A 57671-nucleotide genomic window follows, 5' to 3' on the forward strand; every position below is an offset into this window, starting at 1 on the left:
AAAAGAAAAAGCCCAAAAGGGCTTTGTTATAGTGTGTATATCATATTTGTCAATTATTTGTGATACGGCTCGTCGTTGTTTATGCTAAAGGAACTACTTAATTGTTCTAGTGTGATTTATAGTTCTATATCTATATTAACTAGTACACCGTAGTGATCACTGGGAGTAACCCCATTCTTTTCTTCTGTACCAATTAACTCTGCATTTCTTATCTTATACTCTATATCTGTATTAAGCATAATCCAATCAAATCTAGAAGGTGTTTCATCAGTGTCTAAGTTTCTCCATCTAGGGTTATTGTTTATATCTAGTGTTGGTAATGGAATTTCATTTAATGAATGACAATATGTTTGATGTAGATCAGTAAAATCTGACATTGTTAATTCAAAATGAATTTGTTCTTCAGGGACATCGTTAAAATCACCTAGTACAAATTCATTATCAAGAATATGGTTATCTAACATAGTAAAATACTGGTTCAATCCTTTGTTTCTAGTTTCCTTATTCTTCCAATCAAAATGTACAGTAGTGAATGATGTGTTGTTGTAAGAAACTCTTAGAATATAATTGTTATCTTCACTATGAGTGTTTTCTAGTTTTATATCATATCTACTAAGAAATGCTAACCCATTATAATAGAATCCAAATTGGAATTTGGATTCATTTTTTATATGGTTAAATGTTAACTCATCTTTCACTTCTTGAAGAGCTATAATATCAATCTCATGTTTTTTTAACTCGTATATTAATAATTCTAATCTTGTATTGAAATTAGTATCTGCGCTCCATATATTATACGTACATATTTTCATAATATTCTCCATTTTCTACAACTAGAAATACGTTGATTTATTGATAGTACTTCCTAAATAATATGAGAGAAATAATCCTTTGTAGAATCATGATCCTCATATCTCCAACATTGCTTATCTTTGATCATTTGCTTTATCTCTTCTAAAGAAAAGTAATCACATCTCTTAACTTCTGAGAGTTGAAGAGTTAATGAATCAATATCAACATCTTCCTCTACTAGATATAATGCAGTAATATAGTTACCATCTTCTGTCTCTATGAAGAAGTGCGTCTTAAACTGGAACTTTTCAATTGGGATAAGAATCCCCATTTCTTCTTCGACTTCACGCTGTGCAGTGTGTAAAGAATCTTCTCCTGTAGTAACAGCTCCACCTGTTGCGGCCCATTGAAATGGAATTCTATCAGTTGCTTTATTCCTTTTTTGCATTAAATACTTTCCATCACTGTTTTTAATCCATATATGAACAACTAAATGATATTCTCCATCTTTGGTTTTTGAACTTCTTTCGATTTTATGTGGTAACAGGTTAAACTCTCTGTCATATAAATCAAATATTTCCATTGTTATCAGTCCTGTCTTGTTGTTTTCTTCAATGTTGATTATAACATCTTTAACGCAAAAGAAAAAGCCTACAATGTAGGCTTTTATTTTGCGATATCTTGTGCTCTTGTTTCTCTAATAACAGTAACTTTGATAGTTCCTGGGTAAGATAATTGTTCTTCAATTTGCTCTTTGATGTCACGTGCAATTTTATATGCCATTACATCATCAACTTTTGAAGGTTCAACGATAACTCTTACTTCACGTCCGGCTTGAATAGCATATGCTTGTTCAACACCTTCTATTTTTTTAGAGATACTTTCTAGTTGTTCTAAACGTTTAACATAGTTATCAAGACTTTCAGATCTTGCACCTGGACGTGCTGCGCTTAATGCGTCAGCTGCAGCAACTAATACACCGATAACTGTTTCAGCTTCTACTTCACCATGATGAGAACGAATTCCATCTACTACTGCTAAAGGTTCTTTGTAACGATTTGCTAAGTTTATACCAATTTCAACATGTGATCCTTCTACTTCATGATCAACGGCTTTACCGATATCATGTAGTAATCCAGCACGTTTCGCTAGTACTTCATCTTCACCTATTTCAGCAGCTAATTTACCAGCTAGGAAAGCACACTCAATTGAATGTCTTAAAACGTTTTGACCATATGATGTTCTAAAGTGTAAACGTCCTAGTAATTTAAGCATATCTGGATGAACTCTACCGATTCCAACTTCGAATACAGCTTCTTCACCTTTATCTCGGATAAAGCGATCTACTTCGCTTCTTGTTTTTTCAACTACTTCTTCAATTCTACCTGGATGGATTCTTCCATCACTTACAAGTGATTCAATTGTTCTTTTCGCGATTTCTCTACGAATCGGATCAAACCCACTTAGGACTACTGCTTCTGGTGTATCATCAATAATTAAATCTACTCCAGTTAATGCTTCTATTGTTCTAATGTTTCTTCCTTCACGTCCAATGATTCGACCTTTCATCTCATCATTTGGTAGTGAAACTACTGAAACGGTACGTTCACTTGTAACTTCGTGTGCGTATTTTTGTAATGCGTTAGATAATAAGTATTTTGCGTTCTTATCAACTAGTAATTTTGCTTTTTCTTCTTCATCTTTGATATAAGCAGCTATTTCCTGAGCCATCTCGTCTTCTACTCTTTTGAAAATCAGGACTCTTGCTTGCTCAATTGAATATCTAGATATTTCAATCAATTTGTCATTTTGTTCGTCGATCATCTTGTCTAGTCTGTTATTTTTGTCTTCCAATGATTGTTTTTTACGTTCGATCATAACTTCTTTGTTGTCTAAATTGCTCTCTCTTTTGTCTAAGTTTGAGCTACGGTTATCCAAAGATTGTTCGCGTTGCATTAATTTATTTTCTACAACAGCAACTTCACTTTTTCTTTCCTTAATTTGCTTGTCGACTTCAATTTTTAAGTTATGTATTTCTTTTTTGGTTTCTATTATCGTTTGTTTTTTATTTTTGTCAGCTAATTTCTCAGCGTCTTCAATCAAAAGACTTGCTTTTTCACGTGCTTTGTTAATTCCACGATCTCCAATGAACATTCCCAGGAATATACCTGAAAAGATTCCTAATACCAGACCGACAATGACCAATAGTGTTTCAAACATTATTAATCACTCCGTTCTTTTTTATAAATTCAATTGTTTATTTAAACATAATATTTAACTATGAGTAGAGACTATTTAATTTGGTTTATTTAAACCGTATTCATTATATCAATGATAGCCCAGTAAAGTCAATGAATATATAATTTTATATTCAAAACAAATAAAAAAAAGGTATTTATTAAATACCTAATTTTTCTCTGATTTTCGTTTCGATTTCTTTGTACATTTCTTCGTTATCTTCCATATATTGTTTCGTGTTTTCACGACCTTGACCAATCTTGTCTCCATTGTATGCAAACCATGATCCAGATTTTTGAATAAGCTCTTCTTCTACCGCTAAATCTAATAACTCTCCAACTCTTGAAACACCTTTACCATAAATGATATCTAGCTCTACTGTTTTAAATGGTGGGGCTACTTTATTCTTAACGACTTTAAGTCTTGCTTTATTTCCTATAATGTCAGTACCTATCTTTAATTGTTCACCACGTCTAATTTCTAAACGAACACTTGAATAGAATTTAAGTGCACGTCCACCTGGAGTAATTTCTGGGTTTCCAAACATAACTCCAACTTTTTCACGGATTTGATTGATAAAGATAGTTATTGTTTGTGATTTAGAAATAACACCACTAAGTTTTCTCATTGCTTGAGACATTAGTCTAGCTTGTAATCCTACATGGCTAGCACCCATATCTCCTCTTATTTCAGCTTCTGGTACTAAAGCAGCAACTGAATCAATTACAACCATATCGATTGCTCCTGATCTAATTAATGCTTCTGTGATTTCTAATGCTTGTTCCCCCGTATCTGGTTGAGACAAGATTAAGTTATCTACATCAACACCAAGTGCTTTTGCGTACTGTGGATCTAATGCATGTTCTGCATCGATAAATGCTGCATATCCACCAGCTTTTTGTACTTCAGCTATTGCATGTAATGTAAATGTTGTTTTCCCTGAAGATTCAGGACCGTATACTTCGATGATTCTTCCTTTTGGATAACCACCTATACCGAGTGCTTTATCTAATTTAATACTACCACTTGATATTGCTTCGACATTCCCTATTGAAGATTCATCTCCTAGAATCATTACCGAACCTTTACCATGTTGTTTCTCAATTTCTTTGATTGCACTATCGAGTGCTTTCTTGCGATCTTTAACTGCCATAAACGTTCCTCCTACTCTATATGTATATTACGGATGTTTCTTATTTTTTTCTTTAAATTGATTCTGTTAATATCTTTTTGTTTTTAATGAAATAATCTAAACCACTTACTACTGTTAAGAATGTTCCAATGTATAAAATAATCATACCTGGTAATTCTAGTACTTCTGTGTATGGAATCATTAGTAATAAAACAAGTGCAATCATTGTAGATGCTGTTTTATATTTCCCTAAATTACTTGCTGCAATTACTTTACCTTCACCAACTGCGATTAGTCTAATTCCTGTAACGATAAACTCTCTACTTAAGATAACTACTGTAATCCAAATATCGATGACACCTGAATCATTCAGTACAAGTAATGCTGCCATTACGATTAGCTTATCAGCAAGTGGATCGATAAACTTTCCAAATACTGTTACTAAGTTATATTTACGTGCGATATATCCATCCAAGAAATCTGTAAGTGAAGCAACAATAAAGACTGGTGCTAAGAAATAAGTAATCAATTCTGAAAACTCATATCCACCTTTTCCTAGATAATATAATCCAACTAGTACAGGTACTAATAAGACTCTGAACATGCTTAATTTATTTGGTACATTCATCCAATCACCTCAAGTAAAATTATATCATAAATAGTACGTCTTAACAACGGCTTTGTTCTCTTATTTATTTGTTTTTTGGTCCATCTAGTTTTTTATAGACACTGAGTACTAAAACTGCTGCAATAATGAACATCAAAACACTAAAATAAAATACATAAACATCTTTGATTCCATATATGAATCCACCTAGTAATGGACCAATAACAAACCCAATTGCGAAGAAGAATTGTCTAATACCCATAAGCGTTCCATATTCTCCATCTTTTGCAAAAGATGAAATAAATGCTGTTTCCAGTGGTGCATATACAGCTTTCATAACAACGTATAACATAAATAAACTATATAGAGCTACCATTATATTGCTGAACTGGAAAACTGCAAAAATAACAATCGCACTGATAACGTTTATAAAGATCATCAAATAAACATCTCTATTTAATTTAACCAATTGTTGAACCAATAACACTGTTGCTAATATACTAACGATTCCTGTCACAAAAACAAAATCCCCTATACCTTTACTGCCTTGTCCAATATCTTGAATATATACTTCTAAATACTTACTTATATTTATTGCTCCAATAGAAACAAACGTTAAACTTGTTAGAAACACTAATAAGTTTTTATCTAATTTTCGAATTCCTTTGATACTTTCTATAAACGTTGGCTTTTCAACAGAATTAATGTCTGTATTGCGTTCTAAGACAAATACAATAAGTAATCCAAAGAATATATTAATAACCGCTTGCATCATAAATATAGTCTCTCCAGCTATAATATCATTGGATGTATTAAGGAAACTTGGTAACATTCCACCAATTTTGTATGAGACACTTGCTCCAAGAGCCATCATTGCTAAACCATATGCTACATTTCGTTTTGTATAATCTGGTGCTGATTTTTGAATCAAATAACTCATTAATAAAGTTACAGGTGCACTTACTCCAAACCCACTTACAAAACGTGCAATAGACATCACATAAATATTATGAACATTTCCAAATACATATTGTCCTACTGAATATATCAACAAACCGATAAACATCAGTTTTCTTTTATCTTTTCTATCTCCAAGAGGTCCCCAGAATGGTCCCCCAACAACTAACCCTAAACTCATCAAGGCAAAAAACGTACCAAACAAGAAATCTGGTAATTCTAGTTCTCTTAAAAATCCAGGAGTAACTGGATGTCCAAGGTTGTGTATTAATGCCATTAAGAAGAATAAAGATATTGTTATTATGACTGTTTTTTTCATTATGTAAGCTCCTTTAAAAATCATCAAGTTATTATAACATAACCACAAAATTAAACAATAAAAAAACTCTAGTAAATACTAGAGTTTTTACCATACAAATACATTTGATAGATATTGTTGTAGTTCTTTTGTTTGTGGTTGTTCTAATATTGAAACATCACCCATTTCAACTATTTTACCATCTTCCATAAAGATGATAAAGTCAGCTGCTTTTTTTGCGAATAGTATTTCATGAGTAACAATCACAAAATTCGTTTTATCTTCTCTTAATTGAAGAATTGTCTTTAGTACTTCTTGTGTTAAGACAGGATCAAGAGCTGATGTCGGTTCATCTAGAAACATGATTTCTGGAGATATCGCAAGTGATCTTACAATACTAACTCTTTGGCTTTGTCCTCCACTAAGTTGAGAGGCAAGTTTATCAGTGTGATCTTCTAACTCAAACTTTGTTAGTAAAGTCATCGCTATATCATGGGCTTCTGTTTTTTCAATATTGTGTACCTTTTCTAACACGAGTGTTATGTTTCTAAGAACTGATAAATGTGGAAATAATGTATGTTGTTGAAACACAAATCCAATCTGCTTATAGTACTCTGCAGTATCTGTTGTAGCCAGGTCGTGATTGTTTACACAAATGTCTCCGCTATCTGGTTCTTCAATTTTACTTAGAAGTCTAAGCAACGTTGATTTCCCAGCTCCACTAGGGCCTATAATAGCAATCCCTGTTTTGTCTGTTATGTGAGTGTTTATGTTCTTTAATATTTCAACATCGTCATATGTTTTCATTACATTTTTTAGTATTAATTCCATGATGCCACCTGCTTTTCAAAAAACTTAGTCACTCTAATCAGTGGAATCGTTATCAATAGATACATGATAAACATCAATAAATATCCCTCAACTGCTAAGAAGTTCTCATATTGAATATACGTTATCTGATTATACAGTTCAGGAACTCCTATGAAGTTCAATAAACTGCTTCCTTTTATGATTATCGTTAAATTCCCAATTAGTGGTGGAATAATTACACGTAATAGTTGAGGCAAAATTATATATCTGTATTTTTGAAATGTTGTAAAACCAAATACAGTCATTGCTTGGAATTGTAGATCATCAATTGTCTTTATTGCACCTTCAAAAAGATTTTTCATATAAGGTCCCATGTAAAGAATTAATGCGACAACTCCTCCATATAATCTTGATTCAAATGGTAAGTATTTCCATACCATATAGTAAATAACAACTATGAATACAATCAAAGGAGATCCAAATACTGTTTCGTTGAAAATAATTGCGATATATCTCGCTGTATAGTTTTTACTTTTAGACATAATATATAACAGAAATCCTAAAGTAAGACTACCTATCAATGTTAATATACTAATCCATATTGTTAATAAGAATCCTGAAAAAATAAATTTAGGGAAAGGACCTTTAAACATTGCACCCATGTTGAAATAGCTTCGACCTGGATACATCATGGCAATCGCAAAAATCAACAGCCCATAAAAAGATAGGGCTGCGATTAGTGATAATGTTTTGTATAATGTTCTATTCATCTTCACCTAAGAAGAACTCTAATGTCTGGCCTGGTAGGTCTTCTGCAATCACACTGTCATAAACAGTTCCTAATTGCTCATACACTCCACCTGGTTCATCCATCATAGCAATAAATGTATTTATGCTTTCTAAGAATGATTCTACATCACCTTGTCTTGTTCCCATTCCAATAGGTGAATACGTTATAGCATCCCATAATATTTCTGTTGTATCAGGATTTGCTGCATGATAACCTGCAGCACTTGATGCACTTATGATAAAGGCATCACTGTTACCTGTAACTACTTCTAAAATAGCGGCAGTTGCATCATTCACTTCTAATATTACTGGGTTTAATGCTTCAGCCTCTGGTATAGATAAGCTTACAAAACTTCTTGGTCCAACATATCGAACTCCAGAGATATCAAATAGTTCTTCTTTTGATTGAACATTATTTGCATCTTGAAAGTCTTTGTTTAACACAGTGATTAATGGAAAATAGAAATACGGATCACTGAAATTAATTGATTGTGCTCTTTCTTCAGTAATACTCATACTAGCTATAATAACATCTATTTCCTGTGTGTTTAATGCAGCGATTAAACTACCAAACTCTAAATCTACAATTTCAACTTCAACACCAAGATATTCTCCTAATGCTTCTGCTACTCCGACACTGATTCCTGAAGGATCTCCATTTGAATCTTTTGTTTCAAATGGTGCCCATCTTAAATCCATACCAATTGTTAAAACTCCATCTTCTAATGGATCGAATCCTTCTTCTGTTCCACAAGCACTTAATCCAATTGATAGTATAATAATACTTAATAATAAAAATAGTTTTTTCATTATATCACTCCTTGATATTTATATTATAATTTAGTTTGTAAAAATTCCAAAGTAATAGACTAATTTATATAATTCAATCATTCTTTAAAATTCTTAATGACCTTTGTTAATAATTCTTTTAGCTTCTTTTGTTCTGGTTCTTCAATACCCAGATACTGTTTGGTGTACATGTCTTTTGATATCCGTATCATTTCTATAATAATCGCTTCGCCTTTTGATGTTAGGGATACTAATTTATTCCTTTTATCTGTACTTGATGTATTTATCTCTACTAAATCTTCTTCTACTAGTCTCCGTATCAATGTTGTCATTGTTTGAGGACTCTTTCCTGTTTTTTTACTCAGTTCTCTGTAGTTAAGCGATTTATTGTTATAGAAGTGAATCAATATATTTCCATGTGAAGCTTGTAGGTTATAACCTAAAATCATAAGTTCTGTATGGATGAAATTAGCCATACTTTTATTTGTCTGCGATATCAGTTGCATTAAGTTATCCATAGTCACCTCCTGGTTTGATGCTAATTTAATAATAGTACGATGTCGTACTATTGTCAAGAGAAAAGAAAACCATCTCATTTCAGAGATGGTTGATTGGTTGTATTTATTGCTGTATTGATTTGGTTTTTATATACGAAGTATTTAGTATAAATAAATTCAGAAACCAGATTGGTAATCATTGTTCCAAATAGTACTATGTAACTGTTCCATCCAATCCCTGTTAATCCATCTCCCCACCATGTTGATAAAGGTGTGAAAATCAAATAGAAAATGAATACTTTTGTCATAGCGATTGGTATGTTCGCTGCTGATTTGAATGTGAATTTACGGTTCAAAGTGAAGTTCCATAATACAGAAAGAGTTAAGGCGATTAAATACCCATACTTATACTCTAGTTTAAAGACTTCATTCATAATTGTGAATGATATTGCCTGAATGATTCCTGCGGATATTGAAAAAAGGAAAAACTTTACGGCATGTACTGTATTCTCGTTGTATTTGTCCTTTGTCATATTATATCTCCTTTATGTATGATAAATGTATTATACCATAATACTTTGAAGTACAAAAAAAGAAGACGGTTAGTCTTCTTTTACATTATGAAATACTGTTTGAACATCTTCAACATCATTTACTAAATCCATGAATTTATCAAATGCAGTTTGTTGTTCTTCTGATAATTCGATATAGTCAAGTGGATACCATCCGCTTTCAGCGTCAATTACTTCTACTTGTTCTCCTACATCAGTAAGAGTTTCTTGAATTTTGTTCATGATGTATCCATCTGCTTCGATTTCAACAACACCGTCTTCTTCAGATATATCAGATACATCTAAATCAGCCATTAGTAATGCTTCTAAAACTTCTTCTTCATCAATACCTTTAACTGTAACATATGATAAATGTTTGTAACTGTGTTCTACTGAACCACTTACACCCATTTTACAATCAACTTTTGTGAAGCAATTACGTACTTCAGCAACTGTTCTGTTTACGTTATCTGTTAATGTATCGATAATAACTCCTATTCCACCAGGACCAAACCCTTCATAACGGATAGGTTTGAAATCTTCACCGTTACCTTGTTCAGCCTTTTGGATATTTCGTTTTACGATATCTCCAGGAACTTGTTGTTTTTTAGCTTTTTCGATTAAGTGTTTTAATGATAAGTTGCTGTCAGGATTAGATCCACCTGTTTTGGCAACCATATAAATTTCTTTACCTAGACGACCATACAGTTTAGATTTTGCTAAACCTGTTTTCATCATAGATGCTTTTCTTACTTCGAATTTTCTACCCATAATATCACCATTTCTTAATATTTTTCCTTAATTATTATATATTATTGTGACTTAATTTTCAATTGTAATTTCATTTAATTCAATTGAATCATCATGCATTGTGATTGCTTTTTCTTTATATAGTTTCCCAAGTGCTCTTTTAAATGATTTTTTACTCATTTTGAGTGCTTGTAATATAACATCAGGGCTTGATTTATCGGTGATTTCCATAATCCCTTTATGTAGTTTCAAATAGTTAACGATGATTTCAGCATCTCCATCCATCATTAATTCTTTTTGTTGAATCATTGTTCCATTGTACTGGAAGTCTTGTTTTATGTTGATGATTTTAACTTTTGTTTGTTCACCTAAACGATATTGTTTTCTAATATGTTTATGATACACAAAGATTAAATGACCTTCTTTTGTTGATAAAACGATTCCTTCGTCAGCAAAGAAAAGTACAATTCCATCTACTTCTTGGTTTTCGATTAATTCTACTGTTGGTTTAATGTAACGGTGTAAATCATATCTGTTTATGATTTTAGCTGTTAGTTGGTTTTTTGATGCTTTAACCTTAGCAAAGATTAAATCACCTTCGATTGGCCATTCAGCTTTTTTTACTGGTAGATCATCTCTACTTAGTAATAAATCTTTTTGAATTCCCATATGAAGAAAGACTCCAAGTCTACTGTTTGTATCTATTACTTCACAGAATGCAGGAGTTTCTGAATCTATTAATGGTTTTTTCATTGTCGCAGTAATTCTTCTTTGATTATCATAATATAAAAATACGTCGATTTTATCTTGATCGTTTAATAATCCATTTGCTTGTCTTTTATGTAAGAATACATCTTCAAATCCGTCTGTTAATACATACGCTATATCCGTTTCTCTTACAACTTCAAGTACGTTCATTTGTCCTAGTTTAAGTGCCATAGGTATCACCTCTATCTCATTATAGCAAACTAACCTTAAATATTATAGTAATAAGGGTGTATAAAGTAAACAATTTTAGTATAATAAATTTAAGGAAGTGATCATATGAGAAAATACTTTATATATTTAATGTTTTACTCAGTTGGAGGATTCATCTTAGAACGTTTTATTAATTTGTTTTTTTTAGGTAGTTTTTATGATAATTCTGTGTTAATCGGTCCTTATCAGCCTTTATATGGGGCTGGGATATTGATGGCAATTATTGTCTATGATTTCTTTTTAAAACATATTCCTAATAATATAGTAAAGTATCTTTCATTATTGATTGTGGCGATTATTACAACCGGTATCAGTGAAGCTGTGACTGGATATGGAATGGCTCATTTCTATAATATGCAGTTATGGGACTATAGAGATTATTTTCCGATTAGTTTACAATACGTCGGGATTATTCCAACTTCGTTGTTTGGAGTTCTTAGTTTTTTAGTTATTGTGTTTATCCATCCTTTTGTAAAGAGGTTTTTAAACTTGATGCCAGGTGTTATTAGAAGAAACATGTTTAGGATTTTGCTTTTTGTGTTTATAATAGATATAGTTTATACGATGTTCTTTAGACTAATAAAAATATAGGAGTGGGACGTATGAGAAAAATATTAACTGTTTTACTAATGAGTGTATTTATTATTGGAGTAATCGGCTGTACACCAGAAGATACAGAACCAAAGATTGAATGTGGTGCAAACGAGGAATTAGTAGATGGTGTTTGTGAATATAAAACTGTAAGTTGTGCACCTGGTTGGGTCGCATATCAAGGTACTTGTGTTGAGGAACAATATGTTTACGAAGGAACTTCAGTAGTACTGAACGGAAGTCAGTTAATTGTTGAAGGTGTTCCCTTTTATATGAAGGGTGTTTGTTGGAATCCTGTTGTAAAGGGTGGTACACATCCGACTGGACTTGATTATATAGGTACTGTTGAAGCAGATGCTTTGTTAATGAAAGAGGCAGGAATCAATGTTGTTAGAACCTATGATGCAATTACAGATACTGATGTATTAGATGTATTATACGAAAATGGGATTTATGTTATTAATACCATTTACAACTATGGTGGTTCATCTGCTACTACTGCTGCAGCTAATGTAAATGCTGTAAAAGATCATCCAGCTATATTAATGTGGGCGATAGGTAATGAATGGAATTACAATGGTTTATATTATGATATGACATTTGAAGAAGCAAAAGATAAAATCAATGAGGTTGCTGAATTGATACAGAGTATAGATATTTATCATCCTGTTTCAACAGTATATGGACATATTCCATCTGGTGAAACAATCAATGATATGCCTGATATTGATATTTGGGGATTAAATATGTATAGTGGTTTAACATTTGGAAATGTGTTTGATACATGGAAAGTACGATCATATAAACCAATGTTTATGGCAGAGTATGGTGCGGATGCTTGGAATGCAAATACCGGACGAGTAGATTTAGAAGCACAAGCTGAGGCTACAAGAATTTTAACGGAGTTGATTATGGCAAATAGTTCTGCTGCTGATGCGAACAATGTTAGTATTGGTGGTACTATATTTGAATTTAATGATGAATGGTGGAAAGATGGAAATGGTTCATTAGACACTCATGATTCAGGGGGAAGTGCTCCAGGTTCTGGACCACATCCTGATAATACATTTAATGAAGAGTACTGGGGAATAGTGGATATTGATAGAAATCCAAGACCTGCATATTTTGCTCTTCAGGAATTATTCACAGAAGATGAATAATGTTAAAACAAGTCTTTTTTTCCTTTAAAAAGACAGAATATCAAGTATAAAATTAGTTTAATTGTCAAACTACAAAAGGCCAATCTAGGCCTTTTTTGTTTGATTTGCTCATATTTATTTACTATGAAAGCGTTTTACTGTATAATTATAGAATAATAGAGTAGGAGGAATTTTATGGATTACATTTTGTACATCGCATTAGGACTTAGTTTAACAGCTATTCTGTATGCATTTTATTTATACCGTCAGGTTTTGAAAGCACCTGTTGGTAGTGAGAAGGTTGCTGAAATAAGTGGCTATATTAAAGAAGGTGCTTCAGCATTTTTAAAACAAGAATATAAAGTAATTGTTATATTTGCTGTTGTTGCTTTTCCATTAATCTGGTGGAGTTTAGGATTATGGACTGCATTAGCGTTCTTATTAGGAGCTACATTTAGTGCAACTGCAGGACTTATTGGAATGAAGAGTGCTACAGATTCAAACTCAAGAACAGCTACTGCTGCTGAAGAACATGGTATGCAGAAAGCTTTAACTATTGCTTTTAAAGGTGGTAGTGTAATGGGAATGAGTGTTGTTGGTTTTGGATTACTTGGGCTAATCCTTGTCTTCTTAGTTACAACTGGATTACTTGATATTGAAGCTTATGAAGCTGTTGAAATAGCAGCTGGATATAGTTTAGGTGCTTCAAGTATTGCATTGTTTGGTCGTGTTGGTGGAGGTATTTTCACTAAAGCAGCTGATGTTGGTGCTGATTTGGTTGGTAAAGTTGAAGCGGGAATTCCTGAAGATGACCCTAGAAACCCTGCTGTAATCGCAGATAATGTTGGAGACAATGTTGGTGATGTAGCTGGTATGGGTAGTGACTTATTGGAAAGTTATGTTAGTAGTATCATTGGTGCTGCTGCAATTGGTGCATTATGGTACGGATTTGAAGGTGCTGTTTATGTAATTATTGTTGCTGCTTCTGGTATATTGGCTAGTATAATCGGAACATTTTTCGTTCGTGGGAAAGAAGGATCAAACCCTCATACAGCATTAAAACTTGGAACTTATATTAGTGGTATTATATTTATTACTATTGCATTAGCTTTAACATTTTATTTTAAAGATCAAGGGATCTTTGTTGTAGCTGATGATAAACTACCATTTGCGTTTGGACCATTCTATAGTATTATTATTGGACTTGGTGTTGGGCTATTAATTGCATTCATTAGTGAGTATTATACTTCTGCTGAATACAAATATGTAAAAGAAATTGCAAAGCAATCAGAAACAGGACATGCAACTAATATTATTAGTGGGATTGCAACAGGAATGCAAAGTACTGCGTTCCCAGTTATTTTAATCGCAATTGGTACAGTGTTGGCATTTAACTTTGGTGGATTATTCGGTATCGGATTAGCTGCTGTTGGAATGTTAGGTACTGCTGGTATGACTGTTGGTGTTGATGCTTATGGACCTATCGCAGATAATGCTGGTGGGATTGCACAAATGGCTGAGATGGATCCTAAAGTAAGAAAAATTACTGATGAGTTAGACAGTGTTGGAAATACAACTGCTGCTATCGCAAAAGGATTCGCTATTGGTAGTGCTGCTTTAACAGCACTTGCATTATTTAGTGCATTTATAATAGCGTTTAACAATTCAGCTGCCGAACGTGGTCTTGATGAGTTAAACGGAATTGATATTACAAAAGCTCCAGTTATTGCTGGATTAATGATCGGTGGAATGCTTGCATTCTTATTCAGTTCATTAACAATCAAAGCCGTTGGACGTGCTGCTAATAAGATGATTGAAGAAGTTCGTAGACAATTTAGAGAAATGCCTGGTATATTAGAGGGAACACAAATTCCTGAATATGCTAAATGTGTTAGTATCTCTACTACTGCTGCTTTAAAAGAAATGATTCTACCTGCTGCACTAGCTATTGCTTCACCATTAGTAATCGGATTTGTATTCGGTGCTGAAGCTTTAGGTGGAATGCTTGCTGGAACATTAATCACAGGTCTTATGTTGGCAATCTTCATGGCTAACTCAGGTGGAGCTTGGGATAATGCTAAGAAACATATTGAGTTAGGTAATCATGGTGGTAAAGGTAGCGAAGCACATAAAGCTTCTGTTACTGGAGATACTGTTGGAGATCCATTTAAGGATACAGCAGGACCAGCTATTGATATCTTAATCAAACTTATGACAACAATGAGTTTAGTATTTGCCTCATTATTTGGAATAGGAATATTATAGCAAATTAAAAGCATCCAATTGGATGCTTTTTTTATAACAAATAATTCATTGTCAACATTGAAATATATGATATAATTTAATTTGAAAAGGAAGTGTGATTATGAAGTTAATAAAAATATTTTTACTTACAGTATTAATAGTATCGTTGTCTGGATGTACTTCTAATAAAGGGATTGAAGTTCTAGACAAAATGGGAGATTTATCAATCGATTATAAGATGGATTTATCATTTCCAAATTATCCAGATGAAACAATCAATTGTGAGTTCGAGGAGGACTACTATGAATGCAGTGTTGGTGGAGAGCATTCAATTGATAGTAATTCTGAGAATAAAGATGATTTAAGGAATTCAATGATTCATTTGTTTCTATCATCAAGTGACTTCGAAGAGGTTGATGGAATTTATATCATAACAGAACAGGGAAAAACTGATTTTGTGCAGAGATTACCATATTTCGAATCTTTAATGGACACTGGTGTATATACAACTGAAGAGGCTATTACAGAAGCATTGGATGGACTTGGGGCTGTGAAAATCACAATGAGTAAGGACGTTATTGATACAATTGAGATTTTTGACCTAGACGGTAATACTTTGATGATATTTACTTTCGATCTATCATAAATAAATTTATCTATAAAAGAGGCAAATCGTCTCTTTTTTTGTTATAATGAATTTGGTGATTATATGAGAATAATGGTTGATGCAGATGCATGTCCTGTAAAAAACGAAATACTTGAAGTGGCAAAACAAAATAATATGGAAGTTCATATGTTTTTTGATAATGCACATGTGTACGAAGACGGCTATAGTACTGTCTATATTTTAGACAAAGGTGCAGACTCTGTGGACTATGCATTAATCAATAAATCAATCGCAGGAGATATTGTTGTCTCTCAAGATTATGGTGTTGCAACAATGGCACTTAGTAAAAAAGCATACCCTATTAATCAAAACGGGATGATTTATGATGATGATAATATTATGTCATTACTGACGAACAGAGCAATGAATCAAAAGATTAGAAGGCATAAAAATATGAAAGGTCCAAAAAAAAGGACTAAACAAAACAACATTGATTTCAAGAATAGTTTAATAAAACTAATTAATAGTAATAAATAGTTGCATTTTCCAATTCTTTTTGATAAAATTATAACGCTTGTAAAACGGAGGTGAAGCACATGGCAAACATTAAAGGTCAAATGAAACGTAATATTACAAATGAAAAAAGAAGAATAGCTAACGCTGCATTCAAATCAGGATTAAAAACTGCATTAAAAAATGTTGAAGTAGCTGTTGAAGAAAACAATAAAGAAGAAGCTGCAAAACAATTAACTGTTGCATTCAAAAAATTAGACAAGGGATTATCAAAAGGATTACACCACAAAAACTTTGTTGCTAGAAACAAATCTAGATTAACTAAATTAGTAAACAGTTTATAAGAGAAGACGACTACAAATGTAGTCTTTTTTTTATCAAAAATCCATTCATATTATGTTATAATTATATTACTGAAAGGGTTGATTAAGATGATAGGTTTTTCATTTATGTTTACAATAGTCTTTTTACTGGTTATTGGGTTTATATTCTTTGTAATGATAAAGACAGTAAAATCAAGTAACGCTCACAAATCTCAACCAAAAATATCGGCACCAGCAAAACTGATAGAGAAAAGAACATATGTTAGTGGTAATTTCACTTATTATTATGGTACATTTGAGTTTAGAACAGGAGACCGATTGGAATTAAAACTCCCTAGAGAAAGAACCGGTCTTATTGTCGAAGGTGATGAAGGTGATTTGACTTTTCAAGGAGATATGTTTATTGATTTCAGTCAGGAAATATACTAAAAAAAAGGATGCATCTGCATCCTTTTTATGTGCTTAAAATAAATAATTCTAAACCAACTCGCTTATCAATTTTTCCTGATTTGATTTGATAATCAATCTCTTCTAGTTTCCTTAGATGTCTCTCTACTGTTGGTAAATTAACACTAGAAGCATTCTTCATCATATAGTACGCTCTACCACTTGATGCGTTATAGTATCTGGCAACATCTGCTTTGTCTTTACCTTGTTTGACTAATAGTTTCACATGAAGTATCTCTCGATACTTATTAACAAGTATCCCTAGTATCCTCAAAGGATCCTCGTTATGCATTACAAGATCATTATAGATTTCTAATGCTTTTTCTTGATTCTTCTCTAATATTTTATTGGTTATTTCGTATACATTATCTTCCACATTTTTTGTGATAACTTTCTCAATAATACTTAGATTGATATTAGTCATCCCTTCACAATAATTTAGAAGTTTTTGTGTTTCATTTACTAGTACTTCAGAGTTGTTTTCTACCCTGTTTAAAAACTCCTTTAACGCATCATTATCTATGTTCAAACTTTGTTTTCCAAGTTGTCTTCTAATCCAGTTTGAAGTGTCTTGTTCCTTTAAAGGGTTACATTGTGATACTTCTGCTTTTTCTTTTAGAAGTTTTGTTATAGCTTTTCTCTCATCAAGTTTGCTATAAGGGGCAGAAATAATCAATATGGTTTCTTCATTTGGAACATCTAAATATCTCTTAAGGGTGTCTACTTTGTGTTTGAGATCTTTTTTTGGTTTTTCCGCAGAAACAAAATAAGCATTTTTGACAATAATAATCTTCATTTCAGACATGAATGGAATTGTTGAAGCATCGTTCATTGCCTCTTCCAAATTTTGCTCTTCCATATCATAATTTGAAACATTGAAGTCATCAACTTCATACTTTTCAATTATTTTGTTGATTTTGCTCTTTATTATAAAAGTATCAGTACCGTAGAATAAATAAACACGTTTTTCCATATCAAACACCTCAAATATATTATAACATACAAATCTTATGGGGGTGTTGTTTTTTTGTCTTTAACCCCAAACAAATAGGAAATGATTATAGTGCCATCCAAGTCAATTCTGGATATAGTAATATTTCTATCTTTGTACCTATTAATCACCTCTACTGATGGATGGTTATGGGTGTTTTTATGAAACGATGTTATGAACACTTCATTAGGGTCTACGGTGTCTATGAATTCAGCGCTACTACTAGTAATACTTCCATGATGTCCAGCTTTCAGATTTGATGAATGTATCCTAAAATTTTCTAGTAATTCCTTTTCTCTTTCTTTTTCAATGTCTCCTGTGAACAGGTATGTATCATCTTCTATGTACAACTTAAAGACAACAGACTTATTGTTTTCCTCAAACGATTCGTTTATTAGTTCATAAAACTCCAAATCCAATGATCCACACTCAATATGATTTGGATGATTATCATAATCAATTATCTGTCCTATATTGAATGATTCAAGAATATCATCTAACTCACCCATATGATCATCATGATAATGTGTAATTATTACGTAGTCTAATCTTCTTATGTTCTTGCTTTTAATGTAATCAATCACAGAATCATATTGATCTGTGACACCCGTATCTATTAGAATATTACAACGATCATGTGAATCTTTTACTAGTATGCTGTCACCATATACGTCAATCACTGAAATCTCCTTGGTAGGCGAAAGAATATTTGAGTAATAGGTAAACAGAATCAAAAGACTCAACATTTGAATGTAATAAGAACACTTTTTTGTCTTTACATTAATTAGAATCAGGAACAGAAAGACGTAATAAAGAATAACATTCAAATTATTTGTAAACGTAAATTTGAATGTCAAAAATTCGAGTTGAGATTGTGTATGTACTATAAACTCAAAAGGTTTAATTATCCTAGCATATATATCATCAAGAAATGGTAAGAAAAATGTTATATATCCAAACGGTAAAATAACGTAACTCATATAAAGTATCATAACAACATTTATAATCAAAGAATATATATTTAATTGGTAGTTTAATGATAAAACGATAGGGATAGTTGTTAGGAAGGCAACTAGTGATACTGTAAATAAAGAGTTTATTACGTTTTTAGATTTAAATAGATACGGTGTTAACAAGATTGAGAAAGTCACAGTAAAAGATAAAACAAACCCCATATTATAGTACATGTATGGTGATATAACGAGATAACCTATGAATATAATAGATAGAACATCTAAGTTGCTTAGTTTAAGTTTATACTTTTTTACTATTTGAATTAGAATGTATAACAAAGATGCTCTAACAACCGAGGGACTAAAGGCAGTTAGGACTATATATATTACAAGAAAAACTGTTATTATAAATCGCCTTTTAGTTTTGATAAACTTTTCTAATGTCAAAACTAGTAACGTAATGTGTAATCCACTTACAGCAAAAAGGTGGCTGATTCCTAAATCGTTTATTGAGTTAATGAAAGATTGATCAAATTCAGATTTGTCAGCCAAAATAAACGTTTTAATGTACGCTTTTGATTTTGGAAAATTACTATCTATATATTTTGAAATAATATGGGGAATCCTCTGAATTGTCAATTTGGAACCTAGTTTTGAATAGTTGTCAACTTGAATTATGTATTTCATATTCTTTGAGTACAAATAGTTCTTATAGTTAAATCCTTTTGGAATTGTATTGCTTCTTGGCAGTGTTAACTCTCCTGTAACAACTAATATATCACCTGGTTTTATTGAGGTAATTTCAGGTAAAGAAACTTTAATGTAAAGTCCGTCAATCTTCCCTCTAAAACTTGTTGTATAGTTATCCTTAATTCCATCAATTACTGTGATCTCGTAATCTTCCTGTATTTCTAAAGATTTGGAATGAAACAATAAGATGCTTGATTGATAAATCCCACAAATAAGTATCACAATCAGTAAAAGTGATTTTCGATACTTATACATGAAAATCAAGAAAAGAATTGAAGGTATGAAGTATAAATAACTATTCGTACTTAGTATGTATAATACTAATCCAAATACTAGGTATATATATTGATATCTAAGTTTTAATAAGATCTTTAATGTTATTAAACGTACTTTCACCAATTCCGGGTACATTTATAATATCCTCGATATCTTCAAAATATCCAACTTCTTTCCTGTAGTCTATTATTTTTTGTGCCGTAGATGGTCCGATTCCGGGTAATTCTTGAAGTTGCTCTAGGTTTGCCTGGTTAATGTCCAATCTAACTTCATTCACTGGTATATCACCAATAACAGAACTAGTTTCATCGTATATAGATGGGATATAGATAACATCCTCATCAAACAATTGTGAACTCAGGTTTACTAAAGTGCCATCCGCCTCATTTGTAAGACCACCTGCTAAATTAACAAGTTGATATAATCTCAAATCTTCATTCACTTTATATACTCCTGGATTATGTACTTCTCCTTTTATATCAACATAAATATATTCAATACCATTATATTCCTGTATTGGTTCATTAATTTCAGCAATTGGTTTTTCTTTTAGTAAGCTTGTAAGTAAACTTACAATGATTACCAAACCGACTATTACAAATCCGCTGTACTTTTTTAATAAATCTTTCATATTATCACCCAATAATATAGTATCGGTAGGTCAATATATTTTCTCAATAAAAAAGGCAGAAAATCTGCCTTTTAATCATATACTTTGCTTTGTGATAGTTTTATGATGTCATCGAAGTGAGTTTCAAATATTTTCACAACATTTGGATCAAACTGAGATCCTGAACATCTCTTTAGTTCTTCTATGGCTTCAGTGTAGCTAATTTCTTTCCTATAAGTTCTTTCAGTTGTCATCGCATCAAATGCGTCAGCAACAGAAATTATTCTAGACAGGATTGGAATTTGCTCTCCGGCTAAGCCACGAGGGTATCCCGAACCATCCCAGTATTCGTGATGACTCAATACTATTTCACTAAGTTGTCTTAGTTCGTTAGATGAGTTTAGGATTCTAAAACCAATTTCTGGATGTTTCTTAACCTCTTCATACTCTTGAGGTGTTAGTTTTCCATTCTTACTAATTATGTCCTTAGTAATAACAATTTTCCCAATATCATGTAGAATACCAGCCATTCTTATTTCATTGATTTGCTGGAATGACAGTTTATACTTTTGTGCGATTACTTCACTAAGCTTTGATACATTTCTTGAGTGTGTCTCTGAATAAACATCTTTCTCATATAAAGTCCTAATGATCGTATCTATAGTATTACTTCTCATTGATGGTACATCTAAGAGTTTCATTCTATACATCTCGTCTTCAGCAGATTTGTATATTTCATTAAAATCTTCGAAGCTCGATATTTTTGCCTTAACACCGTACGATACAGATAGTTGTACTGATTTTACATAATATCTTTTGGCTGATTCTATGAGTGCGAGCACTCTATTTTCAGCTTCCTGTTGATCTGTATTAGGCATTACCATAATAAACTCATCTCCACCAATTCGTGCAATGAAGTCTCTTTTTTTTGCATGATGAATGAATACTTCTGTAGCATGAATCAATAACTGATCCCCACTTAAATGTCCAAAAGCATCATTAACTAGCTTTAATCCATTTATGTCTGCTACTATAATACTCAATGGATAATTCTTTGGTATGTCAATATTCTTGATTTCCTCTTCAAAATATCTTCTATTAAACACACCTGTCAATGTATCGTGATAACTCATATCTACAAGTGATCTTACTATATTGTCACTACTTGTTTTATCTCTAAATGTTACAGTTGCTCCTATAACATCTTCGTCAAAGATTAAGGGATATGTGCTTAGTACCACTTCTATCCATTTTCCATTTTTCTTCCAAAAAATATTCCTAAGATTTGCTGAATCATTACCAGATTCCATTGTAATTCTAGATGGACAATCTTCTTCTTTATATTCTTCTCCATCAATTCTAGAATGATGAATGAGGCTATGCATATTCTTCCCAATAAACTCTGCACGATTACTATACCCAAGTAATTGAATGGCTCTATCATTTATTGAAATGCAAATACCATTTGAATCAATTGTATAAACCCCTTCACCTGTTAAATCAAGTATATTTTCAAGTCTTTCTCTGCTTTCAATAATTCCTTTTTGATATTCTACCTCATTGGAAATATCCATTAAAATACAATGTGTTTGCTTAAAGTTTCCATCACCTTTATAGGCGATTTTTCCTAGAAACCTAACAGGTATTAGATGTCCACTTTTATGAATCATCTCAAAAATAACATCTACACTTCCTCTTTCTTTAAATGCCTTGAAGTTTTCATTTATTTCAGTTTTGCTATTTTCACTCATAAAACTACCAAAAAACTTACCTATCATCTCTTCTTTTTCGTATCCAAGTAATCTTGCATATGTTTCGTTGACAATTAAGAAATGTCCGCTTTCGTCTAGTGATTGATATCCAAGTGGTGCATCATCATATAATGCTCTAAAAATATCCGCATTTTTTTCTGTTTCCTTAAACGCAGCTTTTAATCCATCAATTTCTTTAGAAAAATCAGTTAATGATTTTGATAAAGGATGAACAAAAAACTCCATAATCATTGCAACAAGCAGTAGATATAAACCTGCGACTTTTGTTAAATGTCCAATCACAATTATATTTTCAGTAAGACCAGTGTATAAAGTGAACACTAGTTCTGATGATATTAGCAGGATCAAAATCAGCAAAAAATCGAACTTGAAGTTCCGATGTTCTAGTGGTTTATAAGCAAACATTGTTATTCCGGATGCTATATAGATAAGTATAATTAAATACTCCATTACTATTTTAAATGTTGTTAATCCAGTCCCTACAATATAGCAAGCTGGAAAAATATTGATGAATATGCTTAATACAAGTAAAGTTGAGCCAAATACAACGATAGATATCAGCCACTTCATATTCACTTTAAATTTGTGACTAAGGGTACCGAATAATATTGACGATGCTAGAATTAAATTACCAACAATCCAAAACTGTATAGCCTTATTTCCCGTCGCACCAGAAAAAACATTCATCTCTCCATAATATAAAGTATGAAGAATGAGTACAAGACTACTAAAAAACAAGCCAATTGCAATAATCATTGCAATCCTTGGTAACTCAGTCCTGTGAGATAATCCTATAAATAATAATAATGAAAAACCAATGGCAAGCCCAGTGAATTCAATTATGATATGAAAAACCAAAAAATTATTTTGTGCTAAGAGTATCATCAAAATTGAGTATAACGTCAAACCTGAAATATGAAAAATCTGTGGTTTCATAATCTGTCCCTCCTTATGTAAGATAAATAACCCAAAACAGTTGACCAATCAGTAATTCTAAAAAATAAAAACACTTATACTATCTTAGTTTAACTTTGCTATTTAGAACCTCTTTAATCTTTTCAGTTAAGAAATCATACTCTGGATCATAAATAAATCTAAAGTATAGAGATCTTAATAAACTCTTTATATTTATATTGATATTATATACTTCTGGATATGTTTTAGGACGATTATAATCACTGACAAAATCTATCCAACTCAATAAAAAATCATTATCCAATTTTTTTAATTTTATCATGGATTCTAATACATTTACTGTTCTTTCATCCTCATCATTAGTGTAAACATAGTGATCAACTTCGAATTTCTCATTGATGATATCAAAGATAATTCTAAGTTGATATTCTTCTATTTCCTTAGCTTTAACTATTTGATTAAATGTATCAGCAGCATGAGCAACTGAATGTATAAAACCAACCCTTTTGTCAAAACCTCTTAAGTCAGTTTCCAATTTGTAATACTGAACCAAACCGTCAAACAACTCCTTAAATTCGTGTTTATTATATAGTCCATCTCGGTTGTGTACATAAACAAGAATGGTTAGCTGCAACATCGTAAAAGTGCGTATTAAAGCGCTAAACTCTATGTCGTTGTCTAGATCAAACATCATAAACTCTTGCGATATTAATCTCTTAGATATATCCACAAGCATCTCTTTATCAAAATGAGAATCATGTAGTAAGTGAGCAAGAACAGGATATATTAATTCATCTCGAATATGAGAATCGTGTATTCCGATATCAAGTAATAAATCCTCGAGTAATTGAAGTTTATCTACACCTTCAAATTTGTACTCGGTTTTCTTTTGATTCTTTAATAAATCAACTAAAGCTTCATTCATATCATCACCTCTTACTTAAATTATACTATAAATAAAAAAGAATATTATAGTTCTTTTTTACAAACGTATAATATTCTATCTTCATATTTAATTTTTTTAATCACTTCTATATGATTACTTTTTAGCATTACTGTCATATCTTTAAGAGTGTAAGCCATCTGTAAATGACTTTCAATGTGGTTCCCAATTTGGATGGTATGTTTCATTTGATTATCTATATTTGTTAATACAGCACTCCATCTCATAACATCATCTTTTAATAGCACTTCCTCGGTATGACCAGATAGTTTGTGAATGTACTGAGGTCTTATAGAATCAAATAGAAAAACACTATCTGTATTCATGGCCAAGTAAACATTTTTAAGTGCTTTACTCACTTCTGCTTCATTCTGCAAATAATTTATAACATCACTACTCATACAAATGATGTCATAATCTCTGTTCACAGTATCAAGTATGTCATGTATAAAGAAATTTATCTTAACATCATCAATTGTTGCGTTATTATATGCGACTTCCAACATTTCAGTAGATATGTCTGTTGCGGTAACATGATATCCTTTTTTACTTAATTCGATAGCTAGAGGTCCAGTTCCAGTCCCTAAATCTAAAACACTACCTGATTTGTGATGAACTTGAATTATCTTCACATATTCTTCAACAAGTTTATCATCTACAAACATATCATAATAGGTAGCTAGTTTCTCGTAAATCATTTTAGTCTATCTAGATTTAAAGTTTCAATTTCAGCTAACATTTTTTCTAAGTCGTAATGTTCTCTTTCTTCTTTAGTGAACACGTTCACAATTACATCATTACAATCAATTAGTATCCATGAGTTTGAATTTTTACCTTCAACTCTAGGTGCTTCAAAACCACCTTTTACTAGGTCTCCTGTAATGTGAGTCGCAGTTGCTTTTAACTGTCTCTCACTTGTCGAACTACTTATAACTAAGTACTCGAAGAATGGTGACTTATCTTTCATATCGTATACTACGATATCAAATAAATTTACTGATTCTAACGCATCAATAATAATCTTAATTTTTTCCATGATTTTCCTCCAATAGTTGTTCATAAAACTCCCTTGCATCATATGCTTGTTTGGGAATCTTTGAATGTTCTTTCTCATAATATTTAATAGAATCATCAATCGCTGTATATACAGCTAATTGAAGATTTTGATTAGCAATTTTTCTTACTTTAATACAAGAATCATATGTTCTATTTGGTTCAATGTAGTCACTTATAAATACTATTTCTTCATATCTACTCATATTGGGTCTTCCTACAGTGTGTGAAGATATACTGTTTAGTATTTCGTCATCGACAATATTATACACTTCTTTTGCGTAAATTACTGCGGTGAAGCTATGAAGAATTTGACTATTGAATTCTTCTAATATTCGTTGATAGTTTTTATAGTTGTTTCTTATAATCTCTTCTTGTTTTTTATTATCATAATATTTGGTAATATCATGTAGAAGAGCTGCGTAAGTAAGTTTATCAAGGTCTAGATCAAATCTCTTACCAAGAGACAATGCAGTATCTAGAACTCCGTAAACATGTTTTAATCTGTTTGGTTTGTTTTTATATATCTTTTCTAAGTCTTTTTTGATTACATCAATCATTAAATCAATGCTTCTCTCACATATGGCATTGAATGAATCAATGTGTGAACACTTATTTTAACATTCCCTTTTACCGTGATGAATCCAAGACCAGGTAATACAATATCATACTTTTGATCATTCTTGATGAAAAAGTTGTGTTTTTTAAGTGGGTACTCTTCTCCTTCATACGGTGGAGATAAAACTTTGTGAAGATTTGTCTCATATAAGTTATCTGCATTTTCCAGTTTTGTGCGGTGAATATTTAAGAACTCACTTACATAAACTATCATAGAAGACTTGCTTCCACTTATAATATCTATTCTAGCTAGTCCACCAATAAATAAAGTTTGCCCAGGATCTAATTGATACCCTTTTGGTTTGATTTCTTTTTTTGGTGTAACAGCTTTTAAAGTCTTAGCTGATATATAATGAGTTATTTGCTCATCGTTGATTAGTCCAGGTGTATCTATAACATCAAAATCACCAAACGGTATTTTGATGAAGTCTAAAGTTGTTCCCGCTGTACTTGAAACGGTAATAACTTCTTCTTTTACATCTGTATAATTCTTAAGTAATTGGTTGATGAATGTTGATTTTCCAACATTAGTAGCACCAACTACATAAATGTCTCTTTTTTGTGATTGTTTTAGGATATCTTGAATAATAACATCTAAGTTCTTATTCTTCTTAGCTGACATTAGTTTAATATCTATTGGCTTTAAATTGTTATCTGCGACAATCTTTGTTAAGTGATGCTTCAGTTTGTTTTCTTTAACACTTTTAGGCAATAAATCTACTTTATTTGCGATAATGATTAAATCATTATGGTTTGTTAGTTTTTGAATTTGAGGAATCATTGATCCTTCAATATCAAATATATCAATTATCTTAACAATCAGTGCATTGCTGTTTCCAATTTTACCGATAATCTTAAAGTAATCATCTTTTGTGATTGATAACGGTGTAACCTCATTGTAGTTTTTCAGTCTAAAACAGCGACGACACACTATGTCTTCGCTTGATTCTAATTTACTACTTGGTACAAATCCTGGTTGTTTCTGATCTGTGGATTGAATGATACTTCCACATCCTATACAGCGAAGTTCTTCCATATTACACTCTTTCTTGAAGCTTCAGTTTTTCGTATGTTTCAGGGAATTTTTTTCCAATTTGATTTAGTTTTGTTTCTTCCATTTTTCTGTTTAATCTTGTATACCATTTTTCAGTTTTCTTTTTGATTGGGTTTACCAAGATACTATAAGTTTGTAGTCTATTGGCTCCATAGATATCTGTCATCAATTGATCACCAATTATTACAATCTCATCTTTTTTGTAATCTCTAAGTGTGTTCTTGATAATGCGTTTGAATTTGAAGATAAATGGTTTCCTCATATTGGCATGACCTTCTATGTTTAACCCTTCACAAAAAACATCGACTCTAGGTTGGATGTTGTTTGAAACGATAATGATTTCAAACCCTTTTTTTTGTAAAGACTCAAATAAGTCATCGATTTCTTTATTTGGCACTGTTTCTTGATATGAGATTAATGTATTATCTAAATCTGTTAAGATTAATCGTTTCCCTTGCTCATAAAGAGCATCGAAATCAATATCAAAGAATGTGTTATGAAATTCATTTGGAATGAATTTTTTTGTTTTTAATAAGTATTGAATCATAGTATTACCCTCTGTTCATATTTGATTGGATTGTTTCATAGATTTCTTTTGGTGTTACATTGTATGAATTGTTGATTACGTGTGTAGCTTGAGTTGGTTTATACTTTATTGATAATTCTTTTCGTTCTTCATCATAGGAGATATCTTCTATTTTATCAAAGTCATACTGAACATTTTTACCATATATACCTTGGAAATGAAATGATTTTCTTTCAAATACTATGGCTGGTTTGAATAAATACGTTTTCAGTATTAAAATTGAGACCAAACTTAGGAAGATTCCAACAATAATTAACGTTACTGTTTCTAAAAATATTCCAGTTAACAACATTGAAACAGCTATGATTGGAATAATGAATACTATCTTCTTCTTTAAATATACTTCAAGTCTCATAGAATCACCCTTCTTTATTATATCTTATTTTATCTTGTTTTTCAGTTTCTTTAAAATGACTTCTAATGAGACGTCATATAAATCACTTAGATATAGATTTCTTTTTATGTCTTTTTTTACGTAATCGATATATAAAACTTGTTTGTTCGATTTCCCATTATTTCTTAAATATACATTTGTGATACTTTTCAATGGTATTTTGTACGAACCGTTAGAGTTTATATTAAGTTCCTTATTCTTAATTGATATTACGATTGTTTTCCTATAGTACTTAACAATGTAAGGTATGATAACACTTGATATAGCGAGTGTTATCGTTGTTGCGAGTATTATAAGCAGGAAGTTCCCTGTGATTGATCCTAATATAAAGAATACGATTGGGATTCCTAAGTACACTAATTTGTCTGTATTGTTTCTATATCTTACTTCCATATTATCACCTTCATAATAAGTTTTCTTTTAGTTGTTTGAATAGTACATCAAAGTTTATATCTAGTACGTCTCTTATTGTTATAAACTTTGGTACAACGGTCGGATAGTATTTTATTTTAATGCATTGAATTACACTTTTTCTCCCGTTGTTTACTTGAGTGAAATGTTCCATAGTTACCTCTTTTATTTGAAATACAGGAACTTTATTTTTTTTTAATCGATATGATTGATCAATACATAGAATATCGTTTTCAATTTTTATAGCGGGAATTTCTTTTCTAAAATGAATATAGTCTTTTATGAAGTAGTGAAGTCCAAAGATAGCTCCTATGCTTATAGGAACTATAATAATGAATACTTCAATATTTTCCTGTGATTGATTCATACCATAATTAATAAATAATGAAAGAATTCCTAACCATAAAACAAGAATGTACACAATAAAGATTAATCTACTTTTTCTATAAACAGACATTATCTTTTTGGTCTGATTAGGCAATCTTTTGTGTACCCTATTAGATCTTCTCTATCTGCTAGTTTTAGAGCTTTTCTTACTAAGTTATAGTTCTTTGGATTGCGATATTGGATTAAAGCTCTTTGCATTGCTTTTTCTTCTTTTGTTCTTGGTACATATACTTCTTCCATCGTTCTTGGATCAAGTCCTGTGTAGTACATACATGTACTTAGTGTTCCTGGAGTTGGATAGAAATCTTGTACTTGTTCAGGATAATACTTTAAATCTCTAATATATAGCGCAAGTTCTATAGCGTCTGTCAATGTTGAACCTGGATGGCTACTCATTAAGTACGGCACTAAGAATTGATTTTTGTCATATTTTTCGTTTAACGCATAATACTTTTTAACGAATTTGTCGTATAGACTTCTTTTTGGTTTGTTCATTTTCTCAAGTACAGTATCACTTACATGTTCTGGGGCAACTTTTAGTTGTCCAGATACATGATGTTCAACAAGTTCTTTAAAGAATTGATCGTTTTGATCGTACATTACGTAGTCGTAACGAATACCCGAACGAACAAAAACTTTTTTGATTTTGTCTAGTTCTCTTACTTCTCTTAAGATATCTAGATAGTTATTGTGTTGTACTTTTAATAGTGGACAAGGTTTATCTTCTAAACACTGTTTGTTTAAACATACACCTTTTGTGACTTGTTTTTCACAAGCGGTGTCGTAGAAGTTAGCTGTTGGTCCACCGATATCATGGATATATCCTTTGAAATCATCGTATTTTGTTATTTGTTTTGCCTCTTCAACGATTGATTCTTTTGAACGTGATTGGATAATTCTACCTTGGTGGTATGTTAAAGCGCAGAAACTACATCCTCCATAACAACCACGATTACTAATAATACTGAATTTAACTTCGTTGATCGCAGGGATGTGTCCTAGTTTCTTATATATAGGATGATAGTTTCTCATATACGGTAAACTGTATATTGAATCCATCTCTTCTTTTGTCAGTGGACGTGATGGAGTGTTTTGTACTACGGTGTGATTTCTATATGTTTCTATAAGTGGTTTAGCACTTATATGATCTATATTATTGTATTTAATATTAAAGCTTTCAGCGTACTTCTCTTTGTTTTCTAGTATTTCATCATAACTAGGTAAGTAGATTCCATCAGCTGGAATATAACTCTCGTTTTTTGTTTTGAATACTGTCCCTGTGATAAACACGATATCTTTTATATCTAAACCACTTCTTAAGTATTCAGCAACTTCTATGATACTTAACTCAGACATTCCATATACTAGTAAATCTGCCTTAGAATCAATCAGGATACTTTTTCTTACTGTATTCCCCCAGTAATCGTAATGAGCCATTCTACGTAAAGATGCTTCGATACCACCTATAATGATATTGGCATTTGAGAATAGTTGTCTTACTTTTTGAGAATATTTTATGGTTGCGTAGTCTGGACGAAGATCCATTTGTCCATCTGGACTGTATAAATCTTTTTGTCTTCTTCTTTTTGAGACAGAATAGTGATTTACCATGCTATCGATATTTCCACTACTTATTAGGAATCCTAGCTTTGGAGTACCAAGTCGTTTGAAATCATCATTGTTCTTCATATCAGGTTGTGCGATAATCCCTACAGTAAAACCGTAGCGTTCTAGTAATCGTGATATAATCGCAATACCAAAAGATGGATGATCTACATAAGCATCACCACTAATTAATATAAAATCTAATTGATCGATATTTCGTTCTAATAAGTCTTCTTTTGAAATTGGTAAAAACATAGTATCACCTATCTATATATAGTTTTAAGTTCTTTTCGTAATTGTTTGTAGTTTGGACATAGCTTTTTTAATACATTGTAGAAGTTTACACTATGATCCTGAAATTTCAAATGACAAATTTCATGTAGAAAAACGTACTCAATATATTTAATGTCATAATGAATCAAATGAGTAGACATGTTTATGTTTCTTAGTCTTGCATTACAACTACCAAATCTTGTTGTTGTATACCTTGTTTTTATATGTATATCTGAAATGTTAACAACACCATTGTCAATGTACTTTAGACGTAAGTTGTTTAGTATATCTAGTAGTTGTTTCTTTTCAAATCGTTTCATCATACTTTTTAATTGGTCAGTAGAAATAGCAGGTTGAATGCACTCTGTTTCTGTGATTATTATTTTATCAACGTTGTCAGATGATTTAATATTTAATTCCTGACCAAGGAAATAGTATTTCGATTTATCTGGAATCCTTGTAATTGTTGCTTTGTCGTACTTCTTTAAGAACGCAGTTGCATTTTGTTTAATGAAGTTAACAGCATACTTTTCAGTTTGATATTTTGACAAATTTATTTGAATATAGCCTTCTTTTTTAAAATAGAAGTATGTATTCTTATTTGGCTTTTTGGTTATGTTTAATTTGATTTCACGACTGTTAATCGTAATCACTTTCATTTAAATGACACCGATTAACTTTTCGAGTACTTTTGATGCATTTAAGCTTGCAGCTTCAACGAATTTATCAAAGTCTTCTGCCTGATTTTCGTCGTCTAGTATATCGCTAATTGATCGATATATAATGAATGGAACGTTATACATTGTAGCAACATGTGCTATAGCAGCAGACTCCATTTCTATAGCGTAAATATCGCTATATTCTGAATTTACTTCTTTGATTGTTTCTTTTGAGTAAACAAACTGGTCACCTGATGCGATACGTCCAACTTTATAGTTATACTGTAGAAAATCAAGTATTGATTTCGTTTTATTTAATAGTGTTTTATCTGCAATGTATGTTGGTTCTGAACCTGGTAACTGTCCATGTTTATACTCACTAAACTTTGTGACATCTACATCATGATAAAGTACTTCAGATGATATTACTACATCTTTATGTTTTACGCCATTTTGTCCACCCGCAACACCTATATTGATTACTGATGTTACATCGAAGTGTTCTAATAGTAGAGTAGTTGTTACTGCTGCATTTACTTTTCCTATTCCAGCCAGAACTAAAACTACTTCTTTTCCTGAAATTGATCCAGTATAGAATGTCCTAATCCCTTTTTTTACTTTATCTAAATCATCAATTTGACTTTTAATTGTATTGATTTCTACTTCCATTGCTCCAATAATACCTATCATATATTTTCCTCCTAAGAACAAAAAAAGAATGTACAAGACATTCTTATTTTACTTCAACAACTTTAACTTTAACTTCTTTTCCAGTTTCAGTCTTAACAGTTATTTGTGCACCTTTTTGTAATCCGATAACACCTTTACCAATTGGAGAGTCATTTGAAATTTTACCTCTTAATGGGTTTGCCTCAATAGAACCAACAATGCTGTATTCTTTTTCAGGCATTGATCCAACTTTAAGTACAACTGTTTTTCCGATGTTTACTTTATTTGAATGATCTTCTTTAATAATCTCGTAATTTTTTAAGATTCCTTCGATTTCTTTGATACGACCTTCGATTTCAGCTTGTTTATCACGAGCTGCATCATAGTCTGCGTTTTCTGATAAATCCCCTTGTGCACGAGCATCTTTTAATGCTTCTAAGTTCTCAAGACGATCAACATCTTTTAATTTATTTATTTCTTCTTGTAGGTTTAGAAGACCTTCCTGTGTTAATTTATACGATTTATCCATGCTAATACCTCCATATCATATGTTATTATACTACATCTCTATTTGAAATGATAGAATTTATTTTTGTGATGATTAAGTCTACTGCAACGTCATGATCTTTATCATTTGGAATGATAATATCGGCATAACGTTTTGTTGGTTTAACAAATGCATAATGCATTGGTTTAACTGTATTTAAGTACTGATTTACTACACTATCTAGTGATCTTCCGCGTTCAGCCATATCTCTTGACAAACGTCTAATGAAGCGTAAATCATCATCTGCTTCAACGAATAATTTGATATCACATAACTCTCTGATGCGATCATCTTCCATTATTAAAATACCTTCTAGAATAATGATGTCTCTTGGTTTGATATCTTCGTAATCTTTTGCTCTGTTATGATTTTCAAAATCATAGGTTGGTTTTGTAATGGTTTCACCTTTGATTAGTTTTAAGATTTGCTTATACATTAAGTCGTTGTCTAAACTAAATGGATGATCATAATTCACTTTGTAACGTTCTTCCATTGTCATTTCAGTTTGATCTTTGTAATAGTCATCATGTTTGATTACAATAACTCTGCTTGAATCAAATCCTCTTACAATCTTATCAACTACTGTTGTTTTACCACTGGCACTTCCTCCAGCTACTGCGATAATGACAGGTGTATTCATAGTATCAACCTTTCCACTACAAAAGGAGTTAAAAACTCCTCGTGTATATCATATTCGTATTTTCATATATATTATATTATATAAACTGTATATTTCAATATTTATTTCACTTTTCTCAGCATATCGTATTTAGATACCTTGAATGGAATGTAAATTTGAAGCATTTGTTTTGGATGACGAGCTGCATCAAGTGATTTGCCGTCTGTATCCATTATGTCTTCTACTTTAAAATGTATTGGTCTAAAGTTTGGACTAAAAACTTCAATTTCATCTCCAGGAATGAAGTGATTTCTTTGTTCGATGATTGCGATGTTTGAATGTTCATCATAATCATGAACTAAACCAATGAACTCCTGAGTAGGATTTTCATTTCTCATATTATATAGCTGTTCATCGATTGTTGTCATACCTTCCATAAATCCATGACTTGTTAATCTATTTTCAGCTTTTTTGATTTCAAGTAAGTATTTTGGTAGATCTACTTCATAATCATCACAGATGTTGTCTATTAATCTTCTATATGTGCTAACAACAGTTGCTATGTAATGAATCGATTTCATTCTACCCTCAATTTTTAATGAGTCTACACCAATATCAATAAGATCACTGATGTGTTTAACAGTTTGTAGATCTTTACTACTCATTGCAAAATGTAGTTCTTCATCATTCAATTTGCTTTCGCCATCAAACAAGTCATAATTCCATCTGCAACTATGGGCACATCCTCCACGATTAGCGTCTCTATCTGTCATTGTATTTGATAGTGTACATCTTCCACTATAAGACACGCACATACCACCGTGAATGAATACTTCCATATGGCACTCTGTATTATTTCTTAGCTCTAACAACTCATGTTTGTTCAGTTCTCTTGCAAGAACCACTCTAGTAACACCTTCTTCATGCCAAAAGTTTACAGATTCATGGTTTGTGTTAGACATTTGTGTTGAAATATGTATTTCTAAATTGGTATGTTCTTTTGCAGTATCGATGATTACAGGGCTTGCGCAAATGATAGCGTCGACTCCAACTGCTTCCAACTCTTGTAAATAATCAACAAGTCCTTCTACATTGTCGTTATGAGGAATAATATTTGTTGTTACGTACACTTTTTTATTTAAGTTATGTGCGAAGTCACATGCTTCTTTAATTTGAGGTATATCAAAGTTTGAAGCTCGTGCTCTTAAACTAAATTTTCTACCACCAATGAATACAGCGTCGGCACCGTACATAAAGGCAATTTTTAGTTTTTCTAGACTTCCCGCGGGAGCTAATAATTCAGGTTTCTTCATTAGAATTTATCATAAACAGTTTTCTTATATAAGAATCCTGAATCATGATCTCTTTCGTATAATTTTGAGAATATTTTTGCTTTTGAAATAGATTCTTCCATTTGCAATAGTGCACGATAATTCCCGACAGTTTCTATTAAATAGTTGGTGTCTTTAAATATTCCATCGATGATAAATACATCAACACAATCTTTAAGGATTCCAATTTCTTGATAGCTTTCAAGTGCTTTCTCTCTAAATATATGTGTACCATGAACATCTTGGAAAATAGGGTATGCTTCATTTCTAATTTCTTCAACAATTCTTAGGTTTCTATTATTTATGAACTTGTTATATTCTTCTTTTGTATATTTAAAGAAGTTTTCGATTAATGGTCGACGACTATGAAACATATTTAAATGACCGTGACCCACAATTGAGATCTCAGTCTGTTTCTTATCACATATTTCGTTAATATCATCTAGAGTTATCTCTTTTGATATTGTAAGTCCTTTGATTCCTTTTTTATTCCAAAAATGTGTATCGTAGTAATTTGTGTTTAATGTTTCTGGATTATAGATTAATTTAGTTTCTATTTCTAATCTTTTAGCAATCATATAGACTCCTAAATCACCAAAAATAATTCCATCAACACCAATCTCCTTAACAAAATTCAGGAATGTTTCCATTTCTTCTAGATCATTGTTGTGAACTATTATATTTACGTTGATATAAAGTTCTTTACCTAGAAGTGTGGTTACATTTTTTGCTTCAGTTATTTCCATTGTAGAGAATGAATATACTAGCCTATTGGCATATTTTTCATTACCTAAAATAAAGATATCTGCTCCAGCTTTTGAAAGGTTTTTAATACTAGATACACTAAAAGGCGTTACTGCAATCTTCATCTAATCACTCCTCTTAATGCTTACACTCATTCCGTCACCTATTTCGTATATATAGGTATCGTATCCTTGTTTCTCAACAACCCATTTATTGAATCGATCAATTTTTGTTAGAAGCTGACGTAAATTCCTGTCTTTCACTTCTTGATCTACTAGGTTGTGAAATAGTAAATTATCTGTGACGATTATTCCTTTCGAAGTAAGTAGTTTTTCATACTTTTCAAAGAATTTAATACTTTGTGCTTTGGCTGCATCTATGAAAATCAAATCAACACTGTTTAATACAGTTTCATCAACTTCAAGAGCATCCTTATATATTATATCAATTCTGTCTTCCAAATTGGAGTTAAGTACATTTTTTTTTGCAATATCGTACATTTTTATATCACGTTCGATGGTTGTAATGGTGACATCTGTTTTTAATGCCATGGCGATACTACTATATCCAATCGCTGTCCCAATTTCTAAAATGGTAGACACATTTCTAAGTTTAATTAATTGAATTAAGAAGTTTAATCCAACTTCAGTAATGATTGGAACTTTGTTATCTTCAGCAAACATACGTAAAGAAACTAACGTTTGGTTAGTTTCTTTATTGTTTATTTGCTTTAAATAAGGATGGCTCAAATTTAAGCTTCCTCTTCATCTAAGAAAGTATTTAATACTTCTTCGATCATATCCCATTCAGTATCTGATTCGATTGGTGATAATTCTCCACCTTCAGTGTTTTCTTCGTTGAAACTTGATGCAAACACTTCGTCGTTTTCATCACCTGGTAATTTGTAAACTACATAAGATTTGTTTGTTTCATCTGATTTGAATGTAAGAACTATTTCGTATAATACTTCGCTCCCAGATTCATCGATAATTGTCATTGTTTCAGTATCCATAATATCCTCCTATAGACTGTCAAGATATCCTTGTAAGATGATTGTAGCTGCCATCTTATCAATATCTTTTTTTCTGTTTTTCTTTTTTAGATTTTGGGCAACCATCATGCTTGTTGCCATTTTACTTGTTAATCTTTCATCCCATAATACTACTTTTACGTCTGATTGTGCTTCGAGGTTTTGTTTGAATTCTTCGCTTATTTTTGCTTGCCCACCAGCAGAACCATCCATGTTTTTGGGATGTCCTAATACTACTACATCTATATTATACTTCTTTATTAGGTCTTTTGTATAGTTTAATGGTATATCAAATTCTGAATCTTCAAAACGGAATGTTTCTAGTCCTCTTGCCAAAAACATAAGTTCATCTGACACAGCGATCCCAAGTGTTCTATTTCCTAAGTCTAAACCAAGTTTTTTCATGATAATAATTCTCGAACTTTCTCTAATGCTTCTTCAACTTTGGAAACATCTTTACCTCCAGCTTGAGCCATATCAGGACGACCTCCACCATTACCACCAGCAATGATTGCGGCTGCTTTTGCTATATTACCTGCGTGGTATTCTTTGTTGTTTGATTTACAGATAAATGTAACTTTATCTCCATTAACATTTGCGACAAATACTATACCACCAGGTAGATGATCACTTAATCTATCTACAAGAGGTCTTAAACTATTTTTATCAATGTCTTCTAAACGTATTACTAATTTGTTATCAACTGCCTTTTCAATTAACGAATCTACATTTTTGAACACTTGTTCTTTTAAAAGTTCTTTATATTTTTTGTCAAGGTCTCTTGCTAAGTCTCCAAGTTTGTTAAACTCAATTCTTTTATTGATTACATCTTGGTAACTCCCTATGATTTCTTCGTTTCTTTCAAAATTAAATTCTAGGTTTATATCATTTTGTGAAGCATCTTCTAATAAGTTACTTACTTTAAGATCAAGCTTATCCATTTCTTTGTTTAATCCAATGAACTGGTTTCTTATGTTTGATACAGATTCATTTGCATGTCCAACAAGTCTGTAGATTCCTGAACCTTTGTTTTCTATTGATGCAATGCAAAACTGTTTGATTACACCAGTATTTGGTACATGTGTTCCACCGCATAAATCAACAGTGTAATCCATATTTACAACACGAACTTTGTCACCGTATTTCTCACCGAATTCTGCGATAGCACCCATTTCTTTTGCTTCATCAATTGTTCTTTCTTTTACATCAACTATGATGTTTTCTTGGATTTTCTTATTAACAAGATCTTCTATCTTCAATAATGTATTGTCATTTAAACTATCAAAATTATTGAAGTCAAAACGTAGTGCTTCGCTTGATACATTACTACCTTGCTGTGATACATGACTTCCTACAACTTCACGTAATGCTGCAAACAGTAAATGAGTTGCACTATGATTATACATTGTTGCTTCTCTGTTAATTTTATCTACTTTGGCAGTAACTAGATCACCATCTATTAAATCATGAGATGTAAGTTGATGTAAGAATTGCCCGTTTGGTAGTTTTTGCACATCTTCTACAGTATATTCCTTATTACCGGTGGTGATAACACCTTTATCGGCAACTTGTCCTCCGCTTTCAGCGTAGAATGGTGTTTGTTTTAAAACTACACCTTCTGGGAATGATTTAAGTACTTTTGTTTCTATAGTAAGTGTGTCGTATCCAACGAACTCATCTTCCCCTTTAAAGTTAATGAATGCTTCGTTTTGTGTTTTCATTGAGGCAAACCCTTTACGAGCTCCTCTTGCACGTTCTTTTTGCTTGTTCATTTCTGATTTGAATCCTTCTTGATCGACAGTTACATTATATCCTTCACAGATTTCTACTGTTAATTCAAGAGGGAATCCATATGTATCATATAGAGTAAATGCTTGTTCTCCATTTAACTTCTTATTGTTGTTATCTTTGATCATCTCTTCTAAGATTTTTTCACCTTTGTCTAATGTCTCGAAGAATTTTTCTTCTTCTAGTTTGATGACTTTTTGAACCAGTTCTTTATGTTCTTTTAGATATGTATAATGATCTCCCATTGCTTCAATCACACTATCTACTAATTTGTACAGAAATGGTTTTTCTAGTCCCAAAGATTTACCATGTTTAATCGCTCTTCTTAGTAGACGTCTTAATACATATCCACGTCCTTCATTACTTAATACAGCACCATCACTAACACTGAATACAACTGTACGAACATGATCACTTATGACTTTATATGACATTTGACCTTCATATGGGATATTTGTCATCGATACAATTTGATTTATTATTGTTTCAAATGTATCAGTTTCATAATTTGTTTCTACTCCTTGTAGAACACAAGCTACGCGTTCTAATCCCATCCCGGTATCGATGTTTTTGTTTGGTAACTCTGGATATTCTAATCTATCTAGACCTGGTTTACTGTTGAACTGACTAAATACAATATTCCATATTTCTATATATCGTTCATTCTCAATGTCATTTTTGATTACTTCTAATCCCAAATCACCATATTGTTCTCCTCTGTCATAGAAGATTTCTGTACAAGGTCCACATGGACCTTCCCCTATTTCCCAGAAGTTATAGTTTGTTCTGATTATATGTTTAGGATTTACACCTACTTTTACCCATGCATTTAAGGTTTCCTCATCAGTTGGATAAATTGTGAAGTATAAAATATCCTTGTCAATTCCAAAATATTTTGGGCTTGTTAGTAACTCAAATGCCCAAGGAATTACTTCGTCTCTGAAATAATCTCCAATACTGAAGTTCCCTAACATCTCGAAAAACGTTTGATGTCTAGCTGTTTTCCCTACGTTGTCGATATCGTTAGTACGTAAACATTTTTGTGTGTTAACTATTCTTGGATTTTTAGGAATTACTGAACCATCAAAATATTTTTTTAATGGAGCAACTCCAGCGTTGATCCATAATAAAGTTGGATCATTGTTTGGAATTAGGCTTGCACTTTCTTCAACGTTATGTCCTTTGTCTTCAAAGAAATCTAACCACATTTTTCTTATATCGTTTGTACTTAGTTTTTTCATATTTACTCACTCCTCTTAAGTGCTTTGTTTAATGTATGGCATTCATATCCTTTTGGAAAATCTTGTCTTGTGAATTCTACTTTATATCCGAGTTTCTCGTAAAACTCTCTTGCTTGAAATTCAGTTGTACCTAAATCAATTGATTTCAGATTATGGTTCTTTGCATCATTCTCAGCAAGCCTCATTAATTCTGAACCAATTCTTTGTCCTCTATAGTCTTTACTAACAACTAATAAATCCACATACATCGTGTCTTTATATAGTTCCAAAGTTACTCCACCTGCGAATACATCATTATCAAGTGCTACGATTGAGTACTCTTCGATAACACTAGGTACATCATTTTCTTTTTTGAATGCTTCGATAAATTGCTTATATCTTGGATGAAATGTTTCATTCTCTTCATTTGACTCTATTACCGTATATTCTTGTTCACTAATGATACTGTAATCTACCAAATCTAAATAAACTGCATCATATAATGACCCTACTCGTTTGAATCCAACGTTACACAAATCATTAATTATTGAATCATCTCGAGTGTATGTTTTGATTCCTACAGATACTTTTTCAAATGATTTGATGGCTCGAGAAACCAATTCTTTTAATATATCTATATCCTTATAGTATATATAGGCAAATCCTGCCCAGTCCCAGCTAAGGTTTATTGTTACTGCGCCGATTAACTCGTCTTTTTGATGAATATAAATATGTTTAGTTTCTGTTGCTTTTTCACCTGTATGAGATTTGTTATGAGCTCGTAAATGAAATAGGATATCATCTTTATATTTTTTATCTGTGTCAACTATGTATTTGATCATACTAAACCTCCTCTATAAATAAAAATCGCCCTTATCAAAAGATAAGGACGAAATAATTTCCGTGGTACCACCTTAGTTCCTAGAAATCTAGGCACTCGAATCTATAACGCTGATAAGCGGATGGTTTTACATCTCTCCAAAGTAGCTTCTGTATGCTTTAATATTCGTTTACACCACCACGAACTCTCTTGAAATAAAGTGAATACATACTAATCTTTTTCATTGATTTACTCGTATTATAACATACTAGAAATAGAAATCAATATCTTACCTTTGATTTCACGATTTAATTGTTTGAAATCATTCTCTCTATTTATTTTACACTGTATTTATGTTACAATATAAAAAGGAAGACGGGTAGTAACTTACTATTGAAAGAAGGCATACTATGATTATTACTATTCAAAATTCATTACTAATTGGAAGTATACTATATCTATACTCATTTGTTATAACAATGTATTTATTGAGAAAATATTCTGAAATTAAAGGTCCTTTATTATTCTTTGGTTTCTTCTTCCTTTTCAATGCATTGGGGCAAATGGGTATTTTCTTTAGAGCAGATATACCACAATTCGTTAGTGTAATTATCGCGAATACATTACTTGTTCTTGCACCACTAATGCTTCTACAATCAATAACATTGCTTTCAAGAATAGACTCCAAGAAAGTATTTTCTGTACTAATATTATCATTTTTTGTAGCTTCGTTTATTGTGTTCACATATATTTCTCCTAATGTTCAAGTAAGAGTTATTATATATGGATTAACAATATCGGTTGTGTTCATAAATATTATTGTTACAGGAATCAAAAATAGTATCGAGAATAAAGTCACTGATAGCTTGTTTTTCTTGATTTTGATAAGTTATCTAGGAATTCATATTTACCGTTCAATATTTGCTGCATTGAGTTTTGTTCCTTCAAACTTTCTGGAGTACAAACAAGATGCATTCAATATACTTTTAATGGCAATTGTTGGAAATAGTCTTCTATTTGGAATTCTAGTATTCTATAATTCTTTATATAAGAAGCAATTATCAACTAGAGAAGATTTCATGAGGTTGATTGTTAAAAACATCCCAACACCTGCATTCCTTCATAAAAACAACAAAGAAATAATCAGCGTAAGTCAAACTTTATTAGACGTTACTGGGTATAAACGAGAACAACTTACTACTATAGATGAGTGGGTTGAATTGGCATACGGTGACAGAAAAGCAGCTGTAATTGAAGTCATTGAACGTCTTTATCTTAATAAAGATGAAACTGTACATAACTTAGTAAATGTTCGAAAAAGTGATTTAACCGAGCGAGCATGGTCTTTCCATTCCAGATATATTGGTGATTTAGAAAATGGTGAGGAAATGGCACTGAGTGTCGCTTTAGACATTACTGACTTATTAGACAAAGAGCGAAAGCTACAAGAAATCGTAATTACAGATTATTTAACTAAGCTATATAACAGAAGGCATTTTGAAGATTGCATTCTTGACAGCAATGAAGAATTAAATCTTCCATACGGTGTTGTTATGGCAGATATAAATGGTTTAAAACTAATCAATGATGCGTTCGGACATGAGAAAGGCGATTTACTTTTAGAAGAAGCAACCAATGTGTTTAAAAAAGTATTGAAAGGCAAAGGTGATATCTTCAGAATCGGTGGAGATGAATTCGCATTTACGATCAAGAATACTTCCGCAGAGGAAATCGAAAAGCTATTAAATGAAGTTGTTGAAGAAGCATCTAAAATATACATAAATAGTATTCAATTGTCTATCGCATTTGGATATACAATTAAAGAAAAAGTAACTGAGGATATCTATACTGTTATCAATGATGCAGAAGATAAAATGTACCGAGAAAAAATCATGAATATACCTTCAATGAGAAGTTCTGCACTTGATGGTATTATGAATACTTTATATGAAAAAGATATTTACTCTTCAAATCATTCAAAAAATGTTTCTGAATATGCTGAAAGATTTGCACAAGTGTTGAAATTGAACCGTGCTCAAATCACAGAAATAAAAACAGCAGGAATATTACATGATATCGGTAAGATAATTATCCCAACAGATATCATTCAAAAAGAAGGAAAATTGACGGAAGCGGAAATGGATATTATACGTTCACATCCAGAAATCGGATATCGAATACTTTATAGCACATCTGAAATGAGAAGTGTTTCAAATATTGTTCTCCATCACCATGAAAAATGGGATGGGACTGGGTATCCTTTAAATATACAAGGTGATAATATACCTCTATCATCTAGAATAATTTGTATTGCTGATGCGTTTGATGCTATGACGTCTGATAGATTATATAGGGATAAATTTAGTATTCCTGATGCAATCGAGGAATTAAAACGCTGTGCTGGAACACAGTTTGATAAGAAATTAGTTAACTCGTTCATAAAACATATTGATAAGATTGTGCTTAGTGAAAAACTTGAATAGTTCACTATTTAACTTTCGTTCTGTTTTCCTAGGATTCCAGCACATTGTCGCAATGCTTTTCAGTAATATCGCAATCATATTGATCATTGGTGATTTAATACCACTAAGTTCAGACACAATAGTTTTCTTAATTCAAATGTCATTATTAACCGCTGGATTGGCAAGTTTACTTCAAGTTTACCCAGTATGGAAAATTGGTTCAAGATTACCTTTAATGATGGGAACAAGCGTTATTTTCATATCTGCCATTGTGATTATTGGACAGAAGTATGGTTTGAGTGGTGTGTTTGGTAGTATACTAATTGCATCTTTGATTGAAATCGTTCTTGCGTTCAGTATGAAACATATTAGAAAAATTATCACTCCATTAGTGAATGGTATTGTAATTATGTCGATTGGAGTATCCTTGTTTATGCTTGCACTTCGGTATAATATTGCAACGATTGAACAAACTGATTTCAGTTTATTTAGTGTTTTGATTGTTACTCTTCTTGTAGTAGCGGTTACTTATATTATCCTATTGAAATCAACATCAAAACTAAAAGTGTATGCATTTATAGTTAGTATCCTATTTGGAATTATTATATCAGGATTATTTGGAATGATAGACATTACACAGTATAGTTCTACTTCTGTTCTTATGATCCCATCTCCTTTAAAATATGGATTATCATTTCCAATTGAAGGAATCATCCTGTTCACTATTTTGTTTATTGTATCTGGTTTAGAAACAATAGCAGACACAACAGCTTTGACAACAGGAGTTTATAATAGAGATCCCGAAGATTCTGAGTATCAAGGTGCGTTACTAGCAGATGGTACGAGTAGTTTTCTATCTAGTATTGTATCCGGTTTTCCAAAAACAACTTACACTCAAAATGTAGGAATAATTATATCTACAAAAGAATCTGATAAATGGGGAATTGTTATAGCTTCAGCATTGTTGATTCTATTATCGTTTTTCCCTCCATTTGGTAGTTTGTTTATTATGATTCCTAAGCCTGTTGTTAGTGGATTTTTTCTATCAATTTCATTTATAATAATATCCAATGGTTTCAATTTATTAAAACCCCATTTTAATAGGAAAACATATATCATATTTGGTATAACAATTCTGTTAGCATTGTTCTTATATAATTTAACAGATATTATTGGTACAAAGTATTCTAGTTCTTTGTTTGTTGATTCAATTGAAAAGAACGCTATACTTTTATCTGGTATGTTATCTTTATTACTAGAACAGACTACAATTATATATAGTAAGATTAAAAATAAAATAAAAAGACCTTAAACGGTCTTTTTTTCTATTTTAAACCTTATTGTAGTCTTTAGTTTACTTTCTTCAACTGAACTTGGATTACTTAGATAAATCTCTTTGTGTGTTTTAGAAATCCTTGTATATCCATTTTCGTTGCAGTAGTTCTCCATTAATTTAAAAGACTGTGGTTCATCGTTATAACTCCCTATGTGAATCATCTGACAAACTAATCCTTCAGTAATTTTTTCAAATTGTACATCTTTCACTTTTTCAAGTTTCTTCTTCTTATAGACTGATTCTTGAATTGTTTCAATATACTCTTTTGGAACAAATGATGGTTGTCTAATCATCATAGTGAATACCATATTATCTTTTAACTCTGTAATTGGTTTTCCAGTTTGATATAACGTTCTACCTTCTTCATTCAAATCCCAAATACCTTCAAGAGGAAATACAGTGTAATCTGTGTAATCTTTTAATTCTGTGTTTCCTTTTAATGTCATTTTAACACCATATGAAATCGCATAAAGTGCTTGGACACAATCTTTGAATAAATCAGATCCTGGACTACCTTCACCTTTGATGGTTATGTAGTTCATCTCTGGTACATTTGTGATTATTGGTTTTGTTTTTGGGATATAAATTTCTTTGTCTTTTTTTCTCCATTCATACTTCATAACAACACCTCCTAATTAATTGGTCCAAATTGATCAACCCAGATAAATGCTGGTATTTCTGTCATGTTTTCAAATCCGAGTTTCTTAGCGAGTGCTTTTGACGATTCTTTCTTTTGCCAACAAGTCCAATTTGGTTTTAGTCCTTTGACTATCAATTCTCTTATAAGTTTTATAGAACATTTGTAAGAGTATCCTTTTCTTCTGTGATCTTCCAAAGTTCTAACGTCAATCTCTGCTTCGTTTGCTCCAATCATAAGTGCATTTGCATAAGCGATTCTTTTGCTGTCTTGTTCAATTCTTGCGACGGGGTTTTCTATTCTACCAAATTCAGGAATTCTGTATATTAATCGAATGTCTTTTACATCAACTTCACCTGTTAAACAGTCGAAGTTTTCCTGGTTAAATTCAAAAGAGACACGGTTTCCTTTTACACCCTTAAACTTTGTGAAGATGTTTGCAAGAATAGGATCAAACAGGTCGTTTGGTCTAAAAATCATGCATTCAGGTCTATTGTTGATAACAACATAATCTTTGATTAGATTTTCTAACACTGTTTGATTGACAGATGATGGATCTCCAAACATGTAATGAAAATCAAATGGGGTAAAGATGATTCCCCACTTAGCGTGTTCAATATCATCTACAAATATAGAAGGATTAAACTGCCCTTCTATCATCGAGTAAATGATGGGTATTGAGTGAGTATATTTATCTAAATGTCTTAATATACTTGTATATTGATTTTCGTTTAGTTTTATCATGTAATCACCCTTCGTATGTGCTATTTTTTGTATTTATTATGATACATCAGTAACATGTCTAGTTCTATTTTTTCATCAAATGTAAGATCAAAATCTTTGTTCTCTAAGGTAACAGAGCATGTGTGTGAATTTAGATCAATGTTTCTAAACTCTACATTTGATAGTAATTCGTTTTTATAATCAATGAAGGAACCTACAAAGAATATGTATAGTTTCTTTGTTGAGATTACAACAACTTCATTCTTTGTTATGTAATATGTAACTGGAGACTCTCCTGTGGGATAGTTCTTTCTCAGTTCATATGCAAATTGTGCAGCTCTAGTTTTTAAAAATTCTAAATCCATATTAGTACCTTCTTATAATCTGATTTTCTCTAATATTTTGTGTGCTACTTTTATACCATCAATAGCAGCAGATACAATTCCACCTGCGTATCCAGCACCTTCTCCTGTTGGATACATGTTGTTAAAGTTCAAGCTTTGTAAGGTTTCTTTGTCTCTTGTGATTCTAACAGGACTTGATGATCTTGATTCAACACCTGTTAGTAAAGCATCTTTATTATTGAACCCTTTAAGTTTGTTTCCAAACTTAGAAAATGCTTCGATAAATGCTTCATTTATTTCTTCTGAGAACATTGATCTTAAGTTTGCATAGTTTACACCTATTGTATAACTTGGTAATACCTCACCAAGAGATGTTGTTTCTACGTTGTTTATGAAGTCTTCTAGTTTTTGGATTGGGGCATTGTAATTACTACCACCTAATGAATATGCTTTGCGCTCTAAATCTCTTTGGAATTCTATTCCTGCCAGAGGGTGCTCGCTTTTAAAGTCATCTTTATCTACTGTGATTAGTACTGCACTGTTGGCATTTATTCTATCACGGTTGTATTCGCTCATACCGTTTGTTACAACCATACCTTCTTCTGAAGCAGAAGGGACTACCCAACCACCCGGACACATGCAAAATGTGTAGATACCTTTATTGTTTTCTGTTTGATGAGTCAGTTTATATTCTGCTGCACCTAGTGCTAGATTGTCATGAGATGGACCAAACTGTGCTTTGTTGATCATCGATTGTTTATGTTCTACTCTAAATCCTACTGCGAATGGCTTAGATGTGATTTCACAATCGTTTTTAAATAGCATTTCGATTGTATCTCTTGAACTGTGTCCGATTGCTAGGATCACATGATCAAAATATTTAGTTTCTCCGTTTACATCAAGATGTATTCCATCTTTAAATGGGGTAATATTAGTCACTTTTGAATTAAACAACACTTGAGATCCTAACTCCAGAATCTGATTTCTAATGTTCTTTACAACTGTGATAAGTTTATCTGTACCTATATGGGGGTTGTGAACGTATAGAATCTCTTTTGGTGCTCCAGCATCTACCAGTTCATTGAATAACCATTTACCCATAGGATCTTTTTTTCTATTTGTTAATTTTCCATCAGAAAAAGTACCAGCTCCACCTTCACCAAATTGAATATTTGATTCAGTGTTTAATACTCTGTTTGAGTTGAAACGTTCGATGGTTTGTATTCTTTTATCTACTTCTTCCCCACGTTCAAACACAGTTACATTTACACCAGATTTTGCGAAGGATAACGCACTAAACATTCCAGCAGGACCAAAACCGATAATCGCTATTTTTTTATCTTGATTGTATTTGAATTCGTTTAAATCTAATTTATCGTGTTTGAATATGTGTTTTGCAACATTCGGAATATTTTTAGATAGTATCGTTTTTTCTCCCTTTACTTTAACAAGTAATGAATATACAAACGAAATATCATCTTTTCTTCTTGCATCGATAGAACGTCTTTGAATTGTGTAATCTAGGATTACTTCTTTACTCGCTCTAAGACGTTTTGAAATGATATTTGTAAGATCTGAATTATCATCATTAATACTTACTTTTATTTGACTAACAAGTAACATAAAATCTACTCTTTTCTTTTATCTATTTTTAGAAGTCTAGTTCTTTAATAATTCTTACTTTTCTGTTTTCTCCTACATCATCAATAGAGATATATCCAGATTTCTTTAAATCTTTCATAAATCCTCTGATTTTGTCATCTTCTCTTCTGTTTCCAAATACTGCGTTGCTTATATCAGCGTTTTTAGGATTACAAAATCCTTGCCCTGATTTGGCAATTTTCTTTTCTACAAACGTATATGTCTTTACAACCAAATCTCTGTATCCACCTAGTACGTTTTCGTCTCTTTGTTTTCTTAGTTTCTCTAAGTTTTCTTCAATATATTTTTTACCCATGAGTTCCTCCTTGGATTGTTGTTTTCTTTACATAAAAAGTATAACACAGAATATCAAAAGATGAGTACTTCTTGGTAATCAAATAAAAAAAGTCCTTTTGGACTTTTAATTATTTAGTCTTTCATGATTATGCGAGCTTTTTTTATTTTGTTTTCTTCAATTGAGAGAACCTCAATTACTATGTTTTTGTCTAATAATTCAATCGGTTTTTTTAGTTCTGGAAGTTCGTTACATTCAGTTTGAATGTATTCATTCATTGTTTGTTTTGGGTTTGTGTGAAATACGTTCTTTCCTAAACGTTCGTTGAATTCTTTGATTGTCATATCACCTGTGACGATATAAGTGAACTCAGAACCCATATCTTTTTCAAGTATGTCGTGTTCATCATAAATGGAACCCGTGATTTCTTCGACGATATCTTCTAAGGTAACGATTCCTTCTAATACATCATTCTCGTTTTTAATAAATGCCAAATGATTATTGGAATCTTTCATTGTTTTTAGTAAAGTGTTTAGGTTTTCTTCTCCACTGATAAACATCGGAGTTCTAAGCAATGATCTTAGGTCTACTTGGAACAGTGTCATCGTATCTAGTTGAAGTAATATATCTTTTATATGGATTACTCCAACAATGTTATCTATTTCTGTATCATATATTGGTATTCTTGAATATCTTGAATGAATGATTTGGTGATAACTATCTTCTGTGACTTTTGAGATATCTAGTCCGACGACGTTCTTTTTAGTCGTCATAATCATGGAAGCAGTAATGTCATCTAAAGTAAAGATACGTTCCAACATGTTACGTTCTTCTAGTTGGTACAATCCTTTTACGTGCCCATATACGATTAATTCCTTGATTTCTTGCTCTGTAACAGCGTCATTGTCTTTATTCGACTTAAATCCTAGGAGTCTTACAACACCGTTTGTCGTTTTAGTTAACAGCCAAACAAATGGTCTGAATATATTCATTACAATATTTATAATTGGAGCGGTGAATAAAGCTAGTTTTTTTGTTCTATTCATTGCGATTCTTTTTGGAACCAGTTCCCCAAATACTAATGTAAAGAATGATAAGAGAATTGTAATAATTATAACGATTACATTAAAAGGAATATCAATATTAATATTCAATAAAGATTCTCTTAATGGACCCGCAATTTCTGAACCAGCGAATGCACTTGATAGAAACCCTGAAAATGTAATAGCTACTTGTATTGTAGATAGATACTTCGTTGAATCTTTGGTTACTTTCCTTAAAACTTTACTATTTTTATGACCTTCTGTCTCAATTTTATGTAGATCACTAGATGTTAATGAAACAAGTGCCATTTCAGATGCAGCAAAAAATCCATTGATTAATACTAATATTGCGATTACTAATAATATTACTCCCATAGTCTCACTCCTTAGGTTCATATACATTATACAATAAAAAAAACACCAATTGGTGTTTTATTTATTTAAACTTACAAGTTATAGTGTCATCTGCATCTTCTAATTCTTGAGCAAACTCTTCTAACATTTCTTCTGGAGTGTCTCCATCATACAATATAGCTAATCCCATACCGAATAATGTAACGTCTTCGTCGTTATAATCTCCCTCTTCACTATCGTATACTCCTGTGATTTCTTCATCATCAAATTCGATACGAATAGTGTCAATACCATCTGTACATTCTAGCTTAGTGTTTGTACATGCTGACAGTGTAAAAACAAATAATAATGAAGCAACTAATAACATAAATCTTTTCATCTTTATTCCCCCTATTTTTTTCACTATATGTATTATAGCATTAACTAAAGCGTTTTTGTAGGTTATTTATAAAAACAGATGAATTGTATCCTTATTTAAAATCACTTATTGATCCAAGTTTCGTCACTTGGATCGGATTTCCATTGCTTTAATTTGGCTAAATCAGATTCTTCTATATAGTTCTCTTCCATTGCAGCTTCTAGAAGTTCGTCATAATTACTTAAAGAATAATGTTCAACATTGTGATTGTTGAATACTTCAAATCCTTTTTTTAGGTTATAGGTGAATATTGCAACAATACCAAGCACATTAAATCCAGCTTCTCTTAATGTTTCTACTACTCTAACTGAACTTCCACCAGTACTAATTAAGTCTTCGATTACAACGACATTTTTCCCTTTTTGGATTAGTCCTTCTATTTGATTGGTTCTTCCATGAGATTTGGTTGAGCTTCTTACATACCCCATTGGTAGATTTAGAATATCTGATACATACGCTGCGTGAGCAATTCCTGCTGTCGCAGTTCCCATGATGTATTCACACGTTGGGAATTTGTTTCTAATTATGTTTGATAATCCCAATTCGATTATTTTTCTTACTTTTGGATATGATAACGTTAGTCTGTTATCGCAATATATTGGTGATTTGATTCCTGATGCCCATGTAAATGGATCGTTTGGTTTTAAGAATACTGCGTTGATTCTTAGTAATTCTTTTGCGATGATTCTTTCCATTTTATACAAACTCCTTTATGCATTGTTCATATGCTTCTAGTACGTTTGGAGCTTTTGTTATTGAACGTCCAACAACAATGAAAGTCGATCCTAATTCTTTGGCAAGTAAAGGTGTTGTCACTCTTACTTGGTCATCTGTGGAATTAGATTTAAATCTTATTCCTGGAGTCACACTAATCAACCCTAATTGATTCATGATAGGGGCTTCTAAGGGACTACAAACTACTCCGTCTAATCCTGCACTTCTTGTGTTTATTGCATAATGCTTAATTGTTTCTTCCATTGACTGGTCAATCAACAATTCCGTTTTGAGTGCATCATCAGTAGTTGATGTTAGTTGTGTTACAGCAATGAGTAAAGTATCTGTATTTGTTTTTCTCAAACCACGTAGTGCTGCCTTCATCATTTTGATTCCACCTGCAGCATGTAGATTAACGATATCAACATTTAATTTCCCAATAACTGACATAGCTTTTTCAACTGTTGTTGGTATATCGTGAAGTTTTAAATCTAAGAACAATTTGAACCCTTTTTGCTTTAATTCTTTTATCAAACTTGGTCCTTCTGAATAGAATAATTCCATCCCGATTTTTAAGTATGGTCTATGGTTTTCTAGTTGTTCTAGAAAAGAATAAAGTTCTTCTCTGTCTTTAAAATCGCATGCGATTATTACATCTCTCATTTATGTGATCTCCCTATTATATTATTTAAATCTTTTATTCCTAATTCCTTCATTACTTTTGGTAAATCCTCAATGATTTTTTTTGAAGCGTAAGGATCTATTAGGTTCGCTGTCCCAATTTGCACAGCTGTTGCTCCTGCATACATCATTTCAATGACATCGTAGGCATTTGTTACTCCACCTATTCCAATAATTGGAATTGATACATTTTTATATACTTCGTGAACCATTTTTAACGCTACTGGTTTTATGGCTGGACCACTAAATCCTCCGTATGTATTTGCTAGGATTGGTTTACCTGTTTTTAGATTGATCCTCATTCCTACTAACGTGTTGATCATACTAATAGCATCTGCTCCTGCTTTTTCAACTGCCTGTGCAATCTCTACAATGTTTGTTACGTTTGGTGATAGTTTCACATAGACCGGTAGATGCGTTGCCTGTTTGACATCCTTTGTCAATCTAGCAGCTGTATCTTTGTTTGTGCCAAATCCAATTCCACCTTCTTTGACATTTGGGCAACTTATGTTTAGTTCAATTGCTCCAACTATGTCAGATTTTGAGATTCGTTTTACGGCTTCGATATAATCTTCTTCCGTGGATCCTCCAATGTTTGCTATCACTAATTTGTTGTAAACTTTCTTGAGTTTTTCTAATTCGATTTTTAGTACATTATCTACTCCTGGATTTTGTAAACCAATTGCGTTTAACATTCCACTTGTGCTTTCTGCGATTCGAGGAGTTTTATTACCAAATCGTTCTTCTAATGTGGTTCCTTTAAATGAGAAACTACCAAGTATATTAATATCATAGTAATCTGCAAACTCATATCCAAATCCAAAGCAGCCAGATGCTGGAATGATTGGATTATCTAGTTTCATACCTGGAAGTGTAATACTTATATTCATAATAGAACTTCACTGCTTTCTAGGACAGGTCCTTCCTTGCATATTCTTTTATACGATGTGATTGTTTTATGAGAGCAACCCATGCATGCTCCAAATCCACATCCCATTCTTTCTTCAAAACTAAGTTGTCCAACGTAGTCTTCTTTGACGATTGCATGGAGCATTTTTTCAGGTCCACATGCATAATAGTAATCAAAGTATAGATTCTTTGATTTTATGATATCTAGAACATTTCCTTTATACCCATATGTACCATCCATCGTTGCTACATATACGTTTGCACCAAGAGCGCGAAACATTCCTTCAAGAAACACATCGTATTTGTTGTTGAATCCTAGTACTACATCGAATTCAATGTTTTTTTGTTCTAGTTCTTTTGCAACTCTATATAGAGGTGGAACACCAACTCCACCACCGATCAATAGTGCTTTTTTTGATTCTTTTATTGTAAAACCGTTTCCTAATGGTGATAGGATATCTAATGTTGTAAATCTTTTAGTTTTTGATAGGATTTCTGTTCCTTCACCAAATACTTTGTATATGATAGAAATTGTGGTTTCATCGTAATCTGTAATGCTGATTGGTCTTCTTAAAAATGTGTTTGGATGATCTATTTTAATGTTAATGAACTGCCCTGGAGCTTTTATAGATGACGTATCTCCATGTAAGACCATTTTATATGTTTTGTAAGCGATAAGTTCATTTGATAATACGACGTACATGTTATTCATATTGTTCACCATCCTTATACACTATTTTTCCATTGCAAATGGTAAGAACTGGCCAACCGTATGCTTCCATACCGTTAAACGGTGTGTTTTTACCTTTTGAATAGAAATCGTTTTTATCTATTGTTTTCTTCTTGTTTAAGTCTATTACTGTTATATCTGCAACACGACCTTCTACCAATTTTGAGTATCCTAGATTAAGTCTTCTTGCTGGATTTAAACTGAACCACTTAACAATATCACTAAGTCTTGCCATGTTTGTTTTTACAAAGTGTGTGTAAATTAGTGGAAAAGCAGTTTCTAGTCCAACTACTCCAAAGGGAGCTTCTGTGAAGTCTTTATCTTTCTCTTGTTTTGTATGTGGTGCATGATCTGTGGCTATGCAATCAATTGTTCCATCTAAAAGGCCACTGATTAGAGCATATTTATCATCCAATCCTCTGACTGGAGGATTCATTTTATAGTTTGTGTTTGTAACATCTGATTCTGTTAGAAGTAAATGATGAGGTGTGACTTCGCAAGAGATGTTAACTCCTCTTTTTTTTGCATCTCTTACTATTCTTACGCCTTCTTTTGTCGATATATGGCATACATGATATCTACTGTTTGTTTCTTCTGCGATTAGACTGTCTCTAGCTATTTGGATGGATTCAGTTAAGCTTGTCATTCCTATCCATCCTTTTTCTTGAGCTGTTTTTCCTTTGTGAACGTACCCACCGTTTAGAAGTTCTTCGTCTTCACAATGGGCAGCGATTAATGTTTCATATTTATATGCGTTATTCATTGTGTTATACATTTGTTTTGTGGATTGAATTCCAAAGCCATCATTTGTAAAACCACACACCTTATCCTTTAGCAATTCCATATCTACTAGTTCACTACCATGTTTGATACCTCGAGATATTGCTGCATAAGGTAAGACTTTGATAACTGAATTCTTTTCTATTAATGATAGTATTTTATTTACATTGTCTATACTGTCTGGGACTGGATTAGTATTGGGCATTGCACATACTAATGTGTATCCCCCTTTAGCTGCCGCTTTTGTTCCTGTGTATATTGTTTCTTTGTTTTCATATCCTGGTTCTCTTAGGTGTACATGCATATCAATAAAACCAGGAGATACAAATTTGCGTTCTAAGTCAATCACTTCTTGATTTTTTGAAGATATATTGGAATCTATTCTTGTTATAATTCCATCGGTTATTTCAATGTCTTTTTGTATTAATTCTTCTCCTTGGAGGAGTAATCCGTTTTTTAATATCATTATTTTATGATTACTACTTTATCTTCTTCTGAAAGATCAGTGAGTTGTACTTTTATTGATTCCTCAATTGATGTTGGTATATTTTTACCGATATAGTTTGCACGAATTGGTAATTCACGGTGTCCTCTGTCTACAAGAACAAGTAATTCGATTCGTTTTGGTCTTCCAAGGTCTATCATTGCATCCATAGCGGCTCTTACTGTTCGTCCTGTGAAGAAGACATCATCAATTAGAATTACAACTTTGTCCTTTACTTTGAAAGGAACTGTTTCTTTATTGATTTCTTTAGAAACGTTTGATACAACATCATCTCTATAGGGTGTTATATCTATTGATCCTGTTTGAAGATGAATACCTTCTATGTTTTTTATGTTTTCCTGAATCAATTTTGAAAGGATTACTCCTTTATTCTTGATTCCTATTAGGCAAACATCTTCTATATCTTTATTTTTTTCAATGATTTCATAGCTTAGTCTTCTAATTGTTCTAACGAGTGTTTTATTGTCAATAATTAATTTTTCCATATTTTATACCTCAAATGCTCTTTTAAGAACTGCCATTCTTACATAAACACCGTTTGTCATTTGTGGGAATATTCTTGATTTTTCGCATTCAACTACATCATCATCTATTTCTGTTTTTCTATTGAATGGAGCAGGGTGCATAATAATTGATGATTGTTTCATTTGTTTCACACGGTTCATTGTCATTCCGTAGTTTTCTAAGTATTGATCTTTTGTTAATGTCATTTGATAACCATGTCGTTCGTATTGAACACGTAATAACATGATAACGTCCATTTCTTTTACGGCTTGATCAAATGGGATGTACTGACTTGATCCATCATCAAATTCCTCTGGACCACTTATGTATACTTTCATTCCAAGTCTTTTCATCACTTCTATATTTGTATGTGCTACTCTACTGTGTCTAATATCTCCAACGATAGTAACTTTTAAATCTTTGAATGTTTTAAATTCCTCTTTAATTGTCATTAAATCTAATAACGATTGAGTTGGATGATTACCAGTTCCGTCTCCACCGTTTAGCATTGGTACTTTGATTGATTCTAATTGCTCAAAATACCTGTTTTGAGGATGACGAATTACAAATGCATCAAATTCAAGAGCTTCAAATGTTTTAATTGTGTCGTGCAGACTTTCTCCTTTTTTTACTGAAGATGCCTCTGCGTTGAAGTTTGTTTCTATCATTCCTAGGTTCTGTTCTGCTTTAATAAAGCTGTAATGTGTTCTAGTTGAATTCTCAAAGAATAGGTTCACGACTTTTTTTCCTTTAAGTTCTGTGAATTCCTTTCCTTGTTTGAATTCGATTGCTTCATCGATAATGTTGTTGATTTCTTGAGTCTCAAGATCAGAAAGTGTAAATAAATTTTTCATAGTTCCTCCTATTATATACAAAAAATTCTTCTTGATCTTAGACCAAAAAGAATTTATAAGTTCGTAAAAATATGAGCTTTCCTCGGAAAACACTATGAACTCTTATAAGTCTCTCTGGACTAATTTAAAAAGCTACTTTAATACTACTAGATAAAATAATGATTTGCAATAGTTTTATTATTCTTTATCCAAAAAATCATATGGTGAGATTTCTTCACCGAATGTTTCACCTAAAAACTCGAATGGAACTGATTTATCATAGATAACTTTTGCGTTGTTTTGTTTTGGTTCTTCTTTTACAAGTATCGCATTTTGAATTTGTTCTTTTAACGTAGATTGTCTTAACCCTTCTACACTTTCAACTCCATAGCGTAATGCGTTAATATCACCAATGATGACTAGTTTTTCTTTTGCTCTTGTTATGGCTGTATAGATAAGTTTTCTTTTAAGCATTATATGATAGTTCTTAAATATTGGTAATATAACTACTTTGTATTCACTACCTTGAGATTTATGGATACTCATAGCGTAAGCATGTTTTATGTTTATTAAGTCTCCTGTTTTATAGTTTACTTGATTGTCTCCAAATGAAACTACCAAGCCACCATCAACAATTGCTTCAACACTACCCTGATCACCATTCATTATATTGTCTTCAATTTGATTCATTAGTTGAATAACTTTGTCGCCAACTCTAAATTCACGATCTCCATGCTTTAGAACTTTCTCAGTGTTTTTATTGTATGCATTTTGGATTACTCTATTCATGTTGTCAATTCCGGTAGTCCCTTTATACATTGGAATTAGAACTTGAACATCTTCATAGACATTGTACCCTTGATTGTGCATGTAATCTATTACGTTTATGATTCTAGATTGAAGATTAGAGGCACTTTCAGGAACGAAGTATCTATCTTCGTAACTTGTTCCGATATCTTCGGGAATTGATGCTTGATTTATGCTATGTGCAAGTGAAATTATATGACTATCTTGTGCTTGTCTATGGATTGTGTTTAAACGTACAAAATCAATCATTTCACTTTCTATTAAATCTTTAAGAACTTGTCCTGGTCCAACACTTGGTAATTGATCTTCATCTCCAACGATTATAACCTTGGTCCCTTTGGGAATGGATTGTAATAGTTGTGAAGCAAGAAACACATCAATCATACTCGCTTCATCGATAACGACTACTTTTCCTTCTACAGGATTATCTTTATTATGCTCAAATTTACCATCATAACTGTATTTAAGGAATCTGTGAATTGTTTCAGCGTGTAGATTTGTAGATTCATTCATTCTTTTTGCTGCTCGTCCTGTTGGAGCAACTAGTTTTACATCAAACAGAGTATTGTCATGTAATACTGGGATTTGATGATATTTACAATACACGAAAACAATACCATTAATTACAGTAGTTTTCCCTGTCCCTGGACCTCCAGTTAATATAAACATATCACTTTGAAGCGCACTGTGGATTGCTTTTTTCTGTAGTTTTGTATACGTAATATCATTCACTTGTTCAAACAAATCGATATATTGATTTACCTTTTTTGAATCAATATCAATTATATTGTCTGATAACTCTTTTACTTTTGATACAATTTGGTTTTCAGCATAATGAATGCTACCTAATGTAATTATCTCATCTTCTTTATAGAATACTTTGTCCTGAACCAATTCAGCTAGATATTTAAGAACAGCATCTTCTGTTACCAGCTCTTTTGATTTGTTTAATCCTTTTAATAGAAAATCTATAAGTTGTTCTACATATAGGAATGTATGTCCGTAATTAATACCCATATAGTTATATAGATATATAATCATTGCTTTCACACGTAAAGGATCATCTTCTGGTATTCCAAGTTTTTTAGCAATATCATCTGCGCGTTCAAAACCGATTCCATCAATGTCGTAGATTAATTGATATGGATTTCTTTCCACTACTGCGACTGTTTCATTTTGATAAAACTTATATATTTTCATTGCGATTTTTGGAGTGATTCCATAACCGTATAATTTTATTAATGTATTTTCTGCTGCTTTGTTCTCGATAATACCTTCATAAATAACTTCTTGTAGTTTTTCATTTAATTTGGGAATCGTTTTTAGTATGTCTTTATTTTCGATTACCTTTTTAATTGTGTCTTTTCCAAGTACTTGTACTATATTAATAGCCGTTTTAATTCCAACGCCTTTAAAAAGGTCACTTGATAGGTATTCTACAAGACCTGCGATTGATGTCTCACTAACCTTTTCATAGTTCTTAACGACGTATTGTTTTCCAAATTTAGGGTGTTCTTTGAATGTTCCAAAGAATTTAATTTCTTCCCCTCTCATTGGTGCTGGGAAGTATCCTGTAATGGTTAGGTAATCTGTATCATCGTACATAAAAATATCCAGATTCTCTGTAGATTCTGTTATTTTAACTTTTAAAATAGTGAATGCATTGTCTTCGCTATGAAAGACAATTACTTTTACGATACCTTGTATATAATTCATGATAATCACCTATTTGAATTATACCATAGAATGAGGGTGAATATGTTGATAAATAAACAAAAAAAGAGTACATGATTAGCTCATGTACTCTTCAATATCTTTAATCTCTTTGATTATGTTTTTACTAAGGTTTTCGTACCCATCTTTGGTAACCAATATATCATCTTCA

63 protein-coding genes and 1 other annotated feature (1 of these 64 running past the window's edge) are annotated in these 57671 nt (G+C 31.9%); of the genes, 9 read left to right on the top strand and 54 right to left on the bottom strand.

Annotated features, from left to right (window positions below):
* Window positions 1-116 precede the first annotated feature (116 nt).
* From AC2LE6_RS00005 to AC2LE6_RS00065, 13 genes are all read right to left on the bottom strand, one after another.
* Window positions 117-812, bottom strand: coding sequence for an endonuclease/exonuclease/phosphatase family protein (locus tag AC2LE6_RS00005; protein ID WP_484477171.1), 696 nt, complete (start codon window positions 810-812; stop codon window positions 117-119).
* Between the two features lie 53 nt (window positions 813-865).
* The gene (locus AC2LE6_RS00010) at window positions 866-1375 is read right to left on the bottom strand and encodes an NUDIX hydrolase (RefSeq protein WP_484477172.1); all 510 of its coding nucleotides are present in this window, start codon (window positions 1373-1375) and stop codon (window positions 866-868) included.
* A gap of 83 nt (window positions 1376-1458) precedes the next feature.
* Entirely contained in the window at window positions 1459-3012 is a 1554-nt protein-coding gene (rny, locus tag AC2LE6_RS00015; protein ID WP_484477173.1) for a ribonuclease Y, read from the bottom strand.
* Window positions 3013-3190: 178 nt separating this feature from the next.
* A complete protein-coding gene (recA, locus tag AC2LE6_RS00020) occupies window positions 3191-4183 on the bottom strand; it encodes a recombinase RecA (protein ID WP_484477174.1) in 993 nt (330 codons plus the stop codon).
* Window positions 4184-4235: 52 nt separating this feature from the next.
* Entirely contained in the window at window positions 4236-4790 is a 555-nt protein-coding gene (gene pgsA, locus AC2LE6_RS00025) for a CDP-diacylglycerol--glycerol-3-phosphate 3-phosphatidyltransferase (RefSeq protein WP_484477175.1), read from the bottom strand.
* Between the two features lie 64 nt (window positions 4791-4854).
* A complete protein-coding gene (locus AC2LE6_RS00030; protein WP_484477176.1) occupies window positions 4855-6045 on the bottom strand; it encodes an MFS transporter in 1191 nt (396 codons plus the stop codon).
* Between the two features lie 87 nt (window positions 6046-6132).
* Entirely contained in the window at window positions 6133-6855 is a 723-nt protein-coding gene (locus AC2LE6_RS00035; protein WP_484477177.1) for an amino acid ABC transporter ATP-binding protein, read from the bottom strand.
* Window positions 6846-7604 (bottom strand): amino acid ABC transporter permease, encoded by a 759-nt coding sequence (locus AC2LE6_RS00040; RefSeq protein WP_484477178.1) that lies wholly within the window; start codon window positions 7602-7604, stop codon window positions 6846-6848. The genes AC2LE6_RS00035 and AC2LE6_RS00040 overlap by 10 nt, the downstream gene beginning before the upstream one ends.
* Window positions 7597-8433: a transporter substrate-binding domain-containing protein gene (locus AC2LE6_RS00045; RefSeq protein ID WP_484477179.1), complete on the bottom strand. Its 837-nt coding sequence runs from the start codon at window positions 8431-8433 to the stop codon at window positions 7597-7599. The genes AC2LE6_RS00040 and AC2LE6_RS00045 overlap by 8 nt, the downstream gene beginning before the upstream one ends.
* Before the next feature lie 77 nt (window positions 8434-8510).
* Complete coding sequence (locus tag AC2LE6_RS00050) at window positions 8511-8930, bottom strand: MarR family winged helix-turn-helix transcriptional regulator (protein ID WP_484477180.1); 420 nt, start codon at window positions 8928-8930, stop codon at window positions 8511-8513.
* A 74-nt stretch (window positions 8931-9004) separates the two neighbouring features.
* Entirely contained in the window at window positions 9005-9442 is a 438-nt protein-coding gene (locus tag AC2LE6_RS00055; RefSeq protein WP_484477181.1) for a GtrA family protein, read from the bottom strand.
* 69 nt (window positions 9443-9511) lie between these two features.
* Window positions 9512-10231, bottom strand: coding sequence for a YebC/PmpR family DNA-binding transcriptional regulator (locus AC2LE6_RS00060; protein WP_484477182.1), 720 nt, complete (start codon window positions 10229-10231; stop codon window positions 9512-9514).
* A 51-nt stretch (window positions 10232-10282) separates the two neighbouring features.
* The gene (locus AC2LE6_RS00065; RefSeq protein WP_484477183.1) at window positions 10283-11149 is read right to left on the bottom strand and encodes a S1-like domain-containing RNA-binding protein; all 867 of its coding nucleotides are present in this window, start codon (window positions 11147-11149) and stop codon (window positions 10283-10285) included.
* Window positions 11150-11254: 105 nt separating this feature from the next.
* On the opposite strand from AC2LE6_RS00065, the gene AC2LE6_RS00070 reads away from it, so the two are divergent.
* The 7 genes from AC2LE6_RS00070 to AC2LE6_RS00100 all read left to right on the top strand — a co-directional run bounded on the left by AC2LE6_RS00070 (window position 11255) and on the right by AC2LE6_RS00100 (window position 17034).
* On the top strand, window positions 11255-11779 hold the full coding sequence (locus AC2LE6_RS00070; RefSeq protein WP_484477184.1) for a putative ABC transporter permease: 525 nt from the start codon (window positions 11255-11257) through the stop codon (window positions 11777-11779).
* Between the two features lie 11 nt (window positions 11780-11790).
* Entirely contained in the window at window positions 11791-12939 is a 1149-nt protein-coding gene (locus AC2LE6_RS00075) for a glycoside hydrolase family 2 TIM barrel-domain containing protein (protein ID WP_484477185.1), read from the top strand.
* 174 nt (window positions 12940-13113) lie between these two features.
* Entirely contained in the window at window positions 13114-15183 is a 2070-nt protein-coding gene (locus AC2LE6_RS00080) for a sodium-translocating pyrophosphatase (RefSeq protein WP_484477186.1), read from the top strand.
* A 100-nt stretch (window positions 15184-15283) separates the two neighbouring features.
* Window positions 15284-15808, top strand: a complete 525-nt coding sequence (locus AC2LE6_RS00085; RefSeq protein ID WP_484477187.1) for a hypothetical protein — start codon at window positions 15284-15286, stop codon at window positions 15806-15808.
* A gap of 63 nt (window positions 15809-15871) precedes the next feature.
* Window positions 15872-16306 carry a YaiI/YqxD family protein gene (locus AC2LE6_RS00090; protein ID WP_484477188.1) on the top strand — a complete coding sequence of 145 codons (435 nt, stop codon included), beginning with the start codon at window positions 15872-15874 and terminating at the stop codon, window positions 16304-16306.
* A 59-nt stretch (window positions 16307-16365) separates the two neighbouring features.
* Window positions 16366-16626 (top strand): 30S ribosomal protein S20, encoded by a 261-nt coding sequence (gene rpsT, locus AC2LE6_RS00095; protein ID WP_484477189.1) that lies wholly within the window; start codon window positions 16366-16368, stop codon window positions 16624-16626.
* 87 nt (window positions 16627-16713) lie between these two features.
* Window positions 16714-17034 carry a DUF2500 domain-containing protein gene (locus AC2LE6_RS00100; protein ID WP_484477190.1) on the top strand — a complete coding sequence of 107 codons (321 nt, stop codon included), beginning with the start codon at window positions 16714-16716 and terminating at the stop codon, window positions 17032-17034.
* A gap of 25 nt (window positions 17035-17059) precedes the next feature.
* On the opposite strand, the gene holA is transcribed toward AC2LE6_RS00100, so the two are convergent.
* The 25 genes from holA to AC2LE6_RS00225 form a co-directional block, all read right to left on the bottom strand.
* Window positions 17060-18025 carry a DNA polymerase III subunit delta gene (gene holA, locus AC2LE6_RS00105; protein WP_484477191.1) on the bottom strand — a complete coding sequence of 322 codons (966 nt, stop codon included), beginning with the start codon at window positions 18023-18025 and terminating at the stop codon, window positions 17060-17062.
* A 35-nt stretch (window positions 18026-18060) separates the two neighbouring features.
* Complete coding sequence (locus AC2LE6_RS00110; RefSeq protein WP_484477192.1) at window positions 18061-20157, bottom strand: DNA internalization-related competence protein ComEC/Rec2; 2097 nt, start codon at window positions 20155-20157, stop codon at window positions 18061-18063.
* Window positions 20099-20653, bottom strand: a complete 555-nt coding sequence (locus tag AC2LE6_RS00115) for a helix-hairpin-helix domain-containing protein (protein WP_484477193.1) — start codon at window positions 20651-20653, stop codon at window positions 20099-20101. The genes AC2LE6_RS00110 and AC2LE6_RS00115 overlap by 59 nt, the downstream gene beginning before the upstream one ends.
* Before the next feature lie 71 nt (window positions 20654-20724).
* Window positions 20725-23340 (bottom strand): MASE3 domain-containing protein, encoded by a 2616-nt coding sequence (locus AC2LE6_RS00120; protein ID WP_484477194.1) that lies wholly within the window; start codon window positions 23338-23340, stop codon window positions 20725-20727.
* Between the two features lie 79 nt (window positions 23341-23419).
* Complete coding sequence (locus AC2LE6_RS00125) at window positions 23420-24244, bottom strand: DUF2785 domain-containing protein (protein ID WP_484477195.1); 825 nt, start codon at window positions 24242-24244, stop codon at window positions 23420-23422.
* Between the two features lie 44 nt (window positions 24245-24288).
* Window positions 24289-24960 (bottom strand): class I SAM-dependent DNA methyltransferase, encoded by a 672-nt coding sequence (locus AC2LE6_RS00130; RefSeq protein ID WP_484477196.1) that lies wholly within the window; start codon window positions 24958-24960, stop codon window positions 24289-24291.
* A complete protein-coding gene (gene rsfS / locus AC2LE6_RS00135) occupies window positions 24957-25298 on the bottom strand; it encodes a ribosome silencing factor (protein ID WP_484477197.1) in 342 nt (113 codons plus the stop codon). Before rsfS ends, AC2LE6_RS00130 begins: the two co-directional genes overlap by 4 nt.
* Window positions 25285-25875, bottom strand: coding sequence for a bis(5'-nucleosyl)-tetraphosphatase (symmetrical) YqeK (yqeK, locus tag AC2LE6_RS00140; RefSeq protein WP_484477198.1), 591 nt, complete (start codon window positions 25873-25875; stop codon window positions 25285-25287). Before yqeK ends, rsfS begins: the two co-directional genes overlap by 14 nt.
* Window positions 25875-26969 (bottom strand): ribosome biogenesis GTPase YqeH, encoded by a 1095-nt coding sequence (gene yqeH, locus AC2LE6_RS00145; RefSeq protein ID WP_484477199.1) that lies wholly within the window; start codon window positions 26967-26969, stop codon window positions 25875-25877. The genes yqeK and yqeH overlap by 1 nt, the downstream gene beginning before the upstream one ends.
* A gap of 1 nt (window position 26970) precedes the next feature.
* On the bottom strand, window positions 26971-27534 hold the full coding sequence (locus AC2LE6_RS00150; protein ID WP_484477200.1) for a YqeG family HAD IIIA-type phosphatase: 564 nt from the start codon (window positions 27532-27534) through the stop codon (window positions 26971-26973).
* Window positions 27535-27538: 4 nt separating this feature from the next.
* Window positions 27539-27928 (bottom strand): hypothetical protein, encoded by a 390-nt coding sequence (locus AC2LE6_RS00155; RefSeq protein ID WP_484477201.1) that lies wholly within the window; start codon window positions 27926-27928, stop codon window positions 27539-27541.
* Between the two features lie 24 nt (window positions 27929-27952).
* On the bottom strand, window positions 27953-28360 hold the full coding sequence (locus AC2LE6_RS00160; protein WP_484477202.1) for a hypothetical protein: 408 nt from the start codon (window positions 28358-28360) through the stop codon (window positions 27953-27955).
* A 10-nt stretch (window positions 28361-28370) separates the two neighbouring features.
* Window positions 28371-28835: a hypothetical protein gene (locus tag AC2LE6_RS00165; protein ID WP_484477203.1), complete on the bottom strand. Its 465-nt coding sequence runs from the start codon at window positions 28833-28835 to the stop codon at window positions 28371-28373.
* Complete coding sequence (locus AC2LE6_RS00170; protein WP_484477204.1) at window positions 28835-30625, bottom strand: YgiQ family radical SAM protein; 1791 nt, start codon at window positions 30623-30625, stop codon at window positions 28835-28837. Before AC2LE6_RS00170 ends, AC2LE6_RS00165 begins: the two co-directional genes overlap by 1 nt.
* A gap of 8 nt (window positions 30626-30633) precedes the next feature.
* Window positions 30634-31302, bottom strand: coding sequence for a M48 family metallopeptidase (locus tag AC2LE6_RS00175; RefSeq protein WP_484477205.1), 669 nt, complete (start codon window positions 31300-31302; stop codon window positions 30634-30636).
* Entirely contained in the window at window positions 31303-31992 is a 690-nt protein-coding gene (locus AC2LE6_RS00180) for a 5'-methylthioadenosine/adenosylhomocysteine nucleosidase (protein WP_484477206.1), read from the bottom strand. It lies immediately after the preceding gene.
* Window positions 31993-32035: 43 nt separating this feature from the next.
* Window positions 32036-32500 carry a transcription elongation factor GreA gene (gene greA / locus AC2LE6_RS00185; protein WP_484477207.1) on the bottom strand — a complete coding sequence of 155 codons (465 nt, stop codon included), beginning with the start codon at window positions 32498-32500 and terminating at the stop codon, window positions 32036-32038.
* Window positions 32501-32525: 25 nt separating this feature from the next.
* Window positions 32526-33158: a uridine kinase gene (gene udk / locus AC2LE6_RS00190; protein ID WP_484477208.1), complete on the bottom strand. Its 633-nt coding sequence runs from the start codon at window positions 33156-33158 to the stop codon at window positions 32526-32528.
* A gap of 101 nt (window positions 33159-33259) precedes the next feature.
* Entirely contained in the window at window positions 33260-34450 is a 1191-nt protein-coding gene (locus tag AC2LE6_RS00195; protein ID WP_484477209.1) for a peptidase U32 family protein, read from the bottom strand.
* Window positions 34450-35337: a peptidase U32 family protein gene (locus AC2LE6_RS00200; RefSeq protein ID WP_484477210.1), complete on the bottom strand. Its 888-nt coding sequence runs from the start codon at window positions 35335-35337 to the stop codon at window positions 34450-34452. The genes AC2LE6_RS00195 and AC2LE6_RS00200 overlap by 1 nt, the downstream gene beginning before the upstream one ends.
* Window positions 35338-35961, bottom strand: a complete 624-nt coding sequence (locus AC2LE6_RS00205) for an O-methyltransferase (protein ID WP_484477211.1) — start codon at window positions 35959-35961, stop codon at window positions 35338-35340. It lies immediately after the preceding gene.
* A 2-nt stretch (window positions 35962-35963) separates the two neighbouring features.
* Complete coding sequence (locus AC2LE6_RS00210) at window positions 35964-36224, bottom strand: DUF1292 domain-containing protein (protein WP_484477212.1); 261 nt, start codon at window positions 36222-36224, stop codon at window positions 35964-35966.
* A 9-nt stretch (window positions 36225-36233) separates the two neighbouring features.
* Complete coding sequence (gene ruvX, locus AC2LE6_RS00215; RefSeq protein ID WP_484477213.1) at window positions 36234-36647, bottom strand: Holliday junction resolvase RuvX; 414 nt, start codon at window positions 36645-36647, stop codon at window positions 36234-36236.
* Window positions 36644-39271: an alanine--tRNA ligase gene (alaS, locus tag AC2LE6_RS00220; protein WP_484477214.1), complete on the bottom strand. Its 2628-nt coding sequence runs from the start codon at window positions 39269-39271 to the stop codon at window positions 36644-36646. The genes ruvX and alaS overlap by 4 nt, the downstream gene beginning before the upstream one ends.
* Before the next feature lie 2 nt (window positions 39272-39273).
* Window positions 39274-40092, bottom strand: coding sequence for a GNAT family N-acetyltransferase (locus tag AC2LE6_RS00225; RefSeq protein ID WP_484477215.1), 819 nt, complete (start codon window positions 40090-40092; stop codon window positions 39274-39276).
* Window positions 40093-40132: 40 nt separating this feature from the next.
* Window positions 40133-40324 (bottom strand) — a binding site (T-box leader).
* Window positions 40325-40480: 156 nt separating this feature from the next.
* Here AC2LE6_RS00225 and AC2LE6_RS00230 point away from each other — a divergent pair.
* Both AC2LE6_RS00230 and AC2LE6_RS00235 read left to right on the top strand, forming a co-directional pair.
* Window positions 40481-42553: a bifunctional diguanylate cyclase/phosphohydrolase gene (locus AC2LE6_RS00230; RefSeq protein ID WP_484477216.1), complete on the top strand. Its 2073-nt coding sequence runs from the start codon at window positions 40481-40483 to the stop codon at window positions 42551-42553.
* Entirely contained in the window at window positions 42537-43844 is a 1308-nt protein-coding gene (locus AC2LE6_RS00235) for a uracil-xanthine permease family protein (protein WP_484477217.1), read from the top strand. Before AC2LE6_RS00230 ends, AC2LE6_RS00235 begins: the two co-directional genes overlap by 17 nt.
* Here AC2LE6_RS00235 and AC2LE6_RS00240 read toward each other — a convergent pair.
* From AC2LE6_RS00240 to AC2LE6_RS00315, 16 genes are all read right to left on the bottom strand, one after another.
* Complete coding sequence (locus tag AC2LE6_RS00240; RefSeq protein WP_484477218.1) at window positions 43841-44488, bottom strand: GyrI-like domain-containing protein; 648 nt, start codon at window positions 44486-44488, stop codon at window positions 43841-43843. The two genes, AC2LE6_RS00235 and AC2LE6_RS00240, sit on opposite strands and share 4 nt — an antisense overlap.
* An 11-nt stretch (window positions 44489-44499) precedes the next feature.
* Window positions 44500-45249, bottom strand: coding sequence for a GNAT family N-acetyltransferase (locus tag AC2LE6_RS00245; protein WP_484477219.1), 750 nt, complete (start codon window positions 45247-45249; stop codon window positions 44500-44502).
* 20 nt (window positions 45250-45269) lie between these two features.
* Entirely contained in the window at window positions 45270-45593 is a 324-nt protein-coding gene (locus AC2LE6_RS00250; RefSeq protein ID WP_484477220.1) for a hypothetical protein, read from the bottom strand.
* Window positions 45594-45605: 12 nt separating this feature from the next.
* Complete coding sequence (locus AC2LE6_RS00255; protein WP_484477221.1) at window positions 45606-47195, bottom strand: NAD(P)/FAD-dependent oxidoreductase; 1590 nt, start codon at window positions 47193-47195, stop codon at window positions 45606-45608.
* Window positions 47196-47223: 28 nt separating this feature from the next.
* Window positions 47224-47529, bottom strand: coding sequence for a hypothetical protein (locus AC2LE6_RS00260; RefSeq protein WP_484477222.1), 306 nt, complete (start codon window positions 47527-47529; stop codon window positions 47224-47226).
* 113 nt (window positions 47530-47642) lie between these two features.
* Window positions 47643-48926, bottom strand: a complete 1284-nt coding sequence (locus AC2LE6_RS00265; protein ID WP_484477223.1) for a hemolysin family protein — start codon at window positions 48924-48926, stop codon at window positions 47643-47645.
* Window positions 48927-48987: 61 nt separating this feature from the next.
* The gene (locus AC2LE6_RS00270) at window positions 48988-49284 is read right to left on the bottom strand and encodes a hypothetical protein (RefSeq protein WP_484477224.1); all 297 of its coding nucleotides are present in this window, start codon (window positions 49282-49284) and stop codon (window positions 48988-48990) included.
* 101 nt (window positions 49285-49385) lie between these two features.
* Window positions 49386-50018 (bottom strand): orotate phosphoribosyltransferase, encoded by a 633-nt coding sequence (gene pyrE / locus AC2LE6_RS00275; protein WP_484477225.1) that lies wholly within the window; start codon window positions 50016-50018, stop codon window positions 49386-49388.
* Between the two features lies 1 nt (window position 50019).
* A complete protein-coding gene (gene pyrF, locus AC2LE6_RS00280) occupies window positions 50020-50700 on the bottom strand; it encodes an orotidine-5'-phosphate decarboxylase (protein WP_484477226.1) in 681 nt (226 codons plus the stop codon).
* The gene (locus AC2LE6_RS00285) at window positions 50697-51608 is read right to left on the bottom strand and encodes a dihydroorotate dehydrogenase (RefSeq protein WP_484477227.1); all 912 of its coding nucleotides are present in this window, start codon (window positions 51606-51608) and stop codon (window positions 50697-50699) included. Before AC2LE6_RS00285 ends, pyrF begins: the two co-directional genes overlap by 4 nt.
* Window positions 51605-52339, bottom strand: coding sequence for a dihydroorotate dehydrogenase electron transfer subunit (locus tag AC2LE6_RS00290; protein ID WP_484477228.1), 735 nt, complete (start codon window positions 52337-52339; stop codon window positions 51605-51607). The genes AC2LE6_RS00285 and AC2LE6_RS00290 overlap by 4 nt, the downstream gene beginning before the upstream one ends.
* Complete coding sequence (locus tag AC2LE6_RS00295) at window positions 52332-53606, bottom strand: dihydroorotase (protein WP_484477241.1); 1275 nt, start codon at window positions 53604-53606, stop codon at window positions 52332-52334. The genes AC2LE6_RS00290 and AC2LE6_RS00295 overlap by 8 nt, the downstream gene beginning before the upstream one ends.
* Complete coding sequence (gene pyrR / locus AC2LE6_RS00300; RefSeq protein ID WP_484477229.1) at window positions 53603-54127, bottom strand: bifunctional pyr operon transcriptional regulator/uracil phosphoribosyltransferase PyrR; 525 nt, start codon at window positions 54125-54127, stop codon at window positions 53603-53605. The genes AC2LE6_RS00295 and pyrR overlap by 4 nt, the downstream gene beginning before the upstream one ends.
* Before the next feature lie 3 nt (window positions 54128-54130).
* Window positions 54131-55000 (bottom strand): aspartate carbamoyltransferase catalytic subunit, encoded by an 870-nt coding sequence (locus tag AC2LE6_RS00305; RefSeq protein ID WP_484477230.1) that lies wholly within the window; start codon window positions 54998-55000, stop codon window positions 54131-54133.
* Window positions 55001-55177: 177 nt separating this feature from the next.
* A complete protein-coding gene (gene recD2, locus AC2LE6_RS00310) occupies window positions 55178-57502 on the bottom strand; it encodes an SF1B family DNA helicase RecD2 (RefSeq protein ID WP_484477231.1) in 2325 nt (774 codons plus the stop codon).
* A 75-nt stretch (window positions 57503-57577) separates the two neighbouring features.
* Window positions 57578-57671, bottom strand: the 3' end of a protein-coding gene (locus AC2LE6_RS00315; protein ID WP_484477232.1) for an aminopeptidase P family protein. The gene runs 1163 nt beyond the window's last position; only the last 94 of its 1257 coding nucleotides appear in the window; its start codon lies beyond the right edge, outside the window; it ends in the stop codon at window positions 57578-57580.

The sequence above is a fragment of the Candidatus Izemoplasma sp. genome (assembly GCF_982632705.1).

Excerpts from the sequence above, each read along its gene's own strand:
- AC2LE6_RS00150 (WP_484477200.1), bottom strand. The coding sequence starts at position 27,534 with ATGATTCAATACTTATTAAAAACAAAAAAATTCATTCCAAATGAATTT.
- AC2LE6_RS00255 (WP_484477221.1), bottom strand. The coding sequence starts at position 47,195 with ATGTTACTTGTTAGTCAAATAAAAGTAAGTATTAATGATGATAATTCA.
- AC2LE6_RS00175 (WP_484477205.1), bottom strand. The coding sequence starts at position 31,302 with ATGAAAGTGATTACGATTAACAGTCGTGAAATCAAATTAAACATAACC.
- holA (WP_484477191.1), bottom strand. The coding sequence starts at position 18,025 with ATGGAAAAACGTGTTTATTTATTCTACGGTACTGATACTTTTATAATA.
- AC2LE6_RS00070 (WP_484477184.1), top strand. The coding sequence starts at position 11,255 with ATGAGAAAATACTTTATATATTTAATGTTTTACTCAGTTGGAGGATTC.
- AC2LE6_RS00195 (WP_484477209.1), bottom strand. The coding sequence starts at position 34,450 with ATGAAGAAACCTGAATTATTAGCTCCCGCGGGAAGTCTAGAAAAACTA.
- AC2LE6_RS00050 (WP_484477180.1), bottom strand. The coding sequence starts at position 8,930 with ATGGATAACTTAATGCAACTGATATCGCAGACAAATAAAAGTATGGCT.
- yqeK (WP_484477198.1), bottom strand. The coding sequence starts at position 25,875 with ATGATTGATGTAATCAAAAAAGACTTAGAAAAGATATATAAAAACAAA.
- AC2LE6_RS00060 (WP_484477182.1), bottom strand. The coding sequence starts at position 10,231 with ATGGGTAGAAAATTCGAAGTAAGAAAAGCATCTATGATGAAAACAGGT.
- AC2LE6_RS00285 (WP_484477227.1), bottom strand. The coding sequence starts at position 51,608 with ATGAATATAAGTATTACACTTCCAGGTATGAAACTAGATAATCCAATC.
- rny (WP_484477173.1), bottom strand. The coding sequence starts at position 3,012 with ATGTTTGAAACACTATTGGTCATTGTCGGTCTGGTATTAGGAATCTTT.
- AC2LE6_RS00075 (WP_484477185.1), top strand. The coding sequence starts at position 11,791 with ATGAGAAAAATATTAACTGTTTTACTAATGAGTGTATTTATTATTGGA.
- AC2LE6_RS00155 (WP_484477201.1), bottom strand. The coding sequence starts at position 27,928 with ATGAGACTTGAAGTATATTTAAAGAAGAAGATAGTATTCATTATTCCA.
- AC2LE6_RS00225 (WP_484477215.1), bottom strand. The coding sequence starts at position 40,092 with ATGATCAAATACATAGTTGACACAGATAAAAAATATAAAGATGATATC.
- recA (WP_484477174.1), bottom strand. The coding sequence starts at position 4,183 with ATGGCAGTTAAAGATCGCAAGAAAGCACTCGATAGTGCAATCAAAGAA.
- AC2LE6_RS00030 (WP_484477176.1), bottom strand. The coding sequence starts at position 6,045 with ATGAAAAAAACAGTCATAATAACAATATCTTTATTCTTCTTAATGGCA.
- AC2LE6_RS00250 (WP_484477220.1), bottom strand. The coding sequence starts at position 45,593 with ATGGATTTAGAATTTTTAAAAACTAGAGCTGCACAATTTGCATATGAA.
- AC2LE6_RS00045 (WP_484477179.1), bottom strand. The coding sequence starts at position 8,433 with ATGAAAAAACTATTTTTATTATTAAGTATTATTATACTATCAATTGGA.
- AC2LE6_RS00265 (WP_484477223.1), bottom strand. The coding sequence starts at position 48,926 with ATGGGAGTAATATTATTAGTAATCGCAATATTAGTATTAATCAATGGA.
- AC2LE6_RS00005 (WP_484477171.1), bottom strand. The coding sequence starts at position 812 with ATGAAAATATGTACGTATAATATATGGAGCGCAGATACTAATTTCAAT.
- AC2LE6_RS00110 (WP_484477192.1), bottom strand. The coding sequence starts at position 20,157 with ATGTACCCGGAATTGGTGAAAGTACGTTTAATAACATTAAAGATCTTA.
- AC2LE6_RS00165 (WP_484477203.1), bottom strand. The coding sequence starts at position 28,835 with ATGTCTGTTTATAGAAAAAGTAGATTAATCTTTATTGTGTACATTCTT.
- AC2LE6_RS00170 (WP_484477204.1), bottom strand. The coding sequence starts at position 30,625 with ATGTTTTTACCAATTTCAAAAGAAGACTTATTAGAACGAAATATCGAT.
- AC2LE6_RS00160 (WP_484477202.1), bottom strand. The coding sequence starts at position 28,360 with ATGGAAGTAAGATATAGAAACAATACAGACAAATTAGTGTACTTAGGA.
- AC2LE6_RS00035 (WP_484477177.1), bottom strand. The coding sequence starts at position 6,855 with ATGGAATTAATACTAAAAAATGTAATGAAAACATATGACGATGTTGAA.
- AC2LE6_RS00055 (WP_484477181.1), bottom strand. The coding sequence starts at position 9,442 with ATGACAAAGGACAAATACAACGAGAATACAGTACATGCCGTAAAGTTT.
- AC2LE6_RS00010 (WP_484477172.1), bottom strand. The coding sequence starts at position 1,375 with ATGGAAATATTTGATTTATATGACAGAGAGTTTAACCTGTTACCACAT.
- pyrF (WP_484477226.1), bottom strand. The coding sequence starts at position 50,700 with ATGAGAGATGTAATAATCGCATGCGATTTTAAAGACAGAGAAGAACTT.
- rpsT (WP_484477189.1), top strand. The coding sequence starts at position 16,366 with ATGGCAAACATTAAAGGTCAAATGAAACGTAATATTACAAATGAAAAA.
- AC2LE6_RS00305 (WP_484477230.1), bottom strand. The coding sequence starts at position 55,000 with ATGAAAAATTTATTTACACTTTCTGATCTTGAGACTCAAGAAATCAAC.
- AC2LE6_RS00125 (WP_484477195.1), bottom strand. The coding sequence starts at position 24,244 with ATGAATGAAGCTTTAGTTGATTTATTAAAGAATCAAAAGAAAACCGAG.
- AC2LE6_RS00085 (WP_484477187.1), top strand. The coding sequence starts at position 15,284 with ATGAAGTTAATAAAAATATTTTTACTTACAGTATTAATAGTATCGTTG.
- AC2LE6_RS00210 (WP_484477212.1), bottom strand. The coding sequence starts at position 36,224 with ATGGATACTGAAACAATGACAATTATCGATGAATCTGGGAGCGAAGTA.
- AC2LE6_RS00090 (WP_484477188.1), top strand. The coding sequence starts at position 15,872 with ATGAGAATAATGGTTGATGCAGATGCATGTCCTGTAAAAAACGAAATA.
- pyrR (WP_484477229.1), bottom strand. The coding sequence starts at position 54,127 with ATGGAAAAATTAATTATTGACAATAAAACACTCGTTAGAACAATTAGA.
- AC2LE6_RS00180 (WP_484477206.1), bottom strand. The coding sequence starts at position 31,992 with ATGATAGGTATTATTGGAGCAATGGAAGTAGAAATCAATACAATTAAA.
- rsfS (WP_484477197.1), bottom strand. The coding sequence starts at position 25,298 with ATGGAAAAAATTAAGATTATTATTGATGCGTTAGAATCAGTAAATTTA.
- AC2LE6_RS00130 (WP_484477196.1), bottom strand. The coding sequence starts at position 24,960 with ATGATTTACGAGAAACTAGCTACCTATTATGATATGTTTGTAGATGAT.
- AC2LE6_RS00290 (WP_484477228.1), bottom strand. The coding sequence starts at position 52,339 with ATGAATAACATGTACGTCGTATTATCAAATGAACTTATCGCTTACAAA.
- ruvX (WP_484477213.1), bottom strand. The coding sequence starts at position 36,647 with ATGAAAAAACTTGGTTTAGACTTAGGAAATAGAACACTTGGGATCGCT.
- pgsA (WP_484477175.1), bottom strand. The coding sequence starts at position 4,790 with ATGAATGTACCAAATAAATTAAGCATGTTCAGAGTCTTATTAGTACCT.
- pyrE (WP_484477225.1), bottom strand. The coding sequence starts at position 50,018 with ATGGAAAGAATCATCGCAAAAGAATTACTAAGAATCAACGCAGTATTC.
- AC2LE6_RS00260 (WP_484477222.1), bottom strand. The coding sequence starts at position 47,529 with ATGGGTAAAAAATATATTGAAGAAAACTTAGAGAAACTAAGAAAACAA.
- yqeH (WP_484477199.1), bottom strand. The coding sequence starts at position 26,969 with ATGGAAGAACTTCGCTGTATAGGATGTGGAAGTATCATTCAATCCACA.
- AC2LE6_RS00120 (WP_484477194.1), bottom strand. The coding sequence starts at position 23,340 with ATGAAACCACAGATTTTTCATATTTCAGGTTTGACGTTATACTCAATT.
- alaS (WP_484477214.1), bottom strand. The coding sequence starts at position 39,271 with ATGAAAAAACTAAGTACAAACGATATAAGAAAAATGTGGTTAGATTTC.
- AC2LE6_RS00200 (WP_484477210.1), bottom strand. The coding sequence starts at position 35,337 with ATGAAGATTGCAGTAACGCCTTTTAGTGTATCTAGTATTAAAAACCTT.
- AC2LE6_RS00065 (WP_484477183.1), bottom strand. The coding sequence starts at position 11,149 with ATGGCACTTAAACTAGGACAAATGAACGTACTTGAAGTTGTAAGAGAA.
- AC2LE6_RS00230 (WP_484477216.1), top strand. The coding sequence starts at position 40,481 with ATGATTATTACTATTCAAAATTCATTACTAATTGGAAGTATACTATAT.
- AC2LE6_RS00240 (WP_484477218.1), bottom strand. The coding sequence starts at position 44,488 with ATGAAGTATGAATGGAGAAAAAAAGACAAAGAAATTTATATCCCAAAA.
- AC2LE6_RS00270 (WP_484477224.1), bottom strand. The coding sequence starts at position 49,284 with ATGAAAAGATTTATGTTATTAGTTGCTTCATTATTATTTGTTTTTACA.
- AC2LE6_RS00245 (WP_484477219.1), bottom strand. The coding sequence starts at position 45,249 with ATGATAAAACTAAACGAAAATCAATATACAAGTATATTAAGACATTTA.
- AC2LE6_RS00100 (WP_484477190.1), top strand. The coding sequence starts at position 16,714 with ATGATAGGTTTTTCATTTATGTTTACAATAGTCTTTTTACTGGTTATT.
- AC2LE6_RS00040 (WP_484477178.1), bottom strand. The coding sequence starts at position 7,604 with ATGAATAGAACATTATACAAAACATTATCACTAATCGCAGCCCTATCT.
- udk (WP_484477208.1), bottom strand. The coding sequence starts at position 33,158 with ATGAATACACCTGTCATTATCGCAGTAGCTGGAGGAAGTGCCAGTGGT.
- greA (WP_484477207.1), bottom strand. The coding sequence starts at position 32,500 with ATGGATAAATCGTATAAATTAACACAGGAAGGTCTTCTAAACCTACAA.
- AC2LE6_RS00115 (WP_484477193.1), bottom strand. The coding sequence starts at position 20,653 with ATGAAAGATTTATTAAAAAAGTACAGCGGATTTGTAATAGTCGGTTTG.
- recD2 (WP_484477231.1), bottom strand. The coding sequence starts at position 57,502 with ATGAATTATATACAAGGTATCGTAAAAGTAATTGTCTTTCATAGCGAA.
- AC2LE6_RS00080 (WP_484477186.1), top strand. The coding sequence starts at position 13,114 with ATGGATTACATTTTGTACATCGCATTAGGACTTAGTTTAACAGCTATT.